Source organism: Mesorhizobium sp. B2-2-3 (genome assembly GCF_006442405.1).
In the GTDB taxonomy this organism is placed as follows: Bacteria; Pseudomonadota; Alphaproteobacteria; order Rhizobiales; family Rhizobiaceae; genus Mesorhizobium.
The window spans coordinates 283,917-327,467 of the sequence record NZ_VFWC01000009.1 but is presented as its reverse complement, the minus strand read 5'-3'; the positions used below and the strand labels follow the sequence as shown (position 1 = coordinate 327,467).

Sequence of the window (43,551 nt, the reverse complement as noted above, 5' to 3'; positions counted from 1 at the left end):
AAGCCGAGCGTCAATCCGAAACCCGGAATGACGCTCGGCTGTCGAAACCGCCAACCCGCCCGAGCGGGTGCTGTGATCATATCGTCCTGAATATCGACTGCTTACTGGGGCTTGTAGATCTGGTCGAATATACCACCATCGCCGAAATGGTAAGGCTGTGCTTTCTTCCAGCCGCCGAATTGTGGGTCGTCGATGGTGACCAGCTTGATCGGCGGTAGCTTGGCCAGGTCCTCTGCCGGCACCAGATCGGGCTTGGCCGGACGATAGTGGTTCTTGGCGATGATCGTCTGCGCTTCCTTGGAATAGAGCCAGCCCAGATAGGCTTCGGCGACCTTGCGCGTGCCCTTGGCATCGACATTGGCGTCGACCAAAGCGACCGGCGGCTCGGCCAGGATCGAGGTCGGTGGATAGACGATATCGAAATTTTCGGCACCGAACTCGTCGAGCGCTAGATAGGCCTCGTTTTCCCAGGCAATCAGCACGTCGCCCAGGCCCTTTTGCGCGAAGGTCACCGTCGAGCCGCGCGCACCGGTATCGAGCACCGGAGCGTTGGCATAGAGCTTGCCGACGAACTCCTTCGTCTTGGCCTCGTCGCCACCGTCATTGGCGTTGGCATAAGCCCAGGCGGCGAGATAGTTCCAGCGTGCGCCGCCCGATGTCTTCGGGTTGGGCGTAATCACCTGGACGCCGTCCTTGACCAGGTCGTTCCAGTCGTGGATGCCCTTGGGGTTTCCTTTGCGGACGAGGAAGATGATGGTCGAGGTGTAGGGTGCCGAATTGTTCTCGAATTTCGTGCGCCAGTCCGGATTGATCTTTTTCGACTTGGAGACGATGGCGTTGATATCGCCTTCGAGCGCCAGCGTCACCACGTCGGCGTCGAGGCCGTCGATCACGGCCCGGGCCTGTGCGCCCGATCCACCGTGCGACTGCTGGATGGTGACCGTTTCCCCTGTCTCGGCTTTCCAGTGAGCGGCGAAGGCCTCGTCATAGGCCTTGTAGAGCTCGCGTGTCGGATCGTACGACACGTTGAGAATGGTGGTATCGGCGAACGCGAAACCGAGCGTGCCGAACTGGACAGACGTGGCGACCAGTGCGCCGAGCAGTCTCCTGAAACGAGGTTTGGTCATTTCTGCCTCCGTTGAACCCGCGTCAAATCTACCGAATTGGTAGAATTTAGATGCATTAAATGTTGCCTTTTTTGTTGTTTTGGAGAAAATCTTGGACCTGATTTCGCGGTGCGGAGAAACATTTTCCTCAAACGTCCGCTGGCGAATCCCCATCGACCTATCTAGGAACAAGCGGGGCCGAAGCAAGGCTGTGGCATTTGGTCGGCACGCTATCCGGCTGGACTGGGAAATCGAAGCGCTGCTTGGCGGAGGGATCGTGGTTCAGCGTGAAGGTGCCGCCATTCGCGTGCATAGTTCTTGAATCCGGCCGAGTGCATCGCGCCGAGCAGCAGCTTGCGGTTTGCCGTCGCTTCGCTTGCGGTACAGGAAAATTGTCCGTTCCGGCGTAACGGATATCCTGGCGGATCGAGGGGCCGGCAACGCGGACGAAGTCGGCGGGCAGGGCGTCGGCGCGGGCTGGGAGGAGATTGTGGGTAAAGGAACTGGCGTCGCGAGTATTGTCGCGAGGCGCCGTACCTCAGGCGAAGAAGCGCAATCCCTGAATCGCTTGCGCAATCTTATTCAACAAACACCTTCACACTTGCCGCGCGTCCCGCCGCATCGATTACGGTCAAGGTCGAGTAGCCGGTGCCGTCCGGTTGCCATGTCGCGGTGCGCCGGCGGTCGATGCCGGTCAGCGGCTTGCCGTTGGCCAGCCAGCGGAACGGCGCGCGCCCGCCTTGCAGCTTCAGTACCAGCGGCGAGGCGTCGGCCGAGTTGGTGGCGAGATCGACGCGGGCGCCGTCGGGCGGAAAGATAATGGTCGGCGCGGGCTCTGTGGGGGTCGAGGCCTGAACCAGGCCGTCGGACCCGGCGCCGAAGCGGGCAAGCGTCACAGGCAGGTCGTTACGTCGAGGAGTGAAGGCGCCGGGGGGCTTTCCCGGCAGCGGCACGGTGGCGAGACCCGAGCGGACAAAGCCCTCGAACAGAATTGGGGCTGCCGACACATAGCCGGACAGGCCAGGCACCGCGCCTGCATCGGCCCGGCCGACCCAGACGCCCAGCACGTAACGGCCGTCGAAGCCGACCGACCAGGCATCGCGGTAGCCATAGGAGGTGCCGGTCTTGTAGGCGATGCCGCGCTGCAATGCACCCTCGGGCGGCTTGACGCCCGACAGAATGTCCATGATTTGCCAGCTCGCCTGGTCATCGAGGATGGTCGCGGTGGTGCGCTCGGCATCGGCCGGCTCGGTGCCATCATGCAGCGTGTGCGTCTTGCCGCCATTGGCGAGCCCTGTATAGAGCTGGACGAGATCGCGCAGCGTAATCCCAACGCCGCCAAGGCCGATGGCCAGGCCCGGCGCCTCGTTGACCGGCAGGATCGGGTTTACCCCAGCCTGGCGGAATCGGGCCGTCAGCCGCGCGGGACCGACCGCGTCGAGCACGCGGATCGCCGGCACGTTGAGCGACAGTTGCAGCGCCTCGCGGATGCTGACGTCGCCCTGATAGCCCATATCGAAATTCTTCGGCCGGTAGCCGCCGAAATCGGCCGGGCTGTCCTCGATCAGCATTTCCTGCGCCACCAGTCCCTGTTCGAAGGCAAGACCGTAGATGAATGGCTTCAGCGTCGAGCCCGGCGAACGCACGACCTTGGTCATGTCGATCCAGCCGGAGCGGCTGGCGTCGAAGAAATTGGCCGAGCCGACTTCGCCCAGAATATCGCCGGTGCGGGAATCGGCCAGCACCATGGCGACGGAGAGACGCGCCCCAAGCTTGGCGGCGGCGTCGCGCGCTACCTGTTCCAGCCCTTCCTGGACGCTCTTGCGGATCGTCAGCTTGAGCGGCTGGCCGGGAACCGCCTTGGGCAGCATCGCATAGGCGGCGTGCGCGGCGAGCGCCGGCAAGCTACGGCGCAGGCCAGACACATCGTCGAGCGCGGCGCGCGCGGCCTCGCGTTCGCCAAGCAGGCCAGCCGAGGCCATGCGGGACAGCACGCGGTCGCGGGCGGCGTGCGCGATCGCGAGGTTGCGGTCGGGCCGGCGCTTCTCCGGCAGCTGCGGCAGGGCGACGAGAAGCGCGGCTTCCGAGACGGTGAGCCGCTTCGGCTCCTTACCGAAATAGGCGAGCGAAGCGGCGCGCACGCCTTCGAGATTGCCGCCATAGGGCGCCAGCGTCAGATAGCGTTCGAGGATCTCGTGCTTGGACAGCCGCCGCTCGATCTGGATGGCGCGCAGCATCTGCTTGAGCTTGGAGCCGAGGCTGCGGCTGTCGCGCGGCTCGATCAGGCGGGCGAGTTGCATCGACAGCGTCGAGCCGCCGGACACGATGTGGCCACTGGTGGCGAACTGGCCGGCGGCGCGGGCAAGCGCCAGCACATCGACGCCTTCATGGTTCCAGAAGCGCTTGTCCTCATAGGTGACCAACATGTCGACGAACTGCTTGTCGACCTGGTCGAGGCGGGTTTCGAGCCGCCAATAGCCGTCAGGCGTGGCGAAGGCGCGCAACAGCTGGCCGTCGCGGTCCTGGACTTCCGTCGAGACGGTAAGCTTTTCAGGAAGCGGAGGCGGGAAGGCGCGGTCGAGCTGCCACAGGGTAGCGGCGGAAACAGCAATAACAGCCACCAAGGAGGTGCTAGCGATAGCCGCGCGGCGCAGGAATTTTCTTGAGGGCATGGCGCTGCCCCTCATCCGCCTGCCGGCACCTTCTCCCCGCATAGTGGCGGGGAGAAGGGAGCTGTCGCAATCGTCGGCGCCTTTTCTGTAACGTTGAAAATTGGCGAAAGCCTTGGTGCAGGCCCCTTTCTCCCCGTCACTAAACGGGGAGAAGGTGCCGGCAGGGCAATGAGGGGCAGCGCAAACTTCACGTTCATGTCCGCCTCGACACCTTACGGCGCCTTGACCTCCATCATGCCGGTGGCGGTACGGGCCGAATATTGCGGCCGGTACATATCCTCCACCGTTGCGGCCGGATGGGCGTAGATGCCCGGCGTCACGGCGCGCACGACATAGGCGAGCGTCAGATTGTGGTCGTGGTCGCCGTCGCTGGGGTTGAAGGCGGCGACGAAACGGTCGTCGCGGAATTCCAGATGCGCGGCGTCGGTCTGCGCCAGCCAGGAGAAGTTCGACAATTGCGCGCTGGAGACCAGGCCGGGATTGTCGATCTCGAAGCCGGCCGGCAAAAGGTCGGTAATCAAAAGGCGCGAAGGCCAGTTGTTCTGTTCGTTGACCTTGAGCACGACGACATAGCGTTCGTTCTGGGTTGCCTCCGTCACATTGGCTTCGGTGCCGTCGAGCTTGTAGTAGGTGCGCTCGATAGTGAAGCCGTCACCTCCCGCCGGCAAGGGCTGTACCGGCGACGCCACGGTGGTGACGACGGCCTGCAGCGGGGTCTTGCCGGTGTTGGCGATGGTGAGCGGGCTGTCGGCCAGATCGCTGCCGTTGACCTGGCTGGAATAGCCGCCGGAATGCGGCGCGCCATTGACGGAAAGCGTGATCGAATCATTGCCTTCCTTCAGTGCCCGGGCCGCCAGCAGCATCCAGGATTCATCCTGGGTGCTGGTCCAGCGGACCTCGGCGCGTTGTTTGGTCACCAGCTTGATCAATTCCGGCACGATCGTCGGCGCCGGTTTTGATTCCGCCGCCAGCGCCAGCATCGCGGCGCCGTCCCGCAGCGCCGAGCCATAGTCCGACCGATAATAGTCATAGTCCGTGCTCGACTTGGCGAGCCGCAGCGCCGTCTGGAAGGTCGCTTCCGAACGCTGGGCGTCGCCATAGAGCGCCAGGCTCGCCGCCAGCTGGGCGACAGCCATCGGGCTGGTGAAGGCCTCGAGCTGGGTGTCCGCGTAATAGCGCAGATCGCCGATCGAGGCCTTCTTGTTGCGGGCGAGCACATAGAGCGCGTAGGCGATCTCGCTGCCGCGGTCCTGGACGTCCTGATCGTACCCAAGCGAGTTCTGAAGATTGCCCAGTGCCTGGTTCATGGCGAGCGCCGGCACGTCGTATTTCTGCTCGCGCGCCCTGGTCAGGAAGTCGGTGACATAGGCGTCGAGCCACAGATCGCCGGAGCCCGGGCCCCACAGGCCGAAGCTGCCGCCCGAAGCCTGGTAGCTCAGCACCTTGTAGATCGCGTCCTGGATGCGGCCACGCAGCTCGGGATCGCTCTCCATGCCGACGCCCGAGGCCATTTCGTTGACATAGAGCAGGGGCATCGCCCGGCTGGTGGTCTGCTCGGCGCAGCCATAGGGATAGCGGTCGAGCGTCATCAGGAGCGAAGGCACATCGAAGGCCGCCGCCTGCGAAACGCCGACACTGACCGAAGCGCCGTCGAGCAGGCTTGCCGCCAAAAGCTCCTTGTCGACGCGCAGCGCGCCGCCATCGCCCTTGAGGTCGACCACCATGCGGGTGGTGACCGGCAGTTGTGCCGGACGGACCGGCACGTAGAGCGTCTGCTCGACCTTGGTGCCGTCGGCGTGCGCTAGCTTGATGGTGAGCGAGGCATTGCCTGCCGTCTGTGCGATCAGCGGCACGGTCAGGGTCTGGCGCTTGCCCTGCGCCAGCGTCAGTTTCTGGGGCAGGGGCTTGTCGCCCGTCGAGAGGTCCCCCGTCGTGTCGATCGACAGCGCATAGTCGCCGGCCGGACCGTCGGTGTCCGCAATGTCGAGCCGCATGACGGCGGCGTCGCCGGGCGCCAGGAAGCGCGGCAGGCCGGCGGTGATCACCACCGGATCGCGCACGATCACGTCCGACTGGGCGTGGCCGACCGCTTCCTTGGTCCAGGCGACGGCCATGACGCGAACCGTGCCGTTGAACTGCGGAATATCGAAGTCGACGCGTGCCTTGCCGTCGGCATCGAGCTGCACCGGGCCGGAGAAGAAGGCGACCAGCTTTTCGGTCGGCGGACTGCCCTGCGCCTGCATGTTGGCGCCGTCGCCGCCGGTCCTGAGCTTGCCCATAGTACCGAGAGAGCCGTCGATCAGGCGGCCGTAGAGATCACGGATTTCCATGCCCAGCATGCGCTGGCCGAAAAACCAATTCTCAGGATCCGGCGCCTTGTAGTTGGTCAGGTTGAGGATGCCGACATCGACGGCGGCGACAGTGACATAGGCGTTGCTGCCGGGCTCTACGCCGGCGACCGCGACCGGGATCGACAGCTGCTGGCGCGGCATGGTCTTGTCCGGCGGGGTAAGGGTGACGGCGAGCTTCTTCGAGCCCGGATCGACCTTCAGCCATTTCACGCCGATGGCGCGGGCCGGCATGCGGCTTTCCTGCGCGTCGCCAGGCCGGAACAGGGTTGCCGTGACATAGGCGCCGGCGCCCCAGTCGTCGCCGACCGGGATGTCGACCGTGCCGCCGCCGGCCGGCACCGACGCCGTGACGGTCTTCAACAGCTTGTCGGAACCGATGTTGACCAGAAGTTCGCCGGCAAAATGCGGCGAGACCTTGAGCCTGGCCACTTCGCCGGCGGCATAATTGCCCTTGTCGAGCGCGATCTCGAGACCATCAGGCGTTTCGGTGGTGGTGGAGGAGACATACCAGCCGCCATCGAACTCATAGCTGGTCGCGGGTCCTTCCGGATCCGCCGTCTCGACCTCGAGCCGGTAGCGGCCCCAGTCGACCGGGATCGACACTGTCGCCTCGCCGTCGGCGCCAAGGTCGACCTGGCCATTGGCGATCGATTTGGTGAAGGTGACGGGTTCGTAATTCCATGAGTTGTTGGAGCGGTACCACTGGTAATTGCGCTCGACCTTGACCAGCGACCATTGCGCACCTTTCAGCGCCTCGCGCTGGCCGTCGGGGTCGACGGCGATCAGGCTGAATTTCGCCGTGCCGCCCTGCGGCACTTCATCATCGGCAAAGTCCGGCCGGATGCCGATCATGTGGCCTTGCGGGCGGATGCCGATATTAAGCGAGCGCTCGATTGCGCGGCCGCCGGTCTCACGCATACGGACCGTCACCTTGGCGTCGATGAGCTTCGTGGTCGACGGCAGTTGCTCGACGGAGACCGGGAAGGTCGCCTTACCATCCTCGCCGACCACCGGAAGATCGGTGAACGGGGTGACGGTCGGTTCCGACGACTGCTCGTCGGCAAGGCCAAAGGAATAGCCGTTGAAGCGGTCCCAGTCACGCGCGGTCGACAGGGTCAGTTCGCCTTCGAGCGCGAGGCCAGCAGCCGGTGCGCCATAGAGAAAGCGGCCGTCGACGGTGATGTTGGCGGTTTCGCCCTGCGCGATCTCCTGCTTGTCGGCCTTCATGTCGAATTCGATGCGGTCCGGCACGAAATCCTCGACCAGGAACATCTGGCTGGCGACGGCCGGTTGCTTGGGATCGGTATAGATCGATACCGACCAGGTGCCGCGCATGGCGTTTGGCTGGAGCGGCAGATCGACGGCGTGCCCGCCGGCTGACGCGCCATCGCTGACGATGCGGCGATCCTCGACGCCGTCCGGGCGCGAGAAGATGAAGGTCAGCGGCAGGTTCTCGACCGCCTTGGCGGCGCCGTCACGGGCAAGAGCCGCAACATGCACCTCCTCGCCGGCGCGGTAGATGCCGCGCTCGGTCCAGGCGTAGACATCGAGCGCGCCCGGCGCTGCGCGTCCAGTGACGCCGCGGTCGGACAGGTCGAAACCGGCGCGGGCCATGTCGAGGAAGACAAAGTCGTTATCGCCCTGCCTGGCCATCAGCACGGCCGGCACCATGCCGCCGTCGCCGCGTGTTAGGCCGGGATTGAACACGGCATGACCATCGGCATCCGAAGTCGCGGTGCCGAGGATCTCGTTGTTGCGGGCAACCAGCGTCAGTTCGGCGCCCGCTATCGGCTTGGCGCTGCCCAGCGAACGGGCATAGACATTGAGCCCGTCCTGACCGGTATAGGTCGAGAGGCCGATGTCGGAAACGACGAACCATTGCGTGGCCATCGAGTTGTAGTCGTCGCTCTTCTCGCTGACAGCCCGGGCAGTCAGCACATAGACGCCGGGCTTGCGCCGCGGCAGCGCCTCGTCGACCGGGAAGGAGGTGGTGACCTCCTTGTTCAGGTCGTTGGCGATGTCGAGCTGGCCTTCCCAGACCGGCTCGCCCATCTGCTCGGAAATGTTTGAGATGTCGTAGCTGTCGAGCTGATGCAGGAACTGGTAGCCGGACAGAAGCTGGGCCAGCGAGCGGTCGCCGATGCGATAGAGCTTCATCTCGGCGGCGTTCATGTTGACAGTGACGACGGGGATGCCGCGGCGCGCGCCGGCCGGCAGCACGAAGCTGTCGCCGGTGAAGCGGGCCGAAGGCGCACGGTCCTGCACATAGATCGACAGCACGACGGGCGCGGCGGTCACTTCGCCGATGGCGGCCGGCAGGCCGGCGCGGAAGGTCACGTCATAATGCTGGCCGTGTTCCAGTCCTTCGACGCAAATCTGCTTGTCCTTGGCTTCAACGCCTTTGGGCGGCTGGTTGTCGACGGTGACGAATTGTGCGTAATCGACGCCGGTCTTGACCAATTCCTCGGAGAATTGGGCGCAGATGCGCGGGGCGCTGGTGTCGGCATCGACGGTGTGGTCGATGACGCGGAAACCCTTGCGAGCCTTGAGATCAGAATAGTCGGCCTGGACCGCAGGCGAAGGTACCAGGGCAAGGCTGGCTTCATAGGCCTGCAGGGCGGGGCGATAGAGGTCGCGCTTGTCGAGGCCGGAGCCGATGAGCGCCAGCGTCTCCGCCCGCGTCCTGGCTGTACGCAGGAGCTTGTAGGCATTGAAGGCGGCCGACGTACCGTTTGCCGGCAAGGTGGAGGCCTCGGATGTGTTGGCCGCCGGCTGCACGGCAAGCGTTTCGCGCGCCAGGTTGAGCCAGAGCTGGCCATCGTCGGGCATGACAGAGACCGCGGCCTCGTATTTCTGCACGGCAGTGCGATGATCGCCGGTGAGCACCGCCTGCTCGGCCGCCGTGGTCAGCGCGGCCATGCCCTCGGTCGGCCTGTCATAGGTCGGGCCGAGCAGCCGGTTACGGTATTGCTGGGCCTGGTCAGCCATCCAGTTGGGGAAGAAGGCGAGTTCCGGCGGCGCGCCGATGTCGGGGTCGCCGTCGATATTGACGACCTTGCCCGCGACCGCGCCGTTGAAGGGCTTCAACTGGTTATAATCGGATTTGAGGAAGCACCATTTGGCCTTGGTGTTATAGGTGAAGGCGCGGCAGGCGGGATCGCCCAGGCAGGTGGTCTTGCATTGATCGAGCGTGACGTTCTGGTCGGACCGGAGGTCGAAACCGAAATAGTCGGAATTGTCGGTCGTTGCGACTCGCCGTGCTTCGGCCGCTTGCGCGACGTTACCCCAGGCCAAGACATTGGCCCAGGCGAAGAAGAGAAGGATCAGGAAAGACAGACGACGAGCCGCGCGCATTGCCATAACACCCTCCAGACAATTTGCAGACGTCCGGGCATGTTCAAGCTTCACTCAGGCTTGTCAACATGAGGACGCGGCAGGGTTCCGCCTGCCAACGGTTTCCTTTCCGGCCAACAGCCGGTAGTACCTCCATAGGACAGGGGATCACGCATTCTTGCGGCAACGCAAAAGGTGTGAATTCCAAGCCCGTCCTATTTCAGACAATTGGATTGTGGCCCCTTTACGAGCGCTTCAGAACTTCATTCCAATTTTAGGTTTGTAAAGTAGGTTGTCTTAATGCCGGCGTATGAAAGGCAGATGTCAGGGGGTACCGAGCCAAAGCGCGTGCTTTCGCGCGCGCTGCTTCTGGCCGTGATCTGCTGCTCCCTGATCGCCGGACTGGGACCGGCGGCCGCCTTCGAAATCTTCGGCATCAAGCTGTGGGGCTCATCGAGCGACGAGAATGCCGACATCGTCGATCCGATGCGCTACGCCGTGACCATCTCCGCGCCCGACGCCGACAAGGACCTGGTAAAAAAGCTCGAAAACGCCTCGGCGCTGAAGAGCGACGAAGACCATCCCGTCTCCGGCTCGCTCGGTCTGATGGCCAAGGCGCGTAGCGATCGAGAACAGCTTGTGGCGGCGCTCTACGCCGATGCCCGCTACGAAGGCGTCGTCACCATCACCATCGAGGGCAAGCCGCTGGACGAATTGCCGCCGGACGCCGAATTCAAGGGTCCGCAGCCCATTCCCGTGGCCGTCAACATCGCCGCGGGTCCCAAATTCACCCTCGGCGATATCCGGCTGGAGGGTGACGCCGCTGGACTGATGAGCGCCGATTACGGCCTGATATCAGGCGGCGACGCTGGGTCTGGCGCGGTGCTCAAGGCCGAGGCGCTGATCGTGCGCACGCTGAAGGAGCAGGGCAGGCCGCTGGCCGAGGTGACCAGCAGGCACATCGTCGCCGACCATGACACGTCGACCCTCGACGTGACGCTGACGGTTGCTGCCGGGCCAGTCGCCGGCTATGGCGCGACCACGGTGGAAGGCACCGAGAAGGTCGACCGCGACTTCACCGAATACATGACCGGGCTGAAACGTGGCCGGCAATACTCGCCTCAGGAGATCGACGATGCGCGCGACAGGCTGCTGGCGCTCGAGGTCTTCAACAGCGTGACTTTCAAGGAGGCCGACAAGCTCGATGCCGAGGGCAACATTCCGATCGGTGTCCAGGTCAGCGAGCGCAAGCCGCGTTATTTCGGGCTGGGCGGCACCTTCTCGAATACGGAAGGGCTGGGGCTGGAGGGGTATTGGGGCCATCGCAACCTGTTCGGCCGGGCCGAGAAGCTGCGCATCGACGGAGCCATCAGCGGCATCGGCAGCAATGACCTGTCCGAATTGAACTACAATGCCGGCATCATGTTCGAGAAACCCGGCGTGATCGGGCCGGCATCTAAATTCTTCGCCGGCATCAAGACCGTGCTCGAACATCCCGACGCCTACGACCATTTCTCGGTCAAGGGCAACACCGGCCTGTCCTATGAACTGACCAAGAACCAAACCGTGTCGGCCGAGGTCGCGCTCGACTATTCACGCATCCACGATTCCTTTGGCAAACATAAATACCTGATCGCCAGCATCCCGCTGCAATATGTCTATGACAACAGGGACGTCAGGCTGAACCCGACCAAGGGTTTCAGGTTGCTGGCCTATGCCGAGCCGAGCTACGACATATTGAGCGGTGCCGCCTTCCTCAAGCTGAAGGGCGAGGGATCGGCCTATCAGTCGCTGGATACCGCTTCGAAATTCGTGCTGGCGGAACGTGTCGCACTTGGCTCGATCGTCGGCACCAGCCTGCAGAACGTGCCTGCCGACCGGCGTTTCTATTCCGGCGGCGGCGGCTCGGTGCGCGGCTATGCCTATCAGGGCATCGGCCCCAAGGATTTCACCGGCCAGCCGATCGGCGGCCTGTCCTTCTTCGAGACCTCGGTTGAAATGCGTATCGCCATCACCGACACGATCGGCATCGTGCCGTTCGTCGATGCCGGCACGGTATCGACCAAGTCGTTCCCCGATTTTTCCGACGTCAAGGTGGGCGCCGGCGTCGGCTTGCGCTATGTGACGCCATTCGGGCCGCTGCGTATCGACGCCGCCGTGCCGCTCAACCGCGACCCAGGCGACCCTCATTTCGGCATCTATGCCGGCATTGGCCAAGCGTTTTGAACATGAAGACGGTCTGGCGCATCCTTCGCATTTTTCTCTACACGCTGCTGATCGTGGTAGCAGGCGCCATCGGCGCGCTTTTCGTGCTGACCAAGACCGAGCGTGGACGCGACAATCTCGCCGGCATCATTTCGCGCCTGGCCTCGAGCGACGAGCGTAAGGTCACCGTCAGCGGCATCGACGGTATCTGGTCGGGCGCGCTCAGTGTCGACCATGTCGTGCTGGAGGACCGCGAGGGCGCCTGGCTGGTGGCGCGCAAGGTGGCCATCGACTGGTCGCCGCTGGCACTGTTGTCCAAAAACTTCAGCGCCGACCGCATCGCGGCGGAGCGCATCGAACTTGCGCGTCTGCCGGTGGCCGGCACGCAGCAGCCGGCGCAAGGCGGCGCGACGACGCTGCCGGTTTCCATTGATATCAAGCAGATCGACTTGCCGGAAGTCGCGCTTGGCCAACAACTGGCCGGCAGCGGCATCGCCGAACTCGCCGCCAAGGCCTCGGTGAAGGCCGACGCCGCACCGCTGTCGGTCGAGACGGTGCTCAACATTACCCGCCATGACGGCAAACAGGGCAATGTCGACGCGCAGATCCATTTCGCGCCAGCGGACAACAAGCTCGACCTCAACCTCAAGGCGTCGGAACCGGCCGGCGGCATCATCGCCAATCTGCTCAATCTGCCGGATACGCCGCCGGTCGACATCGTCGTCTCGGGCACCGGCCCGCTGGCCAACTGGAGTGGCGTCGGTACCTTCCTTGTCGATCATCGGATCGTAACCCAGCTCACCGGCCGCCATCAGCTCACCGACAAGGGTAACTATCTCGAAGCCAAGGGCGACGGCGATTTCGCCCGCTTCCTGCCGGAGAACCTGAAACCATTGTTTGCCGGTAAGACCAGCTTCGATATGGCGGGCACCGCCACGACGGCGGGCGGGATCAGTGTCGACCGGGCCAACATCGACAGTGATGCCGTGCACGGCACCGCGACCGGTATCGTCGATCCCGCCGGAGCCAGCGATCTTTCGGTCGAACTCGCCGCCAAGGGGCCACCCGTGGTGGTTAGCGTCGGCAGCAAGGCGCAGCCGATCACGCTGGCGATCAAGAATGCCACCGCCCGGGCGTTCGGCGACGGCAAGGCGCCGGTCGTCGATATCGGCGCCTCCTTCGTTTCGATCGTCGTCGGCGGCACGCGGCTAGACGACCTGGCGGCGCAGATACACTCCGACGGTTTCGACATCCAGAACCGCACCGGGCCGGTTACCGTCAAGCTTGGGGCCGGTGCCCTGAAAACCGACGTCGCGACGCTGGCGCCGCTGGTCACTGGCAAGGTCGATGTCGGCCTGGCTGGTTCCCTCAGCAAGGACGCCATTGTCATCGATCAGGGCACGCTCCGGTCCGATGCGCTCAATGCCTCGCTGACGGCGACCGTGGCGCTCGCCGACCTGTCGATGCAGCTCAAGATGAATGCCGATGCCGTGGCGACCGCCTTCCCGCAGCAGATCGCCTCGGTGCTCGGCGGGCGGGTGAAGTTCTCGGCCACAGCGTCGCGCGATCCGCAGGGCTCGTTCGCCGCCAACTCGATCGAACTCACGTCCGGTTCGCTCAGCGCCAGCGGTACCGCCAGCATGCAAGGTACCGACATCCTGGCCGATATCAAAGGCCGGCTGGGTGATGTTTCGGTGCTGTCGCCGACGGTCGGCGTCCCGGTCGAGGGCGGTGTCGATTTCGCCCTGTCGGCAAGCGGCGCCATGACCGCGCCGGATTTCACGGTTTCCGCCGACAGCGATAGCCTGACGGCCTCGGGCCGCACGGTGAAGGCGATCAAGCTGACCGCGAGCGGCAAGGCCGACATTGCTAACCCTTCCGCCAATGTCTCGCTGACAGGCGCCGTCAACGACCAGCCGCTCGACATCAAGGCGGCGCTGGTGACGAGCGAAGGCAAGCGCTCGATCAATGGCTTTGCGGTGTCGCTGGGTGACAACAAGGTGTCGGGCGATCTGGCACTGGATGACAAGTTCATGCCGCTGGGCACGCTCATTCTTTCTGCGCCTGCAATCGATCAGCTTGCGGCGCTGGCCGGCCAGGCGGTGACCGGCGACATCAACGGCACCATCCGCTTTGCCAAGAGTGGCGACGCGCCCTCCGTTGCCATTGACGCGAAGAGCACGTCGATTGCGCGCGGCGAGGTGACGGCCAGCACAATCGCCGTCAATGCCCTGATTGCCAACTATCTCAAGGCGCCGGCGATTTCAGGCTCGATCAAGGCCGATGCTGTGACGTCAGGGACCACCCAAGTCGGCGGCATCATCGTCGATCTGAAGCGCGACGGAGACTGGACGAATTTTGCCGGCGGCGCCACGGTATCCGGCATTCCAGCGAAGGCGGCGGGGCGCCTGAAGATCGCCGATGGCGTCACCAGCGTCGAGATCGCCTCGGGCGAGGCTACGATTCGCGGCATCAAGGCGGCAATTGCCGAGCCGTCGACGCTCAGTATCGCCGACGGCGCCACCAGCATCGAAAAATTGGCGCTCGATGTCGGCGGCGGCTCGGTGGCGCTGTCCGGTACAGCCGGCCAGACGCTCGATCTCGCGGCAAAGGTCTCCGCCTTGCCGGCTGCCCTTGCCGACGGCTTTTCGCCCGGCCTCGATGCCGCTGGAACGCTTGATGGCAGCGCTGAGGTAACGGGCTCGCCGTCGGCTCCGGACGTCCGGTTCAATGTGCAACTGGCCGATGTCGAAACAAGCCAAACCCGTCAGACCGGGCTTGGGCAGCTCGCAGTCGACGCGGCCGGCAGCTACACCATGGCCGGCGGCGTCGTCCTCGACCACGCGACGCTCTCCGGTGACAAGGTTTCCGGTCAAGCCGCCGGCACGATCAATCCGAACGGCGCCAGCGATTTCGCCCTTGACCTCGTCTCATCCGGTCCAAGTCTGCCGCTCACGGTCGGAAGCGCCGAGAGTCCCATCAAGATCGAGGTCCGGTCGCTGTCGGCAAAGGTGGCGGGCGAGAGCACGCGGGCCCGATTGGATATGTCCGCGATCCTGCCCTCGATCGCGACGAGACCGGCGAAGGTGGACGGACTGAGCCTGGCATTGCACTCGGATGCGTTCGATCTGAAGAACCGCGCCGGGCCGGTTTCGGGCACAGTTTCGGTGGATAGGGTTGGGCTCGACAATCCCACCATCGCGCCGCTGATCGCCGGCAAGGTCACGGCCGCGCTCAGCGGGCGCCTGTCAGCCGACGCTGTCGCCATCGACAGCGGCTCGCTCAAAAGCGACGCGCTCAACAGCCAGGTCGCCGGCCTGGTGTCGCTGCGTGACGGCGCCATCGACCTCAAGCTGAAGGCGGATGCTCCATCGTCGGCCCTGCCGGCCGCAGCACGCGGCATGCTTGGCGAACGGGCGCAGTTGAGCGCCACGCTGAAGCGCGAGCCCAACGGTAATATCGCCATAGGCGGATTGATGCTGGCCTCCGGCGCGCTGACCGCACAGGGGCAGGCGAGCCTTGCCGACAATACGCTGGCCGCCGACATCAAGGGCGTGCTGGGCGATGTTTCGCTGCTGTCGAAGGATGCCAAAGGCGCCATCGCCTTTGCGCTGAATGCGCAGGGCCCGGCGACCGCGCCAGATCTGTCGCTGACCGTCGACAGCGACAAGCTTTCGGTGGCGTCGCGCGAGATCACCGGGCTCAGACTAACCGCCACCGGCAAAGCCGACGCGGCCAAGCCGGCGGCCAATGTGCAGCTGACAGGCAATGTCGCGGGCCAACCCTTGCAAGGCAGTGCGGTGCTGGCGACCGCGGACGGCAAGAGCGCCATCAATGGCCTGCTTTTGTCGCTGGGCCAAAACAGGATTTCCGGCGACCTGGCGCTGGACGACAAGTTCATACCCGAAGGCACGATCTCTCTCGACCTGCCCGATATAGGACCGCTTGCCGCATTGGCGCTGGAAAAAGCGGAAGGCGATGTGCGCGGCACGATTGCGTTCTCGAAGAACGGTGCCGCACCGCAGGTCGCCATCAAGGCTACGACCGCCTCGGTCACGCGCGGCGATCTTCAGGCGAAGGCCGTGTCGATCGACGCATTGATCGCCAATTACCTCGCCGCTCCGGTCATCTCCGGAAAAATCCATGCCGACACCGTCACGTCGGGCGGCACGGTGATCAGCGGCATCGATGTCGACCTGAAGCGTGACGGCGACTGGACCGGCTTTTCCGGCGGCGCGACGGTGAAAGGAATTCCGGCGAAGGCCGCGGGCCGCGTGAAGGCGGCCAACGGCACGACGACCATAGAGCTTGCTTCCGGCGAGGCGACCGTCCAAGGCATAAAGGCTGCCATCGCGCAGGCTTCGACCGTCACCATCGCCAATGGCACGACGACGCTGGACAGGCTGGTGCTCAACCTGGGCGGCGGCACGGCGACGGTGACCGGCAAGATCGGGCAGGCGCTCGACATCAACGCGGCGCTGGCGCGGGTGCCGATCTCGCTTGCCAACAGTTTTTCGCGGGGTCTCGATGCCGCCGGTTCGATTTCGGGCACGGTGAAGGTCACCGGGGCACCAGCCAGCCCCAGTGCGGCGTTCAACCTCGATGCTGCCGGCGTCCAGACCTCCCAGACCCGCGGCGCGGGGGTCGGTGCGGTGAGTGTCTCTTCCTCCGGCACCTTTGCCGGCAACAAGCTGACCTTCAACGCCAATGTCAGCGATGGGGCCGGCCTTGGTCTCAAGGGCGGCGGCACGGTGACGACATCAGGCACGCCGGCGCTCGCGCTCGACTTCAATGGCGCCGTGCCGTTCGGAATCCTCAGTCAGAAGCTCGCCGCGCAAGGCCTGTCGCTGACGGGGACCGCGAGTGTCAATGTGCAGGTACGCGGCCCCGCGACATCGCCGGTCATCGGCGGCAGCATCAGCACGTCGGGCGCCCGCCTGCTCGACGCGCGTTCCGGGCTTGCGGTCAACGACATCGCAGCCGAAATTTCCATCGGCAATGGCGTCGCCAGGATCAACCGGCTGACCGGGACGCTGTCGACGCGCGGCAGCCTGTCGGCCAGCGGCACGGTCGGTATCAATCCGGCGCAGGGGTTCCCGGCCGATCTGTCGATCAAGCTCACCGACGGCCGCTACACCGATGGGCGGGTGGTCACCGCCAATCTTGGCGGCGACCTGACGATCAAAGGACCGCTGACGTCGGCGCCGGTGATTGCCGGCACCGTCAACCTTGCCAAGACCGTGATCACCGTTCCGGACAAATTGCCAGGTTCGCTTTCGGCGCTCGATGTCAAGCACAAGAACGCGCCCGGCGCGGTGAGGGCGCAGGACAAGGCATTGCGCCCGGCCACGACCAGCGGCAACACGGGTGGCAGCGGCCTTGTGCTGGATGTCACCGTCAACGCGCCGAACCAGATCTTCATCCAGGGCAGGGGCGTGGACGCCGAACTCGGCGGCTCGCTCAGGCTGACCGGTCCGGCCTCATCGCCGCAAGCGGTCGGCACTTTCACGCTGCAACGGGGGCGGCTGTCGATTCTCGGCAAGCGGCTGACCTTCACCGAGGGCACGGTCGGCTTTTCCGGCTCGCTGGTGCCCTATCTCAACCTGACCGCGACAACGACCACGAGCAGCACCACCGTCACCATCGTGGTGTCGGGCGAGGCGACCAATCCGAAATTCACCTTCACCTCGGTGCCGGCGCTGCCCGAGGACGAGGTGCTGGCGCAACTGATCTTCGGGCGGTCCATGTCGAACCTGTCGCCGCTGCAGATCGCGCAACTGGCCGAAGCCGCCGGGCAACTCGCCGGTGTCGGCGGCTCGACGTCGCTGCTGGAAAACCTGCGCAGCGCGATCGGCGTCGACGATCTCGATGTCACCACCGACGAAAAGGGCGGCACGGCGGTTTCTGCCGGCAAGTACCTCAACGACCGCACCTATGTGACGATCCAGAAAGGCGACAAGCCGGGCTCGGGCAAGGCCACGATCGACCTCAACGTGGGACGTGGCGTCAAACTGCGCGGCGAGGCGACGGACGCCGGCGAAGCCAAGGGCGGCATCTTCTACGAGAAGGAATATTGAAGCGGAGACTTGGGCTGGCCCTCATCCTGGCGAGGGCTGGTCCTGTCGCAAACCGCGCCAATGTCTCAGTTTAATCGCCTGAAGAGATTTAGTGGAAATCCGTCGCGCACTAGCAATTTTGCGCCAAGACTGTCGCTATCACGCGAACCGCTCCCCCTCCAAAGTTGCACATTCGTCAATATGTTCCCAACCATGCCGTCTTTGACATCATGGCCTGGATGCGGAATGTTAATCGGCGGAAAGCCAACAATGGGAGTTAGTCATGACAATCTACAAGAGTAATGGCGATAGCGTTCCGGATCACATCCTGGCCATGGCCGAAGAGGCCAAGTCGGGTAAGGTCGATCGCCGCGAATTCCTCGCGCTCGCCAGCGTCTTCGGCGCTTCGACGGCCATGGCCTATGGCCTTCTGGGGCTCGCCGCCCCGACGCCGGCCAAGGCCGAGGACGTGCAGGGTAAGAAAGGCGGCGTGCTCAAGGTGGCAATGTCGGTCAAGGATCCCAAGGATCCGCGCACGGCCGACTGGTCGGAAATCTCCAATGCCGAGAGGCAGGCGCTCGAGCCGCTGGTGAAATACACCCACCAGTACACATTCGCGCCCTATCTCCTGGAAAGCTGGGACATCAATGACGACGCCACCGAGTACACGCTGCATGTGCGGCCGGGCGTCGAATGGAACAATGGTGACAAGTTCACCGCCGACGACGTGATCTACAATTTCACCCGCTGGGCCGACAAGGCCGCGGAAGGCAACTCCATGCCGGGCCGTCTCGGCAGCCTCGTCGATGACAAGACCAAGAAATTGCGCGAAGGGTCGGTCATCAAGGTCGACGACATGACCGTCAAGCTGAAGCTCACCAAACCCGATATCGCCATCATCCCCAACCTGACCGATTATCCGGCACTGGTGGTGCACAAGAGCTTCGACGAGAAGGGCGCCAACTTCAAGAACTGCCCGATCGGTACGGGTCCGTTCGAGCTCGTCTCCTACGACGTCGGCCAGAAGGTCGTCTACAAGCGCCGCGAGACCGGCAAGTGGTGGCAGGGCGAAGCCTTCCTCGATGGCGTCGAGTTCATCGATTACGGCACCGATCCGGCCGCAACGGTTTCGGCCTTCGAATCGGGCGAAGTTCAGACCAACCATGAGACGACCGCCGACTACGTCAAGATCATCGCAGACGTCGGCGCACCGCCTTCCGAGGTCGTGACCGCCGCCACCGTGGTGTCGCGCTTCAACGTCAACGCCAAGCCTTATGGCGACCAGAAAGTGCGTCAGGCGATGTGTCTGGCCGTCGACAACTCGGTGGTGCTGCAGCTCGGCTACGGCAATGCCGGCACGCCGGCCGAGAACCACCATGTCGCGCCGATCCATCCCGAATATGTCGAGCTGCCCAAAATCAAGCGCGACATCGCCAAGGCCAAGCAGATGCTGACGGAAGCCGGCGTGATCGATTTCGAACACGAGCTGATCAGCAACGACGAGGACTACCACAAGAACACCACGGACGCGATCGCGGCCCAACTGCGCGAGGCTGGCATCAAGGTGAAGCGCACCGTGCTGCCGAGCTCGACCTTCTGGAACGACTGGACGAAATATCCGTTCTCGGAAACCAACTGGAACATGCGTCCACTTGGCATCCAGGTCATCGCCATCGCCTACCGCTCGGGTGAAGCCTGGAACGAGACGGCCTACGCCAATCCGGACTTCGACAAGAAGGTCAACGAGGCGCTCGGGATCGCCGACGCGGAGAAGCGCAAGGTGGTGATGAAGGACATCGAGCAGATGCTGCAGGATTCCGGCATCATCATCCAGCCTTACTGGCGCAAGCTCTACATCAACATCAAGCCCGAGGTGAAGAACCACTCGATGCACCCCACCTACGAGCACGACTTCGGCAAGGTCTGGCTCGATCAGGCGTGACCCACAGCCTGTCGGGAGCGGGGCGCCAGCGCCTTTCGCTCCCGCGGCATCGCCGCCGTTGCATTGGATGCAGCGGCGGCGTGACGTCACAAGGTTTTTGATACAGGGTTGAACCTATCTGACCCCAACCCGGCCGGCAGGGGGGTACAATGTTCTCATTCATCGCCAGACGCATCGGCACGATACTGCTCACGATGCTGTGCCTGACGCTGGTCGTCTTCTTCCTCGTCAATCTGGAACCCAACCTGAAGAAGCTGGCGATCAGCCAGACCGAGATGCACACCTCGGCCGAACAGCTGGAGAGCTGGCTGGTCAATCATGGCTACCGGCAGAACTTTTTCGTGCGCTACGGCCAATGGCTGGGCGTCGTGCCCAAGCAGCCGGTAACCGATCCGGCGACCGGTAAGCCGGCGCAGCGCTTCTCCTTCTGCAATGATCCGGCCGAGCCGAAGTTCTCCGGCGTGCTCCAGGGTGATTTCGGCTGCTCGACCAAATTCAAGACCACGGTGGGCGCCAAGCTGTTCCCTGCGCTCGGCGCCACGGGCATCCTGATGTTCTGTGTGCTGACGGTGATGGTGCCGGTCTCGCTGCTGATCGGCATCCTGGCCGGCATGCGCGAGGGGTCGCGCACCGACCGGGTGCTGTCGGTCGCCTCGATCGCCTCGACGGCGACGCCCGAATACGTATCGGGCGTCATCTTTACCGTCATCTTCGCCTCCTGGCTTGGCTGGCTGAACGGATCCGCCGCATCGGCAAGCCAGGGCATCACCTTCTATAACTTCACGCTGCCGGTGATCACGCTGGCCATCTACGGCATCGGCTACATCGCGCGCATGACGCGTGCCTCGATGGTCGAGGTGATGACGCAGCAATATATCCGCACCGCCCGGCTGAAGGGTCTTTCCTTCAAAAGCGTGGTGGTCAAGCACGCGCTGCGCAACGCTCTGATCGCGCCCTTCACCGTGATCATGCTGCAGTTTCCGTGGCTGCTCACCGGCGTCGTCATCGTCGAGGTGATGTTCCGATATCAGGGCTTCGGCTACACACTGGTCGAGGCCGCCGGCAACAACGACATCGACCTTTTGCTCGGCTGCTCGCTGGTCTCGGTGTTCATCGTCCTGATCACGCAGCTCATTTCCGATGTCGGCTACGCGTTCCTCAATCCGCGCATTCGGGTCCAGTAGGGGAGACGGCGCATGCAAGCCCAATATATTGGCGCCTCCACCGTCGTCCTTGAAGTGCTCTGGCGCTTCTGGCCGGTCTGGCTCGCGCTTCTCATCGTCATGGGCGCGAGCTTCCTCTACAAGAAGAAGCTGGCTCTCTACGGCCAACTGTTCGACAGCGGCGTCGGCATAGCGGGGGTGGCCATCTGCCTGTTCTGGCTGTTCACGGCGATCTTCGCCTCGACCATCTCGCCTTTCGATCCGCTCGGCCAGATTCCCATCATGAAGGATACACTGCCCGGAGCCATCGAACCGCAATCGGGCCTCGCCTATCTGTTCGGTGGCGACAAGCTCGCCCGCGATGTCTTTTCACGCATGGTCTATGGCAGCCAGATCGTCCTGATCATCGCGCCGGCGGCGACCGGCTTCGCGCTTATGGTCGGCATCACGCTCGGCCTGCCGGCCGGCTATTACGGCGGCAAGATCGATACCGTTTTGTCGTTCCTGGCCAATCTCGTGCTGGCCTTCCCGGTTATCCTGCTGTTCTACCTCCTAGTGACGCCGGGCATCATGGACACGCCGATCCCCTACGCGCTGGCCGGCGTTTTCTTCCTGTTCCCGATCATTTTCTTCTGCGTGCTGTTCTGGACGCGCTACAAGAACCGTTCCGACCGGATCTACATCCTGCTCGGACTGACGCTGGTGGTCGGCGGCTGGATCTATGCCGGCCTGGTGTTCGATGCCGACCCGCTGAAGATCGTGCATATCGATCCCAACCAGCTCAACATCTTCGTGGCGGTGGTGTTCGCCTCCAGCCCGGGCGTGTTCCGCATCGTGCGTGGCCTGACCATGGATATCAAGACGCGGGACTATGTGGCGGCGGCCCAGACGCGCGGTGAATCGCCATGGTACATCATGCTGTGGGAGATCCTGCCCAATGCGCGCGGACCGCTGATCGTCGATGCCTGCCTGCGCATCGGCTACACCACCATCCTGCTCGGCACGCTGGGCTATTTCGGCCTCGGGTTGGCGCCGGAAAGTCCCGACTGGGGCACGGCGATCAAGGATGCCAGCCGGCTGCTGCGTTCCTTTATCCACCCGGCACTGCCGCCGACGATCGCGCTGATGTCGTTCGTGCTGGGGCTAAACCTGCTCGCCGATTCCCTGCGCGAGCAATCGATGAAGGATTGATGGCGGGGTCCTCGACCCTACTTGCCCGGAAAAACCAAGGATTGGAGCGACCCATGAACGAGGCAGTTCGAAATCCGGCCAGGCCGAACAATGGGCCGATCATCGAGATCGAGAACCTGTCGATCTCCTTCTTCACCCGCAAAGGCGAGATACCGGCCGTGATGGATTTTTCCTGCACGGTCATGCCCGGCGAGGCGATGGGCATTGTCGGCGAATCCGGCTGCGGCAAGTCGACCGTGTCGCTCGGCATCATGCGCGACCTCTCCAACATCGGGAAGATTGTCGGCGGCAAGATCAAGTTCCAGGGCAAGGACATGGGCGAGCTCTCCGAGGAGGAGCTGCGCAGCATCCGCGGCAACAAGATCGCCATGATTTATCAGGAGCCGATGGCGAGCCTGAACCCGGCGATGAAGATCGGCCAGCAGCTAATGGAAGTGCCGCTGATCCACGACAAGGTGTCGAAGGAAGAGGCCTATAAACGTGCGCTCGAAATGGTGCGCTCAGTGAAGCTTCCCGATCCGGAACGCATGATGCGCTCCTATCCGCACCAGCTTTCCGGCGGCCAGCAGCAGCGCATCGTCATCGCCATGGCGCTGCTGTCGAAGCCGGCGTTGCTTCTCCTCGACGAGCCGACGACGGCGCTCGACGTGACGGTGGAGGCGGGCATCGTCGAACTGGTCAAGGGGCTGGGCGAGAAGTTCGGCACCTCGATGATCTTCGTGTCGCACAATCTTGGCCTGATCCTGGAGACCTGCGACCGCATCACGGTGATGTATTCGGGCGAGGCCGTCGAGACCGGCAAGATCAAGGACGTGTTCGACCGGATGCGCCATCCCTATACGCAGGGCCTTTTCCGCTCGATTCCGCTGCCGGGCGCCGACAAGAACTCGCGGCCGCTGATCTCGATCCCCGGCCAGCTGCCCCTGCCGCATGAAAGGCCGAAGGGCTGTAATTTCGGTCCACGCTGCCACCATTTCGTCGAGGGCGTCTGCAACGCCGCCGAAATCCCGATGATCGAAGTCGCGGGACATGAAGGTCATTTCTCGCGCTGCGTGCGGTTCAACGAAATTGATTGGGACGCCCTGCCGCCCGGCGCCAAAAAGGTCAATGAGAAGGTCGTGCCTGGCGCACCGGTACTCAAGATCGAGGACTTGAGAAAATACTACAAGGTTGGCGGCAGCGAGGTGTTCGGCTCAAGCGAGGGCCGCGTCGTCAAGGCCAACGAGACGATTTCGTTTACGGCGCGCGAATCCGAAACCGTCGCCATTGTCGGCGAATCCGGGTGCGGAAAATCGACGCTGGCCAAAGTACTGCTCGGGCTCGAGACGGCGAGCTCCGGCAAGGTCACGCTCGCCAACAAGGAAATCCAGTCGACCGGCATCGAGAGCCGCAGCGTCGACACGGTGTCGTCGATCCAGATGGTGTTCCAGAACCCGTTCGATACGCTCAACCCCAGCCATTCGGTCGGCTCGCAGATCATCCGCACACTGGAAAAGTTCAACGTCGGCAAGACCGTCGCCGACCGGCGCAAGCGCATGCTGGAATTGCTTGACCTGGTGAAGCTGCCGCGCGCCTTCGAGAGCCGCAAGCCGCGCCAGCTTTCGGGTGGCCAGAAGCAGCGCATCGGCGTGGCGCGCGCCTTTGCCGGCGATGCCAAGGTGGTGGTGGCCGACGAGCCGGTCTCGGCGCTCGACGTGTCGGTGCAGGCGGCGGTGACTGAGCTGCTGATGGACATCCAGCGCAAGAATAAGACGACGATGCTGTTCATCAGCCACGATTTGTCGGTCGTGCGCTATATCGCCGACCGGGTCGTCGTCATGTATCTCGGCTATATCGTCGAGCAAGGCACGACCGACCAGATCTTCGCGCCGCCCTATCATCCGTACACCGAGGCACTGCTTTCGGCGATCCCTATCGCCGACACCAGCGTGATCAAGAAGCACATCGTGCTGGAGGGCGACATACCCTCGGCAATGAACCCGCCGACAGGCTGTCCATTCCAGACGCGCTGCGGCTACAAGAGACTGGTGCCGGATAATCTCTGCGAAACCAAGGTGCCGCCGGTAAAGAACCTGGGCGACGGGCACATGAGCCTGTGCTGGCTCTCGGACGACGTTCTGGCGACGATGGAGCCGGTGATCAAGTTCGACAAGCAGCATGCCGACCATGAGGGCGTGCCGGACGACGCGCCGCATGGGGTCGGCCCGGGCTTTGCCGGTCAGCCACCCAACCGACCACATGGCAAGACCGCCAGTGCGGAAGCCAGCGCGGTGGGAGAGGACGCCGAGGAGACAGAAGCCGTGTGGCGAGCCCGCCGCCACGAGGTGCGCGACGAGGTCTCCGAAACAGGTGCACCGGCGACCGATGCCAACGCGACCTCCGCGCCTTTTACGCCGAGAACGCTTGGCGAGGGCCGCCAGGCAGAGAATGCGCGTGTCGCACCAATTAGCGGCCGTGCGGCCAGACCAGGCGCGGCGCGTGATGGCGCGGCCGACAGGAACCGACCCGCCGGCATCTCCAAGCCTGCCAAGCCGGACGACTTGAAATTGATATCCGGCGTGGGTCCGAAGACGGAAGCCATCCTCAATGGCCTCGGTATCTTCACCTACGCTCAAATTGCCTCGTGGAAGAAGGCCGAACGGGAGTGGGTCGACGACCATTTGAGATTCCAGGGCCGCATCGAGCGCGAGGACTGGGTCAAGCAGGCGAAGGCGCTCGCCAAGGGCGGCGAGGCGGAATACATCAAGGTGTTCGGCAGGAAGCCGCGCTGACAGATGCTGTCGTTGTAGCGGGAGCCCTTTAGCTGCCGCACTGCCTTAGCTGTTCGGCATAGTCGCGGGCCATCTTGTCGGTGGCCCGGGCATAGCTCTGGACGCCGGAATCGCCACGATTGCCGCGGCCATAGGCGGTCCAGCCGAGATAGTAGGCAAGGTAGAGATTGTAGGTGTCGTTGCGGGCGACGCCGTAGGTATCCGCTGTCTTGGAATGGTACCAGCCGACGAAATCGACGGCGTCGGAGAATTTGGTCCGGCGGGCCGCCCAGTTGCCCGTTTCGCTCTGATATTGCGACCAGGTCCCGTCCAGCGCCTGCGAGAAGCCGGTGGCCGACGAGACGTGCTTCCAGGGGATGAAACCGAGCAGTTTGGTGCGCGGCGGCCGGGCGTTGCTCTTGAAACCGGATTCCTTGCGCACGGTCGCCATCAGCACGGGGACGGGCACGCCGTATTTCTGCTCGGCGCGTTCGGCGGCCGACTGCCAATTGTCGAACCAGCCGTCATTCTGGTCGAAGACGGCGCAGACATTGTTGATGTGGCTGGGGGCCGTCGCACAGGCCGAAAGTGCCAGCAGCATACCAACCGCTACAATTTTACTAAAACTTGACCTACGCATCGGCAGAGCAATAGGCTCAAATCATAAAGGGAATCTTGCTGCCCTCGTTAACGGGCCGCCGATGCGGGCGCTTCAGAAAAATGCCATATTGATCACCCGACATATCTTGTCGCTTTTCATAAATCGATGTTTCGAAAATGCCGCCTCGGTTAAAATCGCGCCCGCAAACGGCGTATTTCTGACAGCTGGCGCGGTTTGCCGAGGCTTTGATGCCTGGCATGAACGAACCAAGACGCAAGCGCGGCGCCGAGCGCACCAGCAACCGGGGACCAGGGCCTATCCCGCAGCTGCCGGCGAGGCGGGTGACCAATCCTTATCCGCCGATGGCCTTGCTGTCGCCCGACCAGATCGAGGCGATCCACCAAGCGTCGATGCACATATTGGAGAATTTCGGCATCGAGGTGATGAGCCCGCGGGCGCTCTCGCTGTTCGAGCAGGCCGGTGCCAGCGTGGACCACGCGTCGGCGAACGTGCGCATTGACCGCGGCATGGTCGACGAGGCGCTGAAGACGACGCGGTCCAATTATTCCCTTACACCGCGCAATCCGGCCAACGCCGTTCATCTCGGCGGCAACACAATCAATTTCACGCTCGTTGCGGGGCCGCCCAATGTGCACGACATGGCGCGGGGCCGCCGCCCCGGCAATTTGCGCGACTATGCGGATCTGACCCGGCTGGCGCAGCATTTCAACTGCGTGCACATGCTCGGTAACCAGGTCTGCGCGCCGGTCGAATTGCCGGCCAATTCGCGCCATCTCGACACCTATTTCACCAATCTGACGCTGACCGACAAAAGCTTCCATGTCTCGGCGATCGGCCGGGGCAGGGCGCTGGACGGGATCGAGATGATGGCGATCGCGCGTGGGCTGACGCTGGACCAGTTGCGCGACGATCCCGGCATCGCCACCATCATCTCGGTCAACTCGCCGCGCCGTTTCGACGAGATGATGGCCGAGGGGCTGATGACGATGGCCGAATTCGGCCAGTCTGTGGCAGTCACGCCGTTCACGCTGATGGGCGCGATGAGCCCGGTGACGCTGGCGGGTGCGCTCGCGCAGCAGAATGCGGAAGCACTGTTCGGCGTAGTCCTGACGCAACTTGTGCGTCCGGGCGCGCCGGTCATGTATGGCGCCTTCACCTCCAATGTCGACATGAAGTCGGGCGCGCCGGCCTTCGGCACGCCTGAAAACACCAAGGCCAACATCGCGTCGGGGCAATTGGCACGGCGTTACGGGCTGCCCTACCGAACAACGCCGGGCTCGGCCTCCAACGCCGCCGATGCGCAAGGCGCTTACGAGACGTTGATGGCGCTGTGGGGCGCTGTGCTCGGCCACGGCAACCTCGTCTATCACGCCGCCGGCTGGCAGGAGGGCGGGCTGACGGCGTCGTTCGAGAAATTCATCATCGACGTCGAAATGATCCAGCACATGATGGAGTTTTTGCGCCCGATCGTGGTCGACGAGGCCGAGCTTGCCGTCGAGGCGCTGGGCACGGTGCCGACCGGCGGCCATTTCTTCGGCGAGCCGCACACGCTGGAACGTTATGCGACGGCCTTCTATCAGCCGATGCTTTCGAACTGGCAGAATTTTGAAGCCTGGCAGGAAGCCGGCGGCCTCGACGCAACCGCGCGCGCCACGCGGTTGTGGAAGAAGGCGCTCGAAGACTATGTCGAGCCGCCGATGGACGTCACCGTGCGCGAAGCGCTGGAGGCCTACGTGACCAAGCGCAAGGAAGCGATTGGGGCGGGCGAGCCGTGATGCGCCACGAACGTCCCGTTTTGAATCATCTAGCCCATCCAACTCACTGATATCAGAGAAGAACCCATGAAATCGCATGCAAAGGTCGTGGTCATTGGCGGCGGGGTTGTCGGGTGTTCCGTGCTGTTCCATCTCGCCCGCCATGGCTGGACCGACGTCGTGCTTCTGGAGCGAGACGAGCTGACTTCAGGCTCGACGTGGCACGCGGCCGGCGGCATGCACACGATCAATGGCGATCCCAACGTCGCCAAGCTGCAGAAATACACGATCAACCTCTACAAGGAGATCGAGGAGCTTTCCGGCCAGGCGACCGGCGTGCATCTGACCGGCGGCGTGCTGCTGGCGGCGACCGAGGCACGGCTCGACTGGCTGCGTGGCGTCGTCGCCAAGGGTCGCTATCTCGGCATCGATCTCGAAGAAATCTCGCCGAAAGAAGCGGCCGAACTGATGCCGCTGCTCGACCCCAAGCAGTTCGTCGGCGCTGTCCGCAACAAGGAGGACGGCCATCTCGATCCCTCCGGCGTCACCCATGCCTATGCCAAGGCTGCGCGTAAGCTGGGCGCCGAGGTCGAGCGCTTCACCAAGGTCGAGGACATCGTGCGGCGTCCCGACGGGCTGTGGCGCGTCATCACCAACAAGGGCGAGGTCGTAGCCGAGCATGTCGTCAACGCCGGTGGCCTTTGGGCGCGCGAGGTCGGCCGCATGGTCGGGCTCGAACTGCCGGTGCTGGCCATGGAGCACATGTATCTGATCACCGAGGACATGCCGGAGGTCGCCGCCTGGAACGCCAAGACCGGCACCGAGATCATCCACGCCGTCGATTTCGACGGCGAGCTCTATTTGCGCCAGGAGCGCGGCGGCATGCTGATGGGCACCTATGAGAAGGCCAACAAGGCATGGTCCGAGCACCAGACGCCGTGGAATTTCGGCCATGAATTGCTGGAGCCGGACATCGACCGCATCGCGCCGTCGCTGGAAGTCGGCTTCCGGCATTTCCCGGCCTTTCAGAACACCGGCATCAAGCAGATCATCAACGGACCCTTCACCTTCGCGCCTGACGGCAACCCGCTGGTCGGGCCGGTGCGCGGTTTGCCGGGCTTCTGGGTGGCCTGCGGCGTCATGGCCGGTTTCAGCCAGGGCGGCGGCGTTGGGCTCGCGCTGTCCAACTGGATGATCGAGGGCGATCCCGGCGCCGACATCTGGGCCATGGACGTGTCGCGCTATGGCGACTGGGCGACGATGGCCTACACCAACGCTAAGGTGCGCGAGAACTATTCCAGGCGCTTTTCGATACGCTTCCCCAATGAGGAATTGCCCGCCGGACGGCCGCTGAAGACCACGCCGGTCTATGACCTGCTGTCGGCCAAGGGCGCGCAATGGGGCGTGTCCTATGGGCTAGAAGTGCCGCTCTGGTACGCGCCCGAAGGCGTCAAGGACGAGTTCTCGTGGCGTCGCTCGAGCGATTTCGCGCATGTCGGCAGGGAGGTTGCAAACGTTCGCGGGGGCGTCGGCATCGCCGAGATTTCGAATTTCGCCAAATACGGCGTGACAGGCGAGGGGGCTGCTGCATGGCTCGACCGGCTGCTCGCCTGCAAGCTGCCGAGGCCAGGCCGCATGACGCTGGCGCCTATGCTGAAGGAGGACGGCAAGCTCATCGGCGATTTCACGCTGGCCAATCTCGGCGGCGAGGAGTGGTTCATCGCCGGTTCCGGCATTGCCGAGCAGTACCATATGCGCTGGTTCGAAAAGCATCTGCCCGCGGATGGTTCTGTCCGCATCGAGGCTTCGGGCGCGAAACTCACCGGCCTTGTCGTCGCCGGGCCGAAGGCGCGGGACGTGCTGGCCAAGGTCACGCGGACGGACGTCTCGAACGCCGCCTTTCCCTTCATGGCCATCGGCAAGATGGATATCGGCATGGCGCCGTGCCTGGTAGGCCGCGTCAGCTACACCGGTGATCTCGGCTATGAAATCTGGGTGGCGCCGGAATATCAGCGCGCGGCGTTCCAGGCGCTGATGGCGGCGGGCGAGGAGTTCGGCATTGGCCTGTTCGGCTCCCGTGCGCTGAACGCACTGCGGCTGGAAAAGAACTATGGCTCGTGGGCGCGCGAATACCGGCCGATCTACGGACCGCTGGAGGCAGGGCTCGATCGCTTTGTCGCCTATGGCAAGGAAGCCGATTTCATAGGCAAGACCGGGGCGTTGGCAGAGCGCAAGCAGGGCGGCAAGCTCAGGCTGCGCGCCTTCATCGTCGAGGCTGCCGACGCCGATGTCATCGGCGACGAGCCGATCTGGTTCGGCGGCACGGTGCGTGGCTGGGTGACGTCAGGCGGCTATGCGCATCATTCAAGGAAATCGGTGGCCATGGGCTACGTGCCGAAGGAGATCGCCGAGGAGAGCGAAGGCTTCGAGATCGAAATCCTCGGCAAGCGCCATGCCGCACGCATGCAGCCGGTGCCGCTGTTCGACGCCAATTTGCAGCGGATGCGGGCGTGAACAATCCGCATCCGGCTCGCATCAGGCAGCGCGGCGATTGTCGAGCGCAAAGGCGCCAGGGCCGGCGAAGAACAGATAGAGGAAGATGAAGCAGAACGAGATCGCCAAATCGCCGCCATTGTTGACCGGGAAGAAGCCGCGCGGCATGTGCGCCATGAAATAGGCGATCGCCATCTCGCCGGCCAGAAGGAAGGCGACTGGGCGGGTGAACAGCCCCAGCGCGAGCAGGATGCCGCCGGCGAACTCGAGAATGCCGGCTGTCAAAGTCAACCCGCTGAGGGCGTGGGGTTCGGCGCTTGCTGGGAAATTGAACAGCTTCTGGCTGCCATGCTCGATGAACTGCAGCGCGGTCATGATGCGCAGAACGCCGAGCGCCTGTGGCTGGTATCGGGCCAAGCCTTCAAAAAGCGCCATCTGAAACTCCGTTTTCACCCCCCAGGTCCGGCCTAGATTATCGCCCCGAGATGGACCATTCACTTCCCGCTACCGGACATCAACAATCGGTGATGCGAGATGTTCCGCAACGCGTCGATATTTTCTCCCTAAGGTTGCATTATTATCCTTATGGTTGTATCGATCTGTAGATAGTTGAAATCGTTTGGGGGTCTCTCGCCATGAAAAAAGTCGTCATCAGCTTTTTCGCAATCCTTGCAGGTACCAGCTTCGCGATGGCCGGGGATGCCGGCTGTGAGGCTTTCAAATGGCCGGTAACGCGCGAGCAGGCGCTGTTCGCCGCGCCTCCTTCTGCTGCGTCGGGGACGACGCTGGCGGTCGGCGCTGCCGCCGATCTGGTTCTGGTGCCGGCCGAGACAGCGGAATTCGCCCTCCCGCCGGAACGTGCCCCGGCGCCTGGCACGTTCGGCGCTGTCGCCAGCATGGTTGTGCCGCCGGAAGGGGGCATCCAGATAAGCCTGTCGGGCGAAGCCTGGATCGATGTCATTCAAGACGGCCATACCGTGAAATTGGCCGGCTACAGCGGGGTCAAGACCTGTCCGGACATTCGCAAAAGCGTTCGGTTCAAGCTTGCGCCCGGCCCGGCCACCGTCCAGTTCAGCGGTGCAAAAAAGGCAGGCCTGAAAGTCGCGGTGCTGACGCCGGAATAGCTCGGCGCCAAGCGAGGACACGGCCCTCAATCTTACGATCAAAGGCCGTCCTCCTGTGCGACGTTGAGCCCCTTACCGTCCGGGCGCCATCAAGGCGAAATGGGCGCCTTGCGGATCCTGGCACTGCACGATCCAGCTGCCGCCGGGGACCTCCATCGGGCCCATCAGGATCTTGCCGCCATTGTCGGTCACCTGTTTTGCCGCCGCGTCGATGGCGGTTACGTTGAAATAAAACTGCCAGACCGGCACCGGGATCTGTTCGGGTTTGTTCATGATGCCGCCACCGGATTCGGGGCCGGCCGCGAAGGTTTGATAGGTTCCCATCGGCCCCATGTCGAAATCGCCGGCATTGGTCCATCCGAACTGGCTGGAATAGAAGTCGAACGCGGCCTTCCAGTCGGTTGTGTAAAGCTCGTGCCAGCCGATATGGCCCGGCGTGCTGGCCGGCACGACCGGCTGGTCGGGCCCGTTCGGCTGCAGGAACATGAAGGTCGCGCCTTGCGGATCGGCGACGACGGCGAAGCGGCCGACGCCCGGAATGTCGTCGGGCTGGCGATGAACGGCGCCGCCGGCTTTCTGCAGCGACGCCGTGGCAGCATCGACATCCCTGGTGTGGATATAGCCAAGCCAGGCGGGAGGCATGCCCATCTTGGCGGCATCCTCAGGCATCGTCATCAGCCCGCCGACGCCACGCTCGCCGACATTCATGACGATGTAGCGCGGCATGCCGGGAGCCTTGTCGAAGGCTTGCGCGGTCCAGCCGACCACCTTGGTATAGAACGCCTCGGCGGCGTCGAGGTCTGATGTCATCAATTCGTACCAGAAGAAGGGCATTGGGGATTTCGGCATCGTCGGTCTCCTCACCTTTTGCGTCGATCGTCCTTCGATCCATCATAGGACGATCTTCGAGACGGAAATCCGACAGCGGAGGAAAAATTGCGGCTCGACAGGCATGCCATGATTGCGGCCTGCCGCTTAGCGGACCGTCCTTCCTCGAAAGTTCGACATTCGCGCATTATGATATTAAACGTGAACCAAATTATCATGTTTTATTCGAGCCTTTTCAGAGGCTTATGTAGAAAATTGACCAATTGATAAAAAAATAAAACGTGCTAGCCTTCCCTAAAACGAAAACAAGGGGAACTGACGATGGCAGAAGGCCAGTTCAGGGAAGGCATTGCAGGCGGCCGGCTGCCTGCCGATCAGTATGCGGACAATTTTTCCGACCTGCATCCGCCGCTCGATCACCACGAGGCGCTGGTCGAAGCGGACCGCTGCTATTTCTGCTACGACGCGCCGTGCATGAACGCATGCCCGACCTCGATCGACATTCCGCTGTTCATCCGCCAGATCTCCACGGGCAATCCGATCGGCTCGGCCAAGACCATTTTCGACCAGAACATTCTGGGCGGCATGTGCGCCCGCGTCTGCCCGACCGAGACGCTGTGCGAGGAGGTCTGCGTGCGCGAAGTGGCGGAAGGCAAGCCGGTGCAGATCGGTCGGCTGCAGCGCTATGCCACCGATATCGCGATGAGCGAGAACAGGCAATTTTATCCACGTGCCGCACCGACAGGCAAGACGGTCGCCGTGGTGGGCGCCGGGCCGGCCGGCCTTGCCGCCGCACATCGGCTCGCCCGCCATGGCCACGACGTCACAATCCTGGAAGCGCGCGCGAAGGCGGGCGGGCTCAACGAATACGGCATCGCCGCTTATAAGAGCGTCGACAATTTCGCCCAAGCCGAGGTCGAGTACGTTACCTCGATTGGCGGGATTGATATCCAGAACGGTAAGGCGCTCGGCCGCGACTATCAGCTCTCCGACCTGATCCGCAATTATGACGCGGTGTTCCTGGGCATGGGGCTCGGCGGCGTCAATGCGCTGCGCGCCGATGGCGAGGCCGCCGTGGGCGTCACCAACGCCGTCGAGTTCATCTCCGAGCTGCGCCAAGCCAGCGATCTCTCCGGCCTGCCGGTCGGCCGCCGCGTCGTCGTCATCGGCGGCGGCATGACGGCGATCGATGCCGCGGTGCAGTCGAAGCTGCTTGGCGCCGAGGAGGTGACGATCTGCTACCGGCGCGGCCAGGAACATATGAATGCTTCCGAATTCGAGCAGGACCTGGCGGCCGCCAACGGCGTCGTCATCCGACACTGGCTACAGCCGAAGCGGGTGATTGCCGAAGGCGGCAAGGTCAATGCCATCGAGCTTGAATACACCGCCATGAACGGCGACAGTCTTGCCGGCACCGGCGAGACGCTGACCCTCGTTGCCGACCAGGTGTTCAAGGCGATCGGACAGAGTTTCGTCCCCGCTGCGCTCAACGGCAGCGGTGCTGCGATCGAGCTCGAGGCCGGGCGCATCAAGGTCGATGCGGAAGGGCGCACCTCGCTGGCCAAGGTCTGGGCCGGCGGCGACTGCATATTCGGTGGCGACGACCTGACCGTCTCGGCCGTGGCGCAAGGGCGTGATGCGGCGGAATCCATTCACCGGGCACTGACCTCGAACGGGAGGGCATGAGCATGGCAGATATCAGGAATAATTTCGTCGGCATCAAATCGCCCAATCCGTTCTGGCTGGCCTCGGCGCCGCCGACCGACAAGGCCTACAATGTCGTGCGCGCCTTCAAGGCCGGTTGGGGCGGTGTCGTCTGGAAGACGCTGGGCGAAGAGGGCCCGCCGGTGGTCAACGTCAATGGCCCACGCTACGGCGCGATCTGGGGCGCCGACCGCCGTCTGCTCGGCCTCAACAACATCGAGCTGATCACCGACCGCGACTTGCAGACCAATCTGCGTGAGATGAAGCAGGTCAAGATGGAGTGGCCCGACCGGGCGCTGATCGCCTCGATCATGGTGCCTTGCGTCGAGGAAAGCTGGAAGGCGATCCTGCCGCTTGTCGAGGAAACCGGCGCCGACGGCATCGAGCTCAATTTCGGCTGCCCGCACGGCATGTCGGAGCGCGGCATGGGCGCCGCCGTCGGCCAGGTGCCGGAATATATCGAAATGGTTGTGCGCTGGTGCAAGCAGTACACGCGCATGCCCGTCATCACCAAGCTGACGCCCAACGTCACCGATATCCGCAAGCCGGCGCGAGCAGCACATGCCGGCGGCACCGACGCGGTGTCGCTGATCAACACCATCAACTCGATCACCGGCGTCGATCTCGACAGCTTCGCGCCGATGCCGACCATCGACGGCAAGGGCTCGCATGGCGGTTATTGCGGCCCTGCGGTGAAGCCGATCGCCATGAACATGGTGGCCGAGATCGCGCGCGACCCCGAAACGCAGGGGCTGCCGATCTCCGGCATTGGCGGTATCACCACCTGGCGCGACGCTGCCGAGTTCATGGCGCTCGGCGCCGGAAACGTGCAGGTGTGCACGGCCGCGATGACCTACGGTTTCAAGATCGTGCAGGAGATGATCGCCGGTCTCGAAAACTGGATGGACGAGAAGGGCCATCGCTCGCTCGACGACATCATCGGCCGTGCCACGCCCAATGTCACGGACTGGCAGTATCTCAACCTCAACTATGTCGCCAAGGCGCATATCGACCAGGATGCCTGCATCAAATGCGGCCGCTGCCACATCGCCTGCGAGGACACCTCGCATCAGGCGATCACCAGCATGGTCGACGGCGTCAGGCATTTCGAGGTGATCGAGGCCGAATGCGTCGGCTGCAATCTTTGCGTCAATGTCTGCCCGGTTGACAACTGCATCACCATGGAGCCGCTGGCCGCCGGGGTGATGGACCAGCGCACCGGCATGCCTGTGTCGCCGGTCTACGCCAACTGGACCACGCACCCGAACAACCCAATGGCCAAGGTGGCGGCGGAGTAGGGCGGAACAATCAAGGAAAAAGCGGCGTCCTCGGGCGCCGTTTTCATTTTGCTATTGCAGATACAAAATATCCAGGATATAAGTTATCCATGTATTGGAGATTGGTATCATGAAACTCGGCGATGGCGTCGAAGCGGCCATCCACTGCGCGGCGACGCTGGCTGGCGTCGATGGCGACAGCACCATGCCAGGTGCGGCCCTGGCGGAGGCGTTTGGCCTGTCGCCGAGCTATCTCCTGAAACATCTCAACATGCTCACTGCTGCGCGCATCCTGGAATCCGTTCCTGGGCCGGCGGGCGGCTACCGGTTGGCGAAACCGGCCGAACGCATCACGCTGCTGGACATCGTGCTGGCGGTCGAAGGGCGCGAGCCGGCTTTCCGATGCGGCGAAATCCGCCAGCGCGGCCCGACGAAACTCGATGCATCGGCCTATGTCAGGCCGTGCGGCATCAATGCTGCGATGCTGAAGGCGGAGCGCGCCTATCGCGCGGCGCTGGCCGAGGTCAGGCTGTCCGACATCGTGTCGGACTTCATGAAAGGCGCCGATCCGCGGTCGGTCGCGGCAAGCTGCGCTTTCACCGAGCGCCACCAGCGGCAGCAGAAATCCAGTTCAACCAAGCAAGCATGAAAGGAAAGATGATGAGACAGAGGCTCCAGTTCTTCGCCAAGGCGCCCGAGATCATGAAAGCGGTGTCGGCGCTCAATAAGGCGGTCGACGAATGCGGGCTCGAGGAAAGCCTGCTGCACCTGATCAAGCTCAGGGCCTCACAGATCAATGGCTGCTCCTTCTGTGTCGAGATGCACAGCCGTGAGGCGAGGCGCGACGGCGAGACCGAACAGCGGCTTTATCTGGTTTCGGCCTGGAAGGAATCGCCGCTGTTTTCGGAGCGCGAGCGTGCCGCTTTGGCCTGGACCGAGGCCGTGACGCTGATCGCCAACAATGGTGTTTCGGACGAACTCTATGCCCGCACGCTGGAACATTTCTCGGAAGAGGAGTTGGTCAAGCTCTCCGTGGCGCTGGGCATGATCAATACCTGGAACCGGCTTTGCATTCCGTTCCACGCCATTCATCCGATGCCTGCCGCCAAGGCCGCCTGATTGTTCGATCACGATCGGAGCGCCGCCAAGGGAGGCGGCGCTCCCATTATTTCAAAGGGAGAGCGTTTGATGCTTGCCGATTTACCCGCCGCCTTGTTGGTTCTCGGCCGGCTGTTGCTTGGCGGCGGGTTTGTCTTCGCCGGCTTGCGCAACATCCAGAACGCGGGCTTCTTGACGGGGCTGATGGTCGCGCGCGGTGTGCCGCAGGCGCGGCTGGCACTTTGGGCCGGCATCGTGTTGCAGATCGTCGCCGGCGTGCTGGTGGTGACGGGCTTCTGGACCGCCACTGCCTGTGCGGTGCTGGTGCTGTTCCTGATCGTCGCCACGCCGATGTTCCACAATTTCTGGGATCATCAGGGACAGGAGCGTGCGTCGCGTATCAATGGTTTTGTTGGCAATGTCGCGCTGAGCGGCGGCTTCCTGACACTGATCGCCCAGTCGCTTTGACAGTTGCAGCTAGGCCGCGAACCGCAAACCACCATCGCAGGTTAATACCTGGCCGGTCATGAAGCCGTTGGAGACGAGGAAGGCTATGGCCGAGGCGACGTCCTCGGCGCGGCCGATGCGGCCGACCGGTGTCTTGCCGGCATAGTCGGCAAAGATCGCCTGCCGCTGCTCGTCCGGCAGAAAGTCCCACCAGGGCGTGTCGATGACGCCGGGCGCCACGACGTTGACGCGCAGTGGCTTCAGCTCGACGGCCAGGATCGGTGCCACCGTCAGGAGCATGCCATTGACGGCGCCGATGCCGGCGACGCCCGGCGTGGCGAGCTGGGCGGATACCGCCGAGATGAAGGTGACCGATCCTGATTTGTCCAGCGTTGGCAAGGCCGCCTGCAAGCAGGATAATTGCGGCCGCACCTTTTCGTCGACGCCGCCAGCGATATCGGCAAGGTCGAGTGTTTCGAACGGGCCAAGGCCCTTGCCGCCGCTCGCCGCCAAAACGAGATGGTCGAACGGGCCGAGACGCTCGAAGAAGTGGCGCACTTCATTCGGCTTTGACGCATCGAATGCCGCCTTGTCAGCGGCGCCACCGAGACTTTTCCATGCGCTGACGAGCTTGTCCTGATTGCGTCCGGTGATGGTCACCTTCATGCCGGGGCCGAGCAGTTTGCGCGCCGTCGCCAGGCCGATGCCGGACGAGCCGCCGATGACGACTGTGTGTTCGATCTTGTCGGTCATGAATGTTGTTCCTTCGATGTTGCCTGGCCGACAAGGTCCAGGCTCAAGACTCGCAATTGCTGTCTTGCCGTTGCGTCGTAAGCCTGGGCGTCCGCGCGGGATTCGCGCAGGCCGTCGAAATAGAGGCCGCTGCGCCCTTCGAGTGCGGATGAGGTGGCGAGGTTAAGGATAGCGTCGGCGCCGATTTCCACCGAGCTCCATGGCGTCACGCCTGCCTGCCGGACCATGGTCGTGTTCATGTAGCTCGCCGGGTGCAGGGCGTTGACAGTAACCCCGCTGCCCTTGAGCTGCTCGGCGAGATCGACGGTGAACAGGATCTGCGCCAGCTTGCTCTGGCAGTAGGCGCGCACGCCGCTGTAGCCATGGGTAAGCATAACGTCGCTAAAGTCGATGGCCTGCTGGCCCGCCGAGGCGACGTTGACGATACGCGCCGGCGCGCTGGCCTTCAGCAGGGGCAGCAATTCCTCCGTAAGCAGGAAGCCGGCGAGATAATTGACGGCGAAGCGCAGTTCATAGCCATCGGCGCTGACCTGCCTTTTGGCGTTTTGGCCAGCCGTGCCGACCCCGGCATTGTTGATGAGGATGTCGAGCCGAGCGGTTTTTTCACGCACGGCCTCGGCGAGCCGGCGCACCTCGGTCAGCGAGGCGAGGTCGGCTGCGAAGAACTCGGCCTCGCCGCCGGCCGCCTCGATGTCCGCGATCGCCACCTTGCCGCGCGCTGCGTCGCGTCCATGCACCAGCACCCGGGCGCCACCTGCGCCCAGCCGTTGCGCGACGACCCGGCCGACACCATCGGTCGAGCCGGTGATCAGGATGATCTTGTCTTTCAGGTTCATGTCTGGAGGCTCCAATCGTTGCTCTCGAGAGAAGATGGGGCAGCGGGTGCGCGCCAAACAGTTCAAACTTTATCCTGGTATCGGTACTGCTATAATAGGGTCATGGATGCTCCTTCTCATTCCGCTGAAGACAGCCGCCGGCGCGAGCTCGGCGCCTTCCTGCGCTCGCGCCGCGAGAGGCTTTCGCCACAGGCCGCCGGCATTGCCTGCGGCGCGCGGCGGCGCACGCCGGGCCTGCGGCGCGAGGAGGTGGCGATGATCGCCGGTGTCGGCACCACCTGGTACACCTGGCTGGAACAAGGCAGGGATGTCAGGCCCTCGGTGGAGGTGCTGGCGGCGCTCTGCGAGGCGCTGCGCCTCGACGCTGTCGAGAAGCGGCATTTGTTCATCCTCGCCGGCCGCCAACAGCCGGAGCGTCGTGGGGCAACGCCCGAAAAGGTCGACGGGCCGTTGCTGCACATGCTGCAAAGTCTTGTGCTGCAACCCGCTTATGTGGTTGGCCGGCGCTGGGACGTGCTCGCCTGGAACCCGGCAGCCGTCGCGGTGTTCGGCGATTATGGCTTGCTGGAAGGCGACGCCCGCAACATCGTCCACATGGTGTTTACAAGCCCGCAGCACCGTCGCCTGCTCGTCGACTGGGAAGAGCTTGCTCGCGTGGTGCTCGCTTCGTTTCGCGCCGAAAGCGCCAAATATGTCGGTGATCCCGATTTCGACCGGCTGATCGCGCTGATGATGCGCTCGAGCCCCGAGTTCCGCGATTGGTGGCCCCGACGTGACGTAGCGCGAAAGCTGACGGGTCTGAAGCACGTCCGCCATCCGACGGCCGGCGCCATGGCCTTCGAGCATATGAGCCTGTCGATTGACGATGGATCCGACATGCGGCTGGTCGTCTACACGCCGCTGGCCGAGCAGAACTCGATCGCCAAGCTGCAGAGCTTGCTTGATGCACTGCCGGCCGAGCGGCGCAGCGCCTGAGCCTTCAGCGCAGGGTCAGGCCTTCGGCTTCAACCCGTCGAGAAATAATTGCTCCAGGAATCTCGCTGCGTCCTCGAAGCGGCCGTCGCCGCCGCGGTTCGGGCCGAGCACGGCGCGGACCTGGACGTCGAAATCGGCATAGTGCTGGGTCGTCGCCCAGATCGAGAAGATCAGGTGCCAAGGATCCGTCCTGGCGATCTTGCCAGCGCGCATCCAGCCCTTGATGACGGTTGCCTTCTCGTCGACCAGCGTCTTCAGTTCGCCGGTCAGCAAGGGCATGATGCGTGGTGCGCCCTGCAGAATCTCGTTGGCGAACAGCCGGCTCTCGCGCGGAAAATCGCGCGCCATTTCAAGCTTGCGCCTGATGTAGCTCCTGAGCTCGGTCAGGGGATCGCCGATGTCGTCGAGTTCCCTGAGCGGCGCCAGCCATGTGTCGAGCAGGCGCTGCATCAGCGTCTCGTGAATGTCTTCCTTGCGGCGAAAGTAATAGAGCAGGTTGGGCTTCGACATCCCAGCGGCTTCGGCGATCTGGTCGATGGTCGAGCCGCGGAAGCCATTGGTGGAGAACACCTCGAGCGCGGCTTCGAGAATGAGTTCGCGCTTCTCCTGCTGGATGCGGGTACGGCGAGGGGCTTCCGTGCTGGTGTTCACCGTTGCGCGCCCTCGTGTTGAAAGCGGTCTGGCCCAATTCTCTGGACCAGTTTTTCCCCGGCCTGTGGAACGCACTTCAGGAGCCGCATTTCCGCTAGTAATCCCTTGACCGCCGACAGGGCGGTGCTAACGTTTGTCCAATCGGTCAAAAATTTGCGTAGCACGAAAGCGCGGCAAAGACCAAGCGTTGGACGTACCGAAACAGGTTACAAGGGGAAGTCTTGGTCATGTCCAACCGGCTGAAAGTCACGCCGAACGATCTCAGTGCATTCTGGATGCCGTTCACGGCAAACCGGCAGTTCAAGCAGGCGCCGCGCATGTTCGTGTCCGCCAAGGACATGCACTACACGACCAGCGATGGCCGCAAGGTGCTGGACGGCACCGCCGGCCTCTGGTGCGTCAATGCCGGCCATTGCCGGCCCAAGATCACCGAGGCGATCCAGCAGCAGGCCGCCGAGCTCGACTACGCTCCGGCCTTCCAGATGGGCCACCCGATCGTGTTCGAACTGGCCAACCGCCTGGTCGACGTCGCGCCGAAGGGCATGGATCACGTGTTCTTCACCAATTCCGGTTCGGAATCGGTCGAGACCGCATTGAAGATGGCGATCGCCTATCACCGCGTGAAGGGCGAGGGCTCGCGCACCCGTCTGATCGGACGCGAGCGCGGCTATCACGGCGTCAATTTCGGGGGCATCTCGGTCGGCGGCATCGTCACCAACCGCAAGATGTTCGGCACGCTGCTCGGCGGCGTCGACCATATGCCGCACACCCACCTGCCGGAGAAGAACGCCTTCTCCAAGGGCGTGCCGGAACATGGCGCGGAGCTTGCCAACGAGCTGGAGCGCATCGTTGCGCTCCATGACGCCTCGACCATCGCGGCCGTCATCGTCGAGCCGGTCGCTGGCTCCACCGGCGTCATCCTGCCACCCAAGGGCTATTTGCAGAAGCTGCGCGAAATCTGCACCAAGCACGGCATTCTGTTGATCTTCGACGAGGTCATCACCGGTTTCGGCCGTCTTGGCGCGCCGTTCGCGGCCGATTATTTCGGCGTCACGCCTGATATCATGACCACCGCCAAGGGCGTCTCCAACGGCGTCATCCCGATGGGCGCGGTGTTCGTGAAGAAGGAAATCCACGACGCCTTCATGACCGGCCCCGAGCACATGATCGAGTTCTTCCACGGCTACACCTATTCCGGCAATCCGATCGCCTGCGCCGCGGCGCTCGGCACGCTCGACACCTACAAGGAAGAGGGCCTGCTCACACGCGGCGAGGAACTGGCGCCCTATTGGGAAGACGCGCTGCATTCGCTGAAGGGCGAGCCGCATGTCATCGATATCAGGAACATCGGCCTGATCGGTGCGATCGAGCTGGCGCCGATCGCCGGGCAGCCGACCAAGCGTGCCTTCTCGGCCTTCGTCAAGGCGTTCGAGCGCGGCGCGCTGATCCGCACTACCGGCGACATCATCGCGCTGTCGCCGCCGCTGATCATCACCAAGGGCCAGATCAACGAACTGATCGATCATGTGCGTGAGGTACTGAGGTCGATCGATTGAAGAACTGGGCGCGGATATCCCTCCCCCTCGAGGGGAGGGTGGCCGCGAAGCGGTCGGGTGGGGTCGGTGCGACGGGGTGCCGACCTGATCTGTTGCCGCGAGGCTGCCGTTGATGCCCCGCACTCGCGTGAGCTACGAAATGCGCCAAAAGGCGCGCGCGCTTCGAGTTCACGCAACCAGGGGTGAATCCTTGCTCTGGTATGAACTGCGCGAGCTGAAATCGGCCGGCATCAAGTTTCGTCGTCAGTGTCCGATCGGGCCTTATATCGTTGACTTTGCCTGCCTCGCCGTGAAGCTGATCGTTGAAGTTGATGGCGATCTGCACGAACACGAGAAGGGCAAGCGGCATGATGCCGTTCGTGATGCCTATCTGCGCTCGCTCGGCTTTGATGTCTTTCGCGTCGATGAGCCCGATGTCATAAACAACCCTTGGCATGTTGCGCAGGTGGTCAAAGGGAAGGTCGAGCGCATGTCCGGCGACCCCACCCGACCGCTTCGCGGCCACCCTCCCCTCAAGGGGGAGGGGAACGCCACGCAATTGGAGAGGTTTTGAATGGCCGCACCCGGCGAGAATCTGCGAATCAATTCAGACCGTTTGTGGGATTCTATCATGGAGATGGCGAAGATCGGCCCCGGCATTGCCGGTGGCAACAATCGCCAGACCGTGACCGACGAGGACGGCGAGGGCCGGCATCTGTTCAAGCGCTGGTGCGATGCCGCCGGGCTCGAAATGGGCATCGACGAGATGGGCACCATGTTTGCCAGGCGCGAAGGCGCCGACCCCAGCCTGCCGCCGGTCTATGTCGGCAGCCATCTCGACACGCAGCCGACCGGCGGCAAGTATGACGGCGTGCTCGGCGTGCTCGGCGGCTTGGAAGTCGTGCGCTCGCTCAATGATCTCGGCATCAAGACCAAACATCCGATCGTGGTCACGAACTGGACCAACGAGGAAGGCTCGCGCTTTGCCCCGGCGATGATGGCGTCCGGCGTATTCGCCGGTGTGCTCGACCAGGCCGACGTCTACGAGCATACGGACAAGAACGGCAAGAAATTCGGCGAGGAACTGGAGCGCATCGGCTGGAAGGGCACGGAGAAGGTCGGCGATCGCAAGATCCACGCCTTTTTCGAACTGCATATCGAGCAAGGGCCTATCCTCGAGGACGAAGGCATCGACATCGGCGTCGTCACCCATGGACAGGGGCTGAAATGGCTGCAGGTGACGCTGACCGGCAAGGAGGCGCATACCGGCTCGACGCCGATGCCCAAGCGCCGCAATGCCGGGCTCGGCATGGCGCGCGTGATCGAACTGGTGCACGAGATTGCCATGGACTACCAGCCGGACGCCGTCGGCGCGGTCGGCCACATGGAAGTCTATCCGAACTCGCGCAACATCATCGCCGGGCGCACGGTCTTCACCATCGACATCCGCTCGCCGGAGAAGGAAGTGCTCGACGCCATGGATGGGCGCATCCGCGAAGGCATCGACACGATATGCGAGGCGCTCGACATCCAGTACAAGATCGAGCAGGTCGGCCATTTCGATCCGGTCACCTTTGACAAGGGCTGCGTCAAGGCGATCCGTGATGCCGCCGACCGGCTCGGCTACACGCACCGCAACATCGTCTCGGGCGCGGGCCACGACGCCTGCTGGATCAACCGCGTCGCGCCGACCGCCATGGTGATGTGCCCCTGCGTCGACGGTCTCAGCCACAACGAGGCCGAGGAGATCTCCAAGGAATGGGCGGCGGCAGGAGCCGACGTGCTGTTCCATGCCGTGGTGGAGACAGCGGTCATCGTGGAGTAAGCTGGAAAGCTGGATTTCCAAACGCTGCTCGCAAGAAGCGCGAAGGAACAAGGGAACGAGAAAAATGACCAAAGTCATCAGAAACGGCACCATCGTTACCGCCGACCGCACATGGAAGGCCGACGTGCTGATGCAGCACGGCAAGATCGTCGCCATTGGCTCGGACCTACACGGCGACCATGAGTTCGACGCCACCGGCTGTTATGTCATGCCAGGTGGTATCGATCCGCATACTCATCTCGAAATGCCGTTCATGGGCACCTATTCGGCCGACGATTTCGAGTCCGGCACGCGCGCGGCACTAGCCGGCGGCACGACGATGGTGGTCGATTTCTGCCTGCCGTCGCCGCAGCAGTCGCTGCTCGAGGCCTTGCAGATGTGGGACAACAAGACCTCGAAGGCGTCCTGCGATTATTCCTTCCACATGGCGATCACCTGGTGGGGCAAGCAGGTGTTCGACGAGATGGCCACCGTCGTCGACAAGGGCATCACCTCGTTCAAGCATTTCATGGCCTACAAGGGCGCGCTGATGGTGGACGACGACGAGATGTATGCGTCGTTCCAGCGCTGCGCCGAGCTCGGCGCGCTGCCGCTGGTGCATGCCGAGAATGGCGACGTGGTCGCGGCGCTCTCGCAGAAGCTGCTTGCCGCCGGCAACAATGGCCCGGAGGGGCACGCCTATTCGCGCCCGCCGGAAGTGGAAGGCGAGGCGACCAACCGCGCCATAATGATCGCCGACATGGCCGGCGTGCCGCTCTACGTCGTGCATGTTTCCTGCGAGCAGGCGCACGAGGCCATCCGCCGGGCGCGTCAGAAAGGCATGCGGGTGTTCGGCGAGCCACTGATCCAGCACCTGACGC

Annotated in this window: 28 protein-coding genes and 1 pseudogene (1 of these 29 cut by a window edge); 19 read left to right on the top strand and 10 right to left on the bottom strand. The window is 63.4% G+C overall.

The window, feature by feature from the left end; translation table 11 throughout:
- Window positions 1–101 precede the first annotated feature (101 nt).
- The 3 genes from FJ951_RS19080 to FJ951_RS19060 form a co-directional block, all read right to left on the bottom strand.
- A complete protein-coding gene (locus FJ951_RS19080; RefSeq protein ID WP_140516694.1) occupies window positions 102–1,127 on the bottom strand; it encodes a sulfate ABC transporter substrate-binding protein in 1,026 nt (341 codons plus the stop codon).
- 557 nt (window positions 1,128–1,684) lie between these two features.
- Window positions 1,685–3,778: a penicillin-binding protein 1C gene (pbpC, locus tag FJ951_RS19070; RefSeq protein WP_140516692.1), complete on the bottom strand. Its 2,094-nt coding sequence runs from the start codon at window positions 3,776–3,778 to the stop codon at window positions 1,685–1,687.
- A gap of 212 nt (window positions 3,779–3,990) precedes the next feature.
- Window positions 3,991–9,489 carry an alpha-2-macroglobulin family protein gene (locus FJ951_RS19060; RefSeq protein ID WP_140516690.1) on the bottom strand — a complete coding sequence of 1,833 codons (5,499 nt, stop codon included), beginning with the start codon at window positions 9,487–9,489 and terminating at the stop codon, window positions 3,991–3,993.
- Window positions 9,490–9,762: 273 nt separating this feature from the next.
- Between FJ951_RS19060 and FJ951_RS19055 the strand changes: the two genes are divergently transcribed.
- From FJ951_RS19055 to FJ951_RS19030, 6 genes and pseudogenes are all read left to right on the top strand, one after another.
- Entirely contained in the window at window positions 9,763–11,688 is a 1,926-nt protein-coding gene (locus tag FJ951_RS19055; RefSeq protein ID WP_140516688.1) for an autotransporter assembly complex family protein, read from the top strand.
- A gap of 2 nt (window positions 11,689–11,690) precedes the next feature.
- Window positions 11,691–17,744: a translocation/assembly module TamB domain-containing protein gene (locus FJ951_RS19050; RefSeq protein ID WP_140516686.1), complete on the top strand. Its 6,054-nt coding sequence runs from the start codon at window positions 11,691–11,693 to the stop codon at window positions 17,742–17,744.
- A gap of 262 nt (window positions 17,745–18,006) precedes the next feature.
- Window positions 18,007–19,665, top strand: coding sequence for an ABC transporter substrate-binding protein (locus FJ951_RS19045; protein WP_140495085.1), 1,659 nt, complete (start codon window positions 18,007–18,009; stop codon window positions 19,663–19,665).
- 149 nt (window positions 19,666–19,814) lie between these two features.
- Window positions 19,815–20,849 (top strand): ABC transporter permease, encoded by a 1,035-nt coding sequence (locus tag FJ951_RS19040; protein ID WP_140516684.1) that lies wholly within the window; start codon window positions 19,815–19,817, stop codon window positions 20,847–20,849.
- A gap of 12 nt (window positions 20,850–20,861) precedes the next feature.
- The gene (locus FJ951_RS19035) at window positions 20,862–22,019 is read left to right on the top strand and encodes an ABC transporter permease (protein WP_140495091.1); all 1,158 of its coding nucleotides are present in this window, start codon (window positions 20,862–20,864) and stop codon (window positions 22,017–22,019) included.
- A gap of 53 nt (window positions 22,020–22,072) precedes the next feature.
- A pseudogene (locus FJ951_RS19030) lies at window positions 22,073–24,274 on the top strand (ABC transporter ATP-binding protein); the annotation flags it as partial.
- Window positions 24,275–24,818: 544 nt separating this feature from the next.
- Here FJ951_RS19030 and FJ951_RS19025 read toward each other — a convergent pair.
- Together FJ951_RS19025 and FJ951_RS19020 are read right to left on the bottom strand one after the other, a co-directional pair.
- Window positions 24,819–25,409 (bottom strand): transglycosylase SLT domain-containing protein, encoded by a 591-nt coding sequence (locus FJ951_RS19025; RefSeq protein ID WP_140495095.1) that lies wholly within the window; start codon window positions 25,407–25,409, stop codon window positions 24,819–24,821.
- 16 nt (window positions 25,410–25,425) lie between these two features.
- A complete protein-coding gene (locus FJ951_RS19020) occupies window positions 25,426–25,629 on the bottom strand; it encodes a hypothetical protein (protein WP_140516680.1) in 204 nt (67 codons plus the stop codon).
- Here FJ951_RS19020 and FJ951_RS19015 point away from each other — a divergent pair.
- Entirely contained in the window at window positions 25,628–27,166 is a 1,539-nt protein-coding gene (locus FJ951_RS19015) for a trimethylamine methyltransferase family protein (RefSeq protein ID WP_140516678.1), read from the top strand. The genes FJ951_RS19020 and FJ951_RS19015 overlap by 2 nt on opposite strands.
- Before the next feature lie 66 nt (window positions 27,167–27,232).
- A complete protein-coding gene (locus tag FJ951_RS19010) occupies window positions 27,233–29,659 on the top strand; it encodes an FAD-dependent oxidoreductase (RefSeq protein WP_140516676.1) in 2,427 nt (808 codons plus the stop codon).
- 21 nt (window positions 29,660–29,680) lie between these two features.
- On the opposite strand, the gene FJ951_RS19005 is transcribed toward FJ951_RS19010, so the two are convergent.
- Window positions 29,681–30,073: a DoxX family protein gene (locus FJ951_RS19005; protein ID WP_140516674.1), complete on the bottom strand. Its 393-nt coding sequence runs from the start codon at window positions 30,071–30,073 to the stop codon at window positions 29,681–29,683.
- Window positions 30,074–30,273: 200 nt separating this feature from the next.
- Here FJ951_RS19005 and FJ951_RS19000 point away from each other — a divergent pair, with 200 nt between their 5' ends.
- Window positions 30,274–30,762, top strand: coding sequence for a hypothetical protein (locus tag FJ951_RS19000; RefSeq protein ID WP_140516672.1), 489 nt, complete (start codon window positions 30,274–30,276; stop codon window positions 30,760–30,762).
- A gap of 72 nt (window positions 30,763–30,834) precedes the next feature.
- Here the strand turns inward: FJ951_RS19000 and FJ951_RS18995 are convergent, their stop codons facing one another.
- Window positions 30,835–31,611, bottom strand: coding sequence for a VOC family protein (locus tag FJ951_RS18995; RefSeq protein WP_140516670.1), 777 nt, complete (start codon window positions 31,609–31,611; stop codon window positions 30,835–30,837).
- 300 nt (window positions 31,612–31,911) lie between these two features.
- On the opposite strand from FJ951_RS18995, the gene FJ951_RS18990 reads away from it, so the two are divergent.
- The 5 genes from FJ951_RS18990 to FJ951_RS18970 all read left to right on the top strand — a co-directional run bounded on the left by FJ951_RS18990 (window position 31,912) and on the right by FJ951_RS18970 (window position 36,137).
- A complete protein-coding gene (locus tag FJ951_RS18990) occupies window positions 31,912–33,276 on the top strand; it encodes an NAD(P)-dependent oxidoreductase (protein ID WP_140516668.1) in 1,365 nt (454 codons plus the stop codon).
- A 2-nt stretch (window positions 33,277–33,278) separates the two neighbouring features.
- Window positions 33,279–34,592, top strand: coding sequence for an NAD-dependent dihydropyrimidine dehydrogenase subunit PreA (gene preA, locus FJ951_RS18985; RefSeq protein WP_140495109.1), 1,314 nt, complete (start codon window positions 33,279–33,281; stop codon window positions 34,590–34,592).
- A 109-nt stretch (window positions 34,593–34,701) separates the two neighbouring features.
- Window positions 34,702–35,220, top strand: a complete 519-nt coding sequence (locus FJ951_RS18980) for an Rrf2 family transcriptional regulator (protein ID WP_140495111.1) — start codon at window positions 34,702–34,704, stop codon at window positions 35,218–35,220.
- 11 nt (window positions 35,221–35,231) lie between these two features.
- Window positions 35,232–35,690 (top strand): carboxymuconolactone decarboxylase family protein, encoded by a 459-nt coding sequence (locus FJ951_RS18975; protein WP_140495113.1) that lies wholly within the window; start codon window positions 35,232–35,234, stop codon window positions 35,688–35,690.
- Between the two features lie 69 nt (window positions 35,691–35,759).
- Window positions 35,760–36,137: a DoxX family protein gene (locus FJ951_RS18970; protein WP_140516666.1), complete on the top strand. Its 378-nt coding sequence runs from the start codon at window positions 35,760–35,762 to the stop codon at window positions 36,135–36,137.
- A 9-nt stretch (window positions 36,138–36,146) separates the two neighbouring features.
- On the opposite strand, the gene FJ951_RS18965 is transcribed toward FJ951_RS18970, so the two are convergent.
- Both FJ951_RS18965 and FJ951_RS18960 read right to left on the bottom strand, forming a co-directional pair.
- Window positions 36,147–36,869: an SDR family oxidoreductase gene (locus tag FJ951_RS18965; protein ID WP_140516664.1), complete on the bottom strand. Its 723-nt coding sequence runs from the start codon at window positions 36,867–36,869 to the stop codon at window positions 36,147–36,149.
- Window positions 36,866–37,705, bottom strand: coding sequence for an SDR family NAD(P)-dependent oxidoreductase (locus FJ951_RS18960; protein ID WP_140516716.1), 840 nt, complete (start codon window positions 37,703–37,705; stop codon window positions 36,866–36,868). The genes FJ951_RS18965 and FJ951_RS18960 overlap by 4 nt, the downstream gene beginning before the upstream one ends.
- A gap of 102 nt (window positions 37,706–37,807) precedes the next feature.
- On the opposite strand from FJ951_RS18960, the gene FJ951_RS18955 reads away from it, so the two are divergent.
- Window positions 37,808–38,680: a helix-turn-helix transcriptional regulator gene (locus FJ951_RS18955; protein ID WP_140495117.1), complete on the top strand. Its 873-nt coding sequence runs from the start codon at window positions 37,808–37,810 to the stop codon at window positions 38,678–38,680.
- Between the two features lie 15 nt (window positions 38,681–38,695).
- Here the strand turns inward: FJ951_RS18955 and FJ951_RS18950 are convergent, their stop codons facing one another.
- The gene (locus FJ951_RS18950) at window positions 38,696–39,331 is read right to left on the bottom strand and encodes a TetR family transcriptional regulator C-terminal domain-containing protein (RefSeq protein WP_140495120.1); all 636 of its coding nucleotides are present in this window, start codon (window positions 39,329–39,331) and stop codon (window positions 38,696–38,698) included.
- Window positions 39,332–39,558: 227 nt separating this feature from the next.
- Here FJ951_RS18950 and FJ951_RS18945 point away from each other — a divergent pair, with 227 nt between their 5' ends.
- The 4 genes from FJ951_RS18945 to hydA form a co-directional block, all read left to right on the top strand.
- Window positions 39,559–40,887 (top strand): aspartate aminotransferase family protein, encoded by a 1,329-nt coding sequence (locus FJ951_RS18945; protein WP_140495122.1) that lies wholly within the window; start codon window positions 39,559–39,561, stop codon window positions 40,885–40,887.
- A 112-nt stretch (window positions 40,888–40,999) separates the two neighbouring features.
- The gene (locus FJ951_RS18940; protein WP_140495124.1) at window positions 41,000–41,440 is read left to right on the top strand and encodes an endonuclease domain-containing protein; all 441 of its coding nucleotides are present in this window, start codon (window positions 41,000–41,002) and stop codon (window positions 41,438–41,440) included.
- The gene (locus FJ951_RS18935; RefSeq protein ID WP_140495126.1) at window positions 41,441–42,691 is read left to right on the top strand and encodes a Zn-dependent hydrolase; all 1,251 of its coding nucleotides are present in this window, start codon (window positions 41,441–41,443) and stop codon (window positions 42,689–42,691) included.
- A 64-nt stretch (window positions 42,692–42,755) separates the two neighbouring features.
- On the top strand, window positions 42,756–43,551 hold the 5' portion of the coding sequence (gene hydA, locus FJ951_RS18930) for a dihydropyrimidinase (protein ID WP_140495127.1). Its footprint extends 656 nt past the window's final position; the window shows 796 of its 1,452 coding nt (coding positions 1–796); it begins with the start codon at window positions 42,756–42,758; its stop codon lies off the right edge, out of view.

What these genes read in the sequence shown, in the direction of transcription:
- FJ951_RS18940 (WP_140495124.1), top strand. Translation starts at nt 41,000, where the DNA reads ATGCCCCGCACTCGCGTGAGCTACGAAATGCGCCAAAAGGCGCGCGCG.
- FJ951_RS19040 (WP_140516684.1), top strand. Translation starts at nt 19,815, where the DNA reads ATGTTCTCATTCATCGCCAGACGCATCGGCACGATACTGCTCACGATG.
- FJ951_RS18935 (WP_140495126.1), top strand. Translation starts at nt 41,441, where the DNA reads ATGGCCGCACCCGGCGAGAATCTGCGAATCAATTCAGACCGTTTGTGG.
- FJ951_RS18975 (WP_140495113.1), top strand. Translation starts at nt 35,232, where the DNA reads ATGAGACAGAGGCTCCAGTTCTTCGCCAAGGCGCCCGAGATCATGAAA.
- FJ951_RS18945 (WP_140495122.1), top strand. Translation starts at nt 39,559, where the DNA reads ATGTCCAACCGGCTGAAAGTCACGCCGAACGATCTCAGTGCATTCTGG.
- FJ951_RS18995 (WP_140516670.1), bottom strand. Translation starts at nt 31,611, where the DNA reads ATGCCGAAATCCCCAATGCCCTTCTTCTGGTACGAATTGATGACATCA.
- FJ951_RS19055 (WP_140516688.1), top strand. Translation starts at nt 9,763, where the DNA reads ATGCCGGCGTATGAAAGGCAGATGTCAGGGGGTACCGAGCCAAAGCGC.
- FJ951_RS18980 (WP_140495111.1), top strand. Translation starts at nt 34,702, where the DNA reads ATGAAACTCGGCGATGGCGTCGAAGCGGCCATCCACTGCGCGGCGACG.
- FJ951_RS18990 (WP_140516668.1), top strand. Translation starts at nt 31,912, where the DNA reads ATGGCAGAAGGCCAGTTCAGGGAAGGCATTGCAGGCGGCCGGCTGCCT.
- FJ951_RS19060 (WP_140516690.1), bottom strand. Translation starts at nt 9,489, where the DNA reads ATGGCAATGCGCGCGGCTCGTCGTCTGTCTTTCCTGATCCTTCTCTTC.
- FJ951_RS18955 (WP_140495117.1), top strand. Translation starts at nt 37,808, where the DNA reads ATGGATGCTCCTTCTCATTCCGCTGAAGACAGCCGCCGGCGCGAGCTC.
- FJ951_RS18960 (WP_140516716.1), bottom strand. Translation starts at nt 37,705, where the DNA reads ATGAACCTGAAAGACAAGATCATCCTGATCACCGGCTCGACCGATGGT.
- FJ951_RS18965 (WP_140516664.1), bottom strand. Translation starts at nt 36,869, where the DNA reads ATGACCGACAAGATCGAACACACAGTCGTCATCGGCGGCTCGTCCGGC.
- FJ951_RS19015 (WP_140516678.1), top strand. Translation starts at nt 25,628, where the DNA reads ATGAACGAACCAAGACGCAAGCGCGGCGCCGAGCGCACCAGCAACCGG.
- FJ951_RS19025 (WP_140495095.1), bottom strand. Translation starts at nt 25,409, where the DNA reads ATGCGTAGGTCAAGTTTTAGTAAAATTGTAGCGGTTGGTATGCTGCTG.
- FJ951_RS19080 (WP_140516694.1), bottom strand. Translation starts at nt 1,127, where the DNA reads ATGACCAAACCTCGTTTCAGGAGACTGCTCGGCGCACTGGTCGCCACG.
- FJ951_RS18970 (WP_140516666.1), top strand. Translation starts at nt 35,760, where the DNA reads ATGCTTGCCGATTTACCCGCCGCCTTGTTGGTTCTCGGCCGGCTGTTG.
- FJ951_RS19005 (WP_140516674.1), bottom strand. Translation starts at nt 30,073, where the DNA reads ATGGCGCTTTTTGAAGGCTTGGCCCGATACCAGCCACAGGCGCTCGGC.
- FJ951_RS19010 (WP_140516676.1), top strand. Translation starts at nt 27,233, where the DNA reads ATGAAATCGCATGCAAAGGTCGTGGTCATTGGCGGCGGGGTTGTCGGG.
- FJ951_RS19000 (WP_140516672.1), top strand. Translation starts at nt 30,274, where the DNA reads ATGAAAAAAGTCGTCATCAGCTTTTTCGCAATCCTTGCAGGTACCAGC.
- FJ951_RS19035 (WP_140495091.1), top strand. Translation starts at nt 20,862, where the DNA reads ATGCAAGCCCAATATATTGGCGCCTCCACCGTCGTCCTTGAAGTGCTC.
- pbpC (WP_140516692.1), bottom strand. Translation starts at nt 3,778, where the DNA reads ATGCCCTCAAGAAAATTCCTGCGCCGCGCGGCTATCGCTAGCACCTCC.
- FJ951_RS19045 (WP_140495085.1), top strand. Translation starts at nt 18,007, where the DNA reads ATGACAATCTACAAGAGTAATGGCGATAGCGTTCCGGATCACATCCTG.
- FJ951_RS19020 (WP_140516680.1), bottom strand. Translation starts at nt 25,629, where the DNA reads ATGCCAGGCATCAAAGCCTCGGCAAACCGCGCCAGCTGTCAGAAATAC.
- FJ951_RS19050 (WP_140516686.1), top strand. Translation starts at nt 11,691, where the DNA reads ATGAAGACGGTCTGGCGCATCCTTCGCATTTTTCTCTACACGCTGCTG.
- preA (WP_140495109.1), top strand. Translation starts at nt 33,279, where the DNA reads ATGGCAGATATCAGGAATAATTTCGTCGGCATCAAATCGCCCAATCCG.